General features: G+C 73.5%; 51 protein-coding genes (1 of these 51 only partly in view). 34 read left to right on the top strand and 17 right to left on the bottom strand.

The genetic code is table 11. The features are described from left to right. A protein-coding gene (locus RZ50_RS18385) for a MaoC family dehydratase (protein ID WP_196952010.1) crosses the window boundary here: on the top strand, positions 1–240 show its 3' portion. The gene continues 195 nt to the left of window position 1, outside the view; the window shows 240 of its 435 coding nt (coding positions 196–435); its start codon lies beyond the left edge, outside the window; the stop codon is at positions 238–240. Between the two features lie 52 nt (positions 241–292). Here the strand turns inward: RZ50_RS18385 and RZ50_RS18380 are convergent, their stop codons facing one another. The 3 genes from RZ50_RS18380 to RZ50_RS18370 form a co-directional block, all read right to left on the bottom strand. Next, on the bottom strand, positions 293–850 hold the full coding sequence (locus tag RZ50_RS18380; RefSeq protein ID WP_254802530.1) for a TetR/AcrR family transcriptional regulator: 558 nt from the start codon (positions 848–850) through the stop codon (positions 293–295). A gap of 134 nt (positions 851–984) precedes the next feature. Next, positions 985–3,171: an MMPL family transporter gene (locus tag RZ50_RS18375; protein WP_196952008.1), complete on the bottom strand. Its 2,187-nt coding sequence runs from the start codon at positions 3,169–3,171 to the stop codon at positions 985–987. 95 nt (positions 3,172–3,266) lie between these two features. Next, complete coding sequence (locus RZ50_RS18370) at positions 3,267–3,737, bottom strand: hypothetical protein (protein WP_196952007.1); 471 nt, start codon at positions 3,735–3,737, stop codon at positions 3,267–3,269. Positions 3,738–3,915: 178 nt separating this feature from the next. Between RZ50_RS18370 and RZ50_RS18365 the strand changes: the two genes are divergently transcribed. Both RZ50_RS18365 and RZ50_RS18360 read left to right on the top strand, forming a co-directional pair. After that, positions 3,916–5,058 (top strand): sensor histidine kinase, encoded by a 1,143-nt coding sequence (locus RZ50_RS18365; RefSeq protein WP_196952006.1) that lies wholly within the window; start codon positions 3,916–3,918, stop codon positions 5,056–5,058. Next, positions 5,055–5,705, top strand: a complete 651-nt coding sequence (locus RZ50_RS18360; protein ID WP_196952005.1) for a response regulator transcription factor — start codon at positions 5,055–5,057, stop codon at positions 5,703–5,705. Before RZ50_RS18365 ends, RZ50_RS18360 begins: the two co-directional genes overlap by 4 nt. 9 nt (positions 5,706–5,714) lie before the next feature. Here RZ50_RS18360 and RZ50_RS18355 read toward each other — a convergent pair whose 3' ends face one another. Further along, positions 5,715–6,377, bottom strand: a complete 663-nt coding sequence (locus RZ50_RS18355; RefSeq protein ID WP_196952004.1) for an NAD(P)H-binding protein — start codon at positions 6,375–6,377, stop codon at positions 5,715–5,717. Positions 6,378–6,579: 202 nt separating this feature from the next. Here RZ50_RS18355 and RZ50_RS18350 point away from each other — a divergent pair, with 202 nt between their 5' ends. Then, positions 6,580–7,032 (top strand): GatB/YqeY domain-containing protein, encoded by a 453-nt coding sequence (locus RZ50_RS18350; protein WP_196952003.1) that lies wholly within the window; start codon positions 6,580–6,582, stop codon positions 7,030–7,032. A gap of 111 nt (positions 7,033–7,143) precedes the next feature. Here RZ50_RS18350 and RZ50_RS18345 read toward each other — a convergent pair whose 3' ends face one another. Beyond that, positions 7,144–9,429 (bottom strand): transglycosylase domain-containing protein, encoded by a 2,286-nt coding sequence (locus RZ50_RS18345; protein WP_196952039.1) that lies wholly within the window; start codon positions 9,427–9,429, stop codon positions 7,144–7,146. A 502-nt stretch (positions 9,430–9,931) separates the two neighbouring features. On the opposite strand from RZ50_RS18345, the gene RZ50_RS18340 reads away from it, so the two are divergent. Next, positions 9,932–10,255, top strand: a complete 324-nt coding sequence (locus RZ50_RS18340; protein WP_195911063.1) for a WhiB family transcriptional regulator — start codon at positions 9,932–9,934, stop codon at positions 10,253–10,255. A gap of 16 nt (positions 10,256–10,271) precedes the next feature. On the opposite strand, the gene RZ50_RS18335 is transcribed toward RZ50_RS18340, so the two are convergent. Both RZ50_RS18335 and RZ50_RS18330 read right to left on the bottom strand, forming a co-directional pair. Continuing rightward, a complete protein-coding gene (locus tag RZ50_RS18335; RefSeq protein ID WP_308271743.1) occupies positions 10,272–11,447 on the bottom strand; it encodes an ArsA family ATPase in 1,176 nt (391 codons plus the stop codon). Next, a complete protein-coding gene (locus RZ50_RS18330; RefSeq protein ID WP_196952002.1) occupies positions 11,444–12,517 on the bottom strand; it encodes an ArsA-related P-loop ATPase in 1,074 nt (357 codons plus the stop codon). The genes RZ50_RS18335 and RZ50_RS18330 overlap by 4 nt, the downstream gene beginning before the upstream one ends. A gap of 198 nt (positions 12,518–12,715) precedes the next feature. Between RZ50_RS18330 and RZ50_RS18325 the strand changes: the two genes are divergently transcribed. The 5 genes from RZ50_RS18325 (at position 12,716) to RZ50_RS18305 (ending at position 15,363) form a co-directional block, all read left to right on the top strand. Then, on the top strand, positions 12,716–12,874 hold the full coding sequence (locus RZ50_RS18325) for a DUF4177 domain-containing protein (protein ID WP_158835332.1): 159 nt from the start codon (positions 12,716–12,718) through the stop codon (positions 12,872–12,874). Then, positions 12,871–13,338 carry a RidA family protein gene (locus RZ50_RS18320; RefSeq protein ID WP_196952001.1) on the top strand — a complete coding sequence of 156 codons (468 nt, stop codon included), beginning with the start codon at positions 12,871–12,873 and terminating at the stop codon, positions 13,336–13,338. Before RZ50_RS18325 ends, RZ50_RS18320 begins: the two co-directional genes overlap by 4 nt. 63 nt (positions 13,339–13,401) lie before the next feature. Next, complete coding sequence (locus RZ50_RS18315; RefSeq protein ID WP_196952000.1) at positions 13,402–14,268, top strand: NUDIX hydrolase; 867 nt, start codon at positions 13,402–13,404, stop codon at positions 14,266–14,268. Between the two features lie 91 nt (positions 14,269–14,359). Beyond that, positions 14,360–14,533: a hypothetical protein gene (locus RZ50_RS18310; RefSeq protein WP_196951999.1), complete on the top strand. Its 174-nt coding sequence runs from the start codon at positions 14,360–14,362 to the stop codon at positions 14,531–14,533. After that, complete coding sequence (locus tag RZ50_RS18305; RefSeq protein ID WP_196951998.1) at positions 14,530–15,363, top strand: MBL fold metallo-hydrolase; 834 nt, start codon at positions 14,530–14,532, stop codon at positions 15,361–15,363. Before RZ50_RS18310 ends, RZ50_RS18305 begins: the two co-directional genes overlap by 4 nt. A gap of 72 nt (positions 15,364–15,435) precedes the next feature. Here RZ50_RS18305 and RZ50_RS18300 read toward each other — a convergent pair whose 3' ends face one another. Continuing rightward, positions 15,436–16,110 (bottom strand): Crp/Fnr family transcriptional regulator, encoded by a 675-nt coding sequence (locus RZ50_RS18300; protein ID WP_030288117.1) that lies wholly within the window; start codon positions 16,108–16,110, stop codon positions 15,436–15,438. Between the two features lie 287 nt (positions 16,111–16,397). Between RZ50_RS18300 and RZ50_RS18295 the strand changes: the two genes are divergently transcribed. The 6 genes from RZ50_RS18295 (at position 16,398) to RZ50_RS18270 (ending at position 22,581) form a co-directional block, all read left to right on the top strand. Continuing rightward, the gene (locus RZ50_RS18295) at positions 16,398–18,008 is read left to right on the top strand and encodes an FUSC family protein (protein ID WP_196951997.1); all 1,611 of its coding nucleotides are present in this window, start codon (positions 16,398–16,400) and stop codon (positions 18,006–18,008) included. Positions 18,009–18,053: 45 nt separating this feature from the next. Continuing rightward, positions 18,054–18,554 (top strand): MarR family winged helix-turn-helix transcriptional regulator, encoded by a 501-nt coding sequence (locus RZ50_RS18290; protein ID WP_196951996.1) that lies wholly within the window; start codon positions 18,054–18,056, stop codon positions 18,552–18,554. A gap of 131 nt (positions 18,555–18,685) precedes the next feature. Further along, a complete protein-coding gene (gene nth / locus RZ50_RS18285) occupies positions 18,686–19,642 on the top strand; it encodes an endonuclease III (RefSeq protein WP_196951995.1) in 957 nt (318 codons plus the stop codon). Then, a complete protein-coding gene (locus RZ50_RS18280) occupies positions 19,639–20,373 on the top strand; it encodes a CoA pyrophosphatase (protein ID WP_196951994.1) in 735 nt (244 codons plus the stop codon). Before nth ends, RZ50_RS18280 begins: the two co-directional genes overlap by 4 nt. A 46-nt stretch (positions 20,374–20,419) precedes the next feature. Beyond that, positions 20,420–21,604, top strand: coding sequence for a MarP family serine protease (locus RZ50_RS18275; protein ID WP_196951993.1), 1,185 nt, complete (start codon positions 20,420–20,422; stop codon positions 21,602–21,604). 275 nt (positions 21,605–21,879) lie between these two features. Beyond that, complete coding sequence (locus RZ50_RS18270; RefSeq protein WP_196951992.1) at positions 21,880–22,581, top strand: metal-dependent hydrolase; 702 nt, start codon at positions 21,880–21,882, stop codon at positions 22,579–22,581. A 103-nt stretch (positions 22,582–22,684) separates the two neighbouring features. Here the strand turns inward: RZ50_RS18270 and RZ50_RS18265 are convergent, their stop codons facing one another. The 7 genes from RZ50_RS18265 to RZ50_RS18235 all read right to left on the bottom strand — a co-directional run bounded on the left by RZ50_RS18265 (position 22,685) and on the right by RZ50_RS18235 (position 32,719). Beyond that, positions 22,685–22,909, bottom strand: coding sequence for a hypothetical protein (locus RZ50_RS18265; RefSeq protein ID WP_196951991.1), 225 nt, complete (start codon positions 22,907–22,909; stop codon positions 22,685–22,687). Between the two features lie 145 nt (positions 22,910–23,054). Further along, the gene (locus RZ50_RS18260) at positions 23,055–24,164 is read right to left on the bottom strand and encodes an alpha/beta fold hydrolase (protein ID WP_254802528.1); all 1,110 of its coding nucleotides are present in this window, start codon (positions 24,162–24,164) and stop codon (positions 23,055–23,057) included. A gap of 77 nt (positions 24,165–24,241) precedes the next feature. Next, positions 24,242–24,718, bottom strand: coding sequence for a phage holin family protein (locus RZ50_RS18255; RefSeq protein WP_196951990.1), 477 nt, complete (start codon positions 24,716–24,718; stop codon positions 24,242–24,244). A gap of 245 nt (positions 24,719–24,963) precedes the next feature. Further along, a complete protein-coding gene (gene nhaA / locus RZ50_RS18250) occupies positions 24,964–26,340 on the bottom strand; it encodes a Na+/H+ antiporter NhaA (RefSeq protein WP_196951989.1) in 1,377 nt (458 codons plus the stop codon). Positions 26,341–26,715: 375 nt separating this feature from the next. After that, positions 26,716–28,671, bottom strand: a complete 1,956-nt coding sequence (gene acs / locus RZ50_RS18245) for an acetate--CoA ligase (RefSeq protein WP_196951988.1) — start codon at positions 28,669–28,671, stop codon at positions 26,716–26,718. A 240-nt stretch (positions 28,672–28,911) separates the two neighbouring features. Then, a complete protein-coding gene (locus RZ50_RS18240) occupies positions 28,912–31,284 on the bottom strand; it encodes a SulP family inorganic anion transporter (RefSeq protein ID WP_196951987.1) in 2,373 nt (790 codons plus the stop codon). A 427-nt stretch (positions 31,285–31,711) separates the two neighbouring features. Then, positions 31,712–32,719, bottom strand: coding sequence for an ATP-binding protein (locus tag RZ50_RS18235; RefSeq protein WP_196951986.1), 1,008 nt, complete (start codon positions 32,717–32,719; stop codon positions 31,712–31,714). Between the two features lie 217 nt (positions 32,720–32,936). Here RZ50_RS18235 and RZ50_RS18230 point away from each other — a divergent pair, with 217 nt between their 5' ends. After that, positions 32,937–33,827, top strand: a complete 891-nt coding sequence (locus RZ50_RS18230) for an oxidoreductase (RefSeq protein WP_196951985.1) — start codon at positions 32,937–32,939, stop codon at positions 33,825–33,827. A gap of 349 nt (positions 33,828–34,176) precedes the next feature. Here the strand turns inward: RZ50_RS18230 and RZ50_RS18225 are convergent, their stop codons facing one another. Then, positions 34,177–34,974 carry an HAD family phosphatase gene (locus RZ50_RS18225; protein WP_196952036.1) on the bottom strand — a complete coding sequence of 266 codons (798 nt, stop codon included), beginning with the start codon at positions 34,972–34,974 and terminating at the stop codon, positions 34,177–34,179. A gap of 829 nt (positions 34,975–35,803) precedes the next feature. On the opposite strand from RZ50_RS18225, the gene ssd reads away from it, so the two are divergent. The 8 genes from ssd (at position 35,804) to RZ50_RS18190 (ending at position 41,599) form a co-directional block, all read left to right on the top strand. Continuing rightward, the gene (gene ssd / locus RZ50_RS29300; protein WP_254802527.1) at positions 35,804–36,928 is read left to right on the top strand and encodes a septum site-determining protein Ssd; all 1,125 of its coding nucleotides are present in this window, start codon (positions 35,804–35,806) and stop codon (positions 36,926–36,928) included. Continuing rightward, entirely contained in the window at positions 36,928–38,277 is a 1,350-nt protein-coding gene (locus tag RZ50_RS29295) for a TadA family conjugal transfer-associated ATPase (RefSeq protein WP_254802526.1), read from the top strand. The genes ssd and RZ50_RS29295 overlap by 1 nt, the downstream gene beginning before the upstream one ends. Further along, complete coding sequence (locus tag RZ50_RS18215) at positions 38,274–38,420, top strand: hypothetical protein (RefSeq protein WP_196951984.1); 147 nt, start codon at positions 38,274–38,276, stop codon at positions 38,418–38,420. Before RZ50_RS29295 ends, RZ50_RS18215 begins: the two co-directional genes overlap by 4 nt. A 1-nt stretch (position 38,421) precedes the next feature. Next, positions 38,422–39,483 (top strand): type II secretion system F family protein, encoded by a 1,062-nt coding sequence (locus RZ50_RS18210; protein ID WP_254802525.1) that lies wholly within the window; start codon positions 38,422–38,424, stop codon positions 39,481–39,483. 167 nt (positions 39,484–39,650) lie between these two features. Continuing rightward, complete coding sequence (locus RZ50_RS18205) at positions 39,651–40,250, top strand: type II secretion system F family protein (RefSeq protein ID WP_196951983.1); 600 nt, start codon at positions 39,651–39,653, stop codon at positions 40,248–40,250. 68 nt (positions 40,251–40,318) lie between these two features. Continuing rightward, positions 40,319–40,591, top strand: coding sequence for a DUF4244 domain-containing protein (locus tag RZ50_RS29730; protein ID WP_196951982.1), 273 nt, complete (start codon positions 40,319–40,321; stop codon positions 40,589–40,591). A 145-nt stretch (positions 40,592–40,736) separates the two neighbouring features. Beyond that, positions 40,737–41,081 carry a TadE family type IV pilus minor pilin gene (locus tag RZ50_RS18195; RefSeq protein WP_196951981.1) on the top strand — a complete coding sequence of 115 codons (345 nt, stop codon included), beginning with the start codon at positions 40,737–40,739 and terminating at the stop codon, positions 41,079–41,081. Beyond that, positions 41,069–41,599 carry an Rv3654c family TadE-like protein gene (locus RZ50_RS18190; RefSeq protein WP_196951980.1) on the top strand — a complete coding sequence of 177 codons (531 nt, stop codon included), beginning with the start codon at positions 41,069–41,071 and terminating at the stop codon, positions 41,597–41,599. Before RZ50_RS18195 ends, RZ50_RS18190 begins: the two co-directional genes overlap by 13 nt. 19 nt (positions 41,600–41,618) lie before the next feature. Here the strand turns inward: RZ50_RS18190 and RZ50_RS18185 are convergent, their stop codons facing one another. Beyond that, positions 41,619–44,030, bottom strand: a complete 2,412-nt coding sequence (locus RZ50_RS18185) for a DEAD/DEAH box helicase (RefSeq protein WP_196951979.1) — start codon at positions 44,028–44,030, stop codon at positions 41,619–41,621. 221 nt (positions 44,031–44,251) lie between these two features. Between RZ50_RS18185 and bldG the strand changes: the two genes are divergently transcribed. The 9 genes from bldG to RZ50_RS18140 form a co-directional block, all read left to right on the top strand. Continuing rightward, the gene (gene bldG / locus RZ50_RS18180; protein ID WP_188305076.1) at positions 44,252–44,593 is read left to right on the top strand and encodes an anti-sigma factor antagonist BldG; all 342 of its coding nucleotides are present in this window, start codon (positions 44,252–44,254) and stop codon (positions 44,591–44,593) included. 159 nt (positions 44,594–44,752) lie between these two features. After that, on the top strand, positions 44,753–45,172 hold the full coding sequence (locus tag RZ50_RS18175) for an ATP-binding protein (RefSeq protein WP_196951978.1): 420 nt from the start codon (positions 44,753–44,755) through the stop codon (positions 45,170–45,172). A gap of 374 nt (positions 45,173–45,546) precedes the next feature. Beyond that, positions 45,547–46,323 carry a hypothetical protein gene (locus RZ50_RS18170; protein WP_196951977.1) on the top strand — a complete coding sequence of 259 codons (777 nt, stop codon included), beginning with the start codon at positions 45,547–45,549 and terminating at the stop codon, positions 46,321–46,323. 230 nt (positions 46,324–46,553) lie between these two features. Further along, on the top strand, positions 46,554–48,086 hold the full coding sequence (locus tag RZ50_RS18165) for a methyltransferase (protein ID WP_196951976.1): 1,533 nt from the start codon (positions 46,554–46,556) through the stop codon (positions 48,084–48,086). Between the two features lie 188 nt (positions 48,087–48,274). Beyond that, a complete protein-coding gene (locus RZ50_RS18160) occupies positions 48,275–48,739 on the top strand; it encodes a DUF3592 domain-containing protein (protein WP_196952043.1) in 465 nt (154 codons plus the stop codon). A gap of 412 nt (positions 48,740–49,151) precedes the next feature. After that, positions 49,152–52,028, top strand: a complete 2,877-nt coding sequence (gene topA, locus RZ50_RS18155) for a type I DNA topoisomerase (protein WP_196951975.1) — start codon at positions 49,152–49,154, stop codon at positions 52,026–52,028. Between the two features lie 158 nt (positions 52,029–52,186). Next, the gene (gene tmk, locus RZ50_RS18150) at positions 52,187–55,576 is read left to right on the top strand and encodes a dTMP kinase (RefSeq protein ID WP_217680608.1); all 3,390 of its coding nucleotides are present in this window, start codon (positions 52,187–52,189) and stop codon (positions 55,574–55,576) included. Between the two features lie 191 nt (positions 55,577–55,767). Then, positions 55,768–56,979, top strand: a complete 1,212-nt coding sequence (locus RZ50_RS18145) for a DNA polymerase III subunit delta' (protein WP_196950697.1) — start codon at positions 55,768–55,770, stop codon at positions 56,977–56,979. 359 nt (positions 56,980–57,338) lie between these two features. Further along, positions 57,339–57,671 (top strand): hypothetical protein (locus RZ50_RS18140; protein ID WP_217680607.1); only part of this gene is annotated, 333 nt, incomplete at its 3' end.

Raw genomic sequence — 57,671 nt, 5'->3', positions numbered from 1 at the left:
TCGGCGATCCGCGCGGTGACCGACTGGGTGGGGGATCCGGGAGCGGTGCTGGAGTACAAGGCACGGTTCACCAATCCGGTGGTCGTCCCCGATGACGGCCGGGGGGCCGAACTCCAGGTGAGCGGCAAGGTGGCCGCCAAACTGGATGACGAGGCCCGGACCGTCCGGGTCGACCTGACGGTCACCTCGGCGGGCCAGAAGGTGCTGGGCGTGACCCGCGCCGTCGTCCGCCTGGCCTGAACGGCCACCCGGCGGATCCTTGCCGGGCCCGCCGAGATCCGCCGGACAGGTCCTAGAGGGCGTGCTTCGCGCCGACGCCGCGCATCAGGGTGTCCACGACCAGCGTCGCCAGCTCCTCCGCGCGGCCGGACGCGACCTCGCCCTCCGCCGCCGCCCCGACCAGGGCGTAGTACACCCGGCGGATCCAGGTGAGGTCGACGTCCGTGCAGAGCAGGCCGGCCTCCTGCGCCCGGCGGAACAACCGGTCGCAGCGTTCGAGGACCTCGACGTGCACCCGCGTGCTCTGCACATCGGCGGGTGAGACGTTGGCGAGGGCGAATCCCCATCGCATCTTCACCGCCAGGACCTTCGCGGTGACCCGGTGGAGTGCGACCCCCGGGGGGAGGGCCTCCGGACGGCAGCTGTCGACGGCCGCGCTGAACTCCTGGGTGGCGTGCGCGGACATCGCGGCGATCAGGACTTCCCGGGTGGCGAACCGCCGGTGGACGGTGGTCCGCGCGACCCCGGCGGAGTCGGCGATCTGCTGGATCGAGGCGGAGGGGTCCTTGCGGAGCATCCGCTCGGCCGCGGAGAGGATCGTCAGTACGGTCCGCTCCGAATCGGCCCGCATCGGGCGGGGTCCCCGTACGGGGGAATGCCCGATCTGTTCCATGACGCCCTCCCGTTTTGCCGAGGTGCAGAGTACCTCGGCGGGGCGGGAGGGCGCCGGAACGGATCGGGCGGGGGCCGGGTCCGGCCCCGGGCTCAGACGGCCACTTCGGTCCGATCGGGCGAGCCGGTCACGGGCTCCTCGGTGTGGGACAGGTTGAACCGCTGCCAGAGCGCCGCCAGCGGGCGCGGCGCCCACCAGGCCCAGCGGCCGAGCAGCCGCATGGTGGCGGGCACCATGATCGCCCGGACCAGGGTGGCGTCCACCGCGATGGCGATGACCAGGCCGACGCCGATCATCTGCATGAAGGCGATGGAGGAGGTCAGGAATCCGCACACCACCACGATCAGCAGCAGTGCGGCGCTGGTGATGATCCCACCGGTGCGCTGGAGTCCGATGGCGATCGACTCCTCATGGCTCGCGCCCCGGTCGTGGCTCTCCTTGATCCGGGAGAGCAGGAAGACCTCGTAGTCCATGGCCAGGCCGAACGCGATGGCGACGATCAGCACCGGGAAGTTGGCGTCGATCGCCCCGATCGGGGTGAAGCCCAGCAGGCCGTGCAGGTGGCCGTCCTGGAAGATCCACTTGATCGCGCCGAAGGCGGCGGTGAGCGACAGCAGGTTGAGCACCACGGACTTGAGCGGGATGGTCACCGAACCGAAGGCGAGGAAGAGCACCAGCGAGGAGATCACCGCGACGAACAGCGCCATCCACGGCAGCCGGGTACCGATCATGTTGACGATGTCCACCCGGGAGGCGGGCATGCCGGTGAACAGCGCCTCGGCGCCGTCCGGAGGAGTCTGCGCCCGGAGGTCGTGCACCATCGTGTTGGCCTCGGACGACATCGGGTCCATGGCGTAGCGCATGGTGATGCGGGCGGTGTTGTCCTGCGTGGCGGTCACCGCGGCGTCGCTCACGCCCGGTACCGCGTCCAGCCGCTGGGCGTAGGCGTCCAGCGCGGGCTTGGCGGCGTCCGCCGCACCGCCGAACTCGACGACCGCGGTGACCACCTTGTTCGGATCGTGGTTGAACTCGGTGCCCAACTGCCGGGTGACCACCCGGGCGTCGGAGCTGGAGGGGAGCACCCAGTCGCCGGGCCGGGCCCAGTTGACTCCGAGGAAGGGTGTGCCGAGCGCGAGCAGCAGTGCCACCGCCCCCGCCGTGATCAGCGCCGGGCGGCGCATCACCAGCTTGGCGGTGCGGTACCAGCGGCCCTCGGTCTCCGGCCGGGCGGTCGCCTGACCACGACCCCACGGCATCGGGATGCGACCGGAGTTGACGCGGTGTCCGATGATCCTGAGCAGCGCGGGCAGCACGGTGAGCGAGCTCAGCACCGCGAAGGCGACCACCGAGACCGCCGCGTACCCCATCGAACTGAGGAAGCGGGACGGGAAGAGGGTGAGGCTGGCGAAGGAGATGGCGACGGCCAGGCCGGAGAAGGCGACGGTCCGCCCGGCGGAGGCCGTGGTGCGCTGGACGGCCAGGTCCAGCGGCGTACCGGAGGCGAGTTCCTCGCGGAACCGGCTGACCATGAACAGGGCGTAGTCGATGGCCAGTCCGAGGCCCAGGATGGTGATCACGTTGATCACGCTGCTGGAGATCTGCACGAAGTAGGTGATGACCCGCAGCACGGTGAAGGAGCCGAGGGCCACCACGGTGCCGGTGGCGAGCGGCAGCAGCGCGGCGATGGCGCTGCGGAAGATCAGCACCAGGAGCAGGAGCAGCAACGGCACCGAGAGCATCTCGGCGCGGCCGATGTCCTTGCCGGTCAGGGCGTTGACCTGCTCGGTCATCGCGGTGACGCCACCGAAGGAGACGTCGAGGTCCGGCACCTTGAACCGGTCCTCGATCTTCTGCAGCGCCTTGACCCGGTCCTGGTCGTCGGAGGCCTTGAACTGCAGGGCGACGTAGGTGGAGTGGCCGTCCTTGCTGATGAAGTCGGAGGAGTTGCCGGTCGACCAGTACGAGTCGAGCCGGGTCAGGTCCTCGCGCGGTACGGCGTCCACGGCCGCCCGCACCTTGGTGGCGAAGCCGGGGTCCTCGACCCGCTGGTCCGAGCTGTGGTAGAGCACCACGACGTCGGTCTGCTGGCGGCCCAGCGGACCGGCCAGCACCTTGTCGGCCCGGGTGGACTCGCTGTTCGGGTCGTCGAAGCCGGCTCCCCCGGTGATCGCGCCGAACACCTGGGTGCCCCATACGCCGGCCACCAGGGTGAACAACAGGGCGGCGATGACGACCCACCTTCGGCGCTCGGCGGCGAACTTTCCGAGTGACGTGATCACGATTCTTGACGCTCCTTGAGAAGGGGGACCGGCCCGGGTGGCCGGGTTTCGGGGGGTGGGGGTCGATGGCGGGGGTCGGACGGTCGGGACCGGATTCAGGCCCTGGCCCGGCCGAACACCCGCAGGGCGTAGACCACGCAGCCCAGGGCGTAGGGCAGTTCGACGGTGAGCGCCATCAGCACCGCGGTCGGCAGGTAGTCCGGTGTCGCGGTCGCGACGTCGATCCAGAGGTCGGTGAGCATGAAGACGGCCAGCCCGGCCGCGGCCAGACTGGCCCTGGGGTCGGAGCGGGCGGCCAGACGTGCCGCCAGCGCCATGACCGAAGCCTCCAGGACGTCGAAGCCGATCCACATCAGCCGGACCCCGGGGTCGGCGTAGAGGCCCAGGAGAACGGCCCAGCCGGCGACGACCACGGCCGAGACGGCGAAGAAGGCGGCCGCCGGCCGTCGCCGGCCGGCCCGGCCGGCGGGCTGGGCGGCGGTCTCCCCGTCGCGGGGGTCGAAGTGGATGACCGTCCCGGTGGTGGAGTCGCCGTCGAGCCGGGCGTGGGCGGAACGATGAGTCATGGGTCCAGGGTTCCGGCGTGGCGCACCGGCGGCTTCGGGCATCCGGCCGGAGTTGTCCGACCTGATGGAGGAGGCGTCTCCTCCGTCCGCAGGAGGAAGCGCGGCCCGATTCCCCGTAGTGTCGGATCTCGTGCTGCGAGAGCGGATTGAACGCCTTTTCGGTCACAGGTTCGGGCCGATGCGACTGGCTCTGGTGGCCTTCGGGCTCGGCTACCTGCTGCTGCTCCGTCGACCCGAGGCGCTGGGGGCGCCCGACTGGGTGATCGGTTTCGGTGTGCTGGCGCTGGCCGCGCTGAGCGGGCTGCGCCCGTTCGAGACGGCTCTGGGCCAGTGCGCCATGCTGGCGCTGGCCGAGTTGTTCTCCCCACCGATGATGGTGGAGGCGAAGGTCGGAGCCAGTGCCGCCCTGTTCGAGCTCGCGGTGCGCCGGTGGGGAACCCCGACCGTGGTGGCGTCGGTCTCCCTGTCCCTGGCCCAACTGGTCCACGTCGACTCGCCGTTGTCCTCGGAGCTGTTCTCGGCGATGTACCGGGCGGCGGTGATCGTCAGTGTGCCGGTGCTGCTGGCGGGCTACATCCGGTCGGCGGAGCGCGCGACCAGGATCGCCCAGGACCGGGCGCTGGAGGCCGAGCGGAGCCGGGACCTCGCCGAATGGGGATCCAGGATGGGTGAACGGGCCGCGATCGCGCGGGAGTTGCACGACATGGTCGCCCACCACCTGGCGTCCACGGTGCTGCGGGTCGGCGTGGCCCGGCACGTGCTTCCGCAGACCGACCGGCGTCTGGCCGAGGTGCTGGACGACGTGCACTCCAGTGCGAACACCGCGCTGACCGACCTGCGCCGGCTGCTGACCGCGCTGCGCGATCCGGTGGCCGACCACCTCGCCCCGCTGCTCGCCGAGACGGCGGACCTGCCCGCCGCGGTGCAGGGCGTGGTGGACCGCGGCCGCCAGTCCGGGCTGGCGATCCAGGCCGAGATCGACCCCCGGATCGCGGAGTTGGACGCGATCAGGTCGCTGACGGTCCTTAGGCTGGCCCAGGAGGGGCTGGCCAATGTCACCAAGCACGCCGGCCCCGCCGCCAAGGTCCGGATACGGATGGAGATGGAGGACGAGACGCTGTTCCTCGAACTGGAGAACGATCTGCCGCTGCCCCCCGCTTCCGCCCGTCCGGCCCCGGCCGGTGCGAGCGGGGGCTACGGGCTGCTGGGCATGCGCGAGCGCGTCGCACTGGTCGGCGGGACGCTCTACACCGGACCGGCCGTCGACGGCTGGCGGATCTCGGCGACCCTCCCGCCCTCCGCGAGCGGGGTGGGCCCGTGATCAACGTGCTGATCGCCGACGACCAGCACCTGGTCCGGGCCGGGGTGCGGATGCTGTGCGAGTGGACCGAGGACATCCTCGTCGTCGGGGAGGCCGCCAACGGAATGGAGGCGGTGAAGCTCGCCGAGCAGGTCCAGCCGGACGTGGTCCTGATGGACCTGCACATGCCCGGGATGGACGGCATCGCCGCGACCAGGGAGATCCTGCGCCTCCGCCCGGCAACCCGGGTCGTCGTGCTGACCACGTTCGACGACGACGACCGGCTCTACCCCGTGCTGGAGGCCGGGGCCTGCGGGTTCCTCGCCAAGGACGTGCCGCCGTCCGCCGTGCTCGATGCCGTGCGGCGCGCGGCGGCCGGCGAGAGCCCGTACAGCCCGACGGTGCTCCACCGGGTGGTGACCCGGGCCGCGCGGGCCTGGAACGGCGAGGGCGACCGGCGGCGCGGGACCATCCGCTTCACGGACCGGGAGCAGGAGGTGCTGCGTCTGGTCGCGGCCGGTCTGTCGAACAACGAGATCGCCGAGCAGATGCACATCGGCCTGACCACGGTGAAGACGCACGTGTCGAACCTGATGACCAAGACCGACACCCCGAACCGGGTGCGCCTCGCCGTCCTGGCCATTCAGGAAGGTCTCGCCGACGACTGAACCGGGGCCTCACCGGGCCGACTCCGTCGGCCCGGTGGCGGCCGCCAGCCCGGCCAGTGCGCGTTCGACCGGCGTGCTGCCGTTGCAGATCTCCAGGATCCGCCCGTGGGTGGCCGGCCGGTCGATCGCGGAGACCGCCACGGCCGCCAGGTCCGTCCGGGAGAGCCGGCTCTGCTCGGTGACCCGGAAGGCGATCCGTCCGGTGGCCGCCTCGTCGGTCAGCCACGGCGGACGGAGGATCGTCCAGGCCAGCGCGGACCCGGTGAGGTGGTCATCGGCCACGCGCTTGGCGGCGGCCACGGACCGCAGGAGCCCGGGGAGCCGGTCCGGGTCGTCGACCCCGGCCATCGAGACCTGGATCCACCGCCGGACGCCGACCTTCTGCGCGGCGTCGATCGCGGCGATCACGCCGTCCCGGTCCACCGCCGGCGCCTCCTGGACACCGGCCGCGGCGGCCGCGTTGAGCACCACCTCGGTGCCGTCCAGCGCCGCGGCCAGCTCGGCCGGGGAGGAGAGCAGGTCGAATCTGACCGGATCGGCACCGGCCGCCCGCAGGGCCCGGTGCGGCCCGGCCCCGCGGACCGCGGCCCGCGGGGTGACACCCTCGGCCAGCAGCCGGTTGACGATGCGGCCGCCCGAACCGCCGGTGGCGCCGAGCACCATGACACGCATGAGGAGATCCCCTACTCACAGACTTGCATCATCAGTGACGCAATAAAGGCTATTAGTTGCGACATTCGTGTACCAGTGGTCTGGCGCAGACGGCCGGAAGTCCCCCGCCGGGCGACCTCCCCGACGGGGGCGCGGGCCCGCCGCAGCCCCGGCCGCGCTTAATGGCGAGCAGGAGAACGCCGCAGGTGGGAGACTCATGGCCATGACGACGCTCAAGGAGCAGCTGCACGAGGACCTCACGGCTGCCATCAAGGCCCGGGACGAACTGCGCTCGTCCACCATCCGGCTCACACTGTCCGCCGTCACCAGCGAGGAGGTGGCGGGTGACGAGAAGCGCGAGCTGTCCGACGACGAGGTGCAGCGGGTGATCGCCCGCGAGGCGAAGAAGCGCCGGGAGGCGGCCGAGGCCTTCGACAAGGCCGGCCGGACCGAGCAGGCCGTGCGCGAGCGCGCCGAGGGCGAACTGCTGGCGACGTACCTGCCCAAGCAGCTCTCCGACGAGGAGCTGGCCGCGATCGTGGCCGCCGCCGTGGCCGAGAGCGGGGCGAGCGGCCCGCAGGCGATGGGCGCCGTGATGAAGCTGGTGAAGCCGAAGGTGGAGGGCCTGGCCGAGGGCGGCCGGGTGGCCGCCGCCGTGAAGGCCGCCCTGGTCTGAGCGGGGGGCGCGTCCGCCCGCCCGAGCTGAGGGCCCGTACGACGAAGGGGCGCCCCCCGGAAGACCGGAGGGCGCCCCTTCATCATGCTCGTGTCCGTCGTGCTCGTGCGGTCAGCCGTTGCCGTGCCGGCCGCCGCCGTTGCCGTTGCCCACGCCGCCGAAGCCCGGCGGGAGGGTGAAGCCGCCGGGGAACCCGGCGTTGCCGTTCCCGTTGCCCGGCCCGCCCTGCTGCGGCGGCGGGGGGTTCCCGGCCGGCTGCTGGGGCTGCTGCGGCTGCTGGGGTTGCTGGGGCTGCTGGGCGTTCGGGTCGGCGGTCGGGGGCGGAGTGGCGCCCGCCGGGGGAGCGGCCGGCTGCGGGTCCGGGATGTTGGTGGTCTGGATCGACTCCAGCGGCGAGCCCTTGAGGGCCTGGTTCATCGCCATCTGCCAGATCGGGCCGGGGCCGTCGGCGCCGAACACCTCGTCGAAGTGCTTGCCGCCGATGTTGATGTTCTTCATCTTGACGCCGCCGGCCGGGCCGCCGAGCCAGACCGCGGTGGCCAGCGACGGGGTGTAGCCGTCGAACCAGGCGGCCTTCTTCTCGTCGGTGGTACCGGTCTTACCGGCGATCTTGCGGCCGTCGTCCAGGCCGAGGGCGGCCGCGGTGCCCTTCTCGGTCACGTTGAGCAGGACGGTGTTGAGCGAGTCCGCGGTCTGCTCGGAGAAGGCCTGGCTGCACTGTGACTGCGGGACCTTGAGCTCCTTGCCGTCCACCGTGGTGATCTTGTTGATCGCGACCGGGGTGCAGTACTTGCCGCGCGCGGCGAAGGTCGCGTAGACGTTCGCCATGGTCAGCGGGGACAGCTCCAGGGTGCCCAGGACCATCGAGGGCACCTCCTGGAAGGCGTCGCCCTTGGCGGACTGGGTGATGCCCAGCTTGTTCGCCATCTGCTTCATCGCGCAGAGGCCGACCTGCTGCTCCATCTGCACGAAGTAGGTGTTGACCGAGAGCGCCATGGCCTGCTTGAGCTCGTACGGGCCGACCTCGCCGGCCGACTCGTTCTTCACCGTGGCCTTGGGCTTGTCGGTGTTCTTCCAGGTGCCCGAGCAGGTGGACATCTGCGGGTAGTCGATCTTGTTCTCGGACGGGAACGCCTGGGTGTTCGACATGCCCGACTCCAGCGCGGCCGCGGCCAGGATCGGCTTGAAGGTCGAACCGGTCTGGAAGCCGTTGCCGCCGCCCATCGAGGCGTCGACGTTGAGGTTGACGACGGTCTGGTTCTTGTTCGGGTCCAGGCCGTACGGGCGGGTCTGGGCCATCGCCAGGATCTTGCCGGTGCCGGGCTCCATCATGGTCGCCGCGGCCGACACCTGGTCGGTCACGTTGACCTTCTTGGTGACGGCGTTCTGGGCGGCGGCCTGCTTGTCCGGGTCCAGCGTGGTGTAGATGTTCAGACCGCCGGTGTCCCAGAGCTTCTTCCGCTCCTCGGCGCTCTTGCCGAAGGCCGGGTCCTGCTTGACCACGTGGCGGACGTAGTCGCAGAAGAAGCCCATGCCGGCCTGGGCGGTGATGCAGCCGTTCTGCGGGTCCTTGAACTTCAGGCCCAGCGGGGCGGCCTTCGCCTCCTTCGCCTGGTCGGCGGTGATGTGCTTGTTCTCCAGCATCTTGTCGATGACGACGTTGCGGCGCTTGACCGTGTTGTCGGGGTAGCGCACCGGGTCGTACTGCGACGGGTTCTGGACCACGCCGGCCAGGGTGGCGGCCTCGGCGATGCTCAGGTCCTTGTTGCTCTTGCTGAAGTAGCGCTGGGAGGCGGACTCGACCCCGTAGGCCTGGTGGCCGTAGAAGGTGATGTTGAGGTAGTTGGTGAGGATCTGATCCTTGGTCAGGTCCTCCTCCAGCTTGATCGCGACCTTCAGCTCCTGGATCTTGCGGCCCAGGGTCTTGCGCTGGGCCTCCAGGACGGCCGCCTGGTCGTCGCCGGCCTTCTCCACGTTGACGTTCTTCACGTACTGCTGGGTCAGGGTGGAGGCGCCCTGGGAGGTGGTGCCGCTCTCCGCGTTCTTGCCGACCGCGCGCAGGATGCCCTTGAGGTCGACGGCGCCGTGGTCGTAGAACCGGGCGTCCTCGATGTCGACCTGGGCCTTCCTCATGTAGGGCGACATCTGGTCGGCGGTGAGGACGGTGCGGTCGCGCTCGTAGACCTTGGCGATCAGGCCGCCCTTGGCGTCGAAGATCTGCGTCGCCTGGGTGAGCGGCGGGGTCTTGAAGTCGTCGGGGATGTTCTGGAAGCTCTCCGCCGTGTCCTTGGCGGTCAGCCCGATGGCGCCGACGGCGGGCAGGGCGAGGCCTGCCAGCAGGACTCCGGAGAGCACGCTGACGCCCAGGAACTTCACGCCGTTGCCGGCGTGGTCCATCGGTGATCCGCTGCTCTTGCGGCGCGGAGCCCCGGTGTTGCCTGGGGGCGGGGATGCCTGGGGGCGCTTCGGTGCCATGAGGAGAACCCTACGTCCCGGAATCCCGCACATGAGGGCAGGTGTTCGCCTAGGCTTGTCACAAGCTTGCGACAGCTTCGGTGCGTCAACACCATTCACTCTTGTGAGTGGGGAGACTTGCCCGAATTGCCCGCTCTCGTGCGGTTTTTGAGGCGGCTGTGGCTTGTCGCGCTCGTGTGGATGGTTGCACTCAGTGATGGCGCCTGTGGCGAGAGTGCGGGCCTTGATCTTGGCAAGGGTCGCGACCTGCGATCACTCCAACGAGTGAGCTGACCGATACCCATAGTCCAATTGGGTCATTCGAGATTGAGCCCGAAGGGGCTGTTGCAAGCTGTCGTTCTTCCGTAACGTCCTCAACTGGCAACGGTGAATATGCCGTTGCCGCCGTGGGGGAGCCTCGAATACGGGAGAGGACGGCGCCGGGATGGGCTGGGTTGACGACTGGAGTGCGCAGGCCGCCTGCCGCACGAGTGATCCGGACGAACTGTTCGTCCAGGGGGCGGCGCAGAACCGCGCGAAGGCGGTGTGCAGCGGCTGCCCCGTCCGTACGGAATGCCTCGCGGACGCCCTGGACAACCGGGTGGAGTTCGGGGTGTGGGGCGGGATGACGGAGCGGGAGCGCCGGGCGCTGCTGCGCCGCCGTCCGACGGTCATCTCGTGGCGGAAGCTGCTGGAGACGGCCCGCACCGAGTACGAGGAGTCCCTCGCGACCGGAGTGATACTGACGGACTACGCCCAGGCGGGCTGAGCCCGCCCCGCGGGGACTACGCCGCGCCGTTGAGCCGGTCCCCGATGGCCCGCAGCCCGTCCAGGTCGTGCACGTCGCCCGGCAGCGCGGGCACCTCCACGATCGGCACGTCCGGGTACACCGAGACGAAGCGGTCGCGGGTGCGCCGCTCGCGCCCCATGATCTGCATCCGCTCGGCGTGCAGCCGCAGCAGTCCCGCCGCGAGCAACTCCGCCTCGGGCGAGGAGTGCTCCGAGCCGTTCTCCTCCAGGGCCTCGGCGGCCGCCAGCGCCCGTTCCGCGGTGAGCTGCGGCGCCCCCGAGCCGTGCACCCGGTTGAGCACCAGTCCGGCCAGCGGCATCCGGTCCGCGGCGAGCCGGTCCACGAAGTACGCCGCCTCGCGCAGCGCGTCCCGCTCCGGCGCGGCCACCACCAGGAACGCCGTGCCCGGCGCCTTGAGCAGCTGGTAGGTGCGGTCGGCGCGCTCGCGGAAGCCGCCGAACATCGAGTCCATCGCGCTGACGAAGGTCTGCACGTCGGTGAGCAGCTGGGCGCCGAAGATCTTGCCCAGGGTGCCGGTGAGCAGGCCCATCCCGGCGTTGAGGAACCTCATCGCGCTGCGCCCGCCGACCTTGGCCGGGGCGGTCAGTATCCGGATCACCCGGCCGTCCAGGAAGGACCCGAGCCGGTTGGGGGCGTCCAGGAAGTCCAGCGCCGAGCGGGACGGCGGGGTGTCCACGACGATCAGGTCCCACTCCTCGGCGGCGCGCAGCTGCCCGAGCTTCTCCATCGCCATGTACTCCTGCGTGCCCGCGAAGCCGGCCGACAGGGACTGGTAGAACGGGTTCTCCATGATCGCCCTGGCCCGTTCGGGCTCGGCGTGGGCCAGCACGACCTCGTCGAAGGTCCGCTTCATGTCGAGCATCATGGCCTGGAGCTCTCCGTCGCCGGTGACGCCCTTGACCACCCGGGGGGTGTTGTCCAGCTCGGTCAGGCCCATCGACTGGGCCAGCCGCCGGGCCGGGTCGATGGTCAGCACCACGACCTTGCGACCGCGCTCGGCGGCCCGCAGGCCGATCGCCGCGGCGGTGGTGGTCTTGCCGACGCCGCCCGAGCCGCAGCAGACGATGATCCTGGTCTTCGGGTCGTCGATCAGCGCGTCGACCGCGAGCCGGCTGCCGGTGCCCCGCACGCCGTTCGTCGAAGAGCTCACGCCGCCCCCTGCCGCTTCAGTTCGCCCGCCAGCCGGTACAGCCCGCCGAGGTCCACGCCCTCGCCCAGCAGCGGCAGCTCGTACGTCGGGAGCCGCAGCTGCTGAAGGTCGGCGCGCTGCTCGCGCTCCAGCTCGACCCGCTCCGCGTGCTCCCTGGCCTGCTCCAGCAGCGGGTCGAGCAGCGGCTCCACCGCCGCCCGGACCGTCTCCGCCTTGCGGGAGCGGCCCCCCAGCCCGGCCTCGCCGAGGGCCAGCGCCACGTCCTCGCGGTGGTCCCCGTCCACCGCGGCCACGGCGGCCGCGTCCAGCACCGGCGGCCGGACCATGTTGACCATCACCCCGCCCACCGGGAGCTTCGCCTCGTGCAGCTCCGCGATGCCGTCGACCGTCTCCTGCACGGGCATCTCCTCCAGCAGGGTGACCAGGTGCACCGCCGTCTCCGGCGACCGCAGCACCCGCATCACGGCCTGCGCCTGGGTGTGTATCGGGCCGATCCGGGCCAGCCCGGCGACCTCGGAGTTGACGTTCAGGAACCGGGTGATCCGCCCGGTCGGCGGCGCGTCCATCACCACCGCGTCGTAGCGGCGCCGCCCGTCCGGGCCCTTGCGCCGGGCCGCCTCGCAGGCCTTGCCGGTGAGCAGGACGTCCCGGACGCCGGGGGCGATGGTGGTGGCGAAGTCGACGAAGCCGACCTTCTGGAGCGCCTTGCCGGCCCGGCCGAGCTTGTAGAACATCTCCAGGTACTCAAGCAGGGCCTGCTCGGTGTCGATCGCCAGCGCGAGGACCTCGCCGGGCCCGTCCTCCCCGGCGGGCAGCCCCAGCTGGGTGCGGGAGACCGAGGCGATCCGGCGCTCCTCGTACGGGAGCGCGGCGATGCCGAACTGCTCGGCGATGCCCTGCCGGCCCTCGACCTCGATCAGCAGCACCCGCCCGCCGTCGGCGGCCAGCGCCAGGGCCAGCGCGGCGGCCAGCGTGGTCTTCCCGGTGCCGCCCTTGCCGCTGACCACGTGCAGCCGGACGCCCTCCCAGTCGGGGTCGCGCCGGGCCGCCTGGCCGGGGGTGCGTGCCACGCTCCGTCTCCGTCCGTCTCCGTCCTACGGGCGCCCCCTCAGCCGAGGGCGCCCCTCTCGCGAGGGTAACCAGGGAGCGCGCCTGATGCCCGGAGCACCCGGGGTGCCAGACCTGAATCATGCCCCCTTTGTGCCCCACCTCACACGCCGCTGACGGTGCGGCGGCGATCGTCGCGGAGGCTCGTCTAGAGTCTGGCCATGACCAAGTGGGAATACATGACGGCGCCCCTGCTCGTGCACGCCACCAAGCAGATCCTGGACAACTTCGGCGAGGACGGCTGGGAGCTCGTCCAGGTCGTGCCCGGCCCGAACCCGGAGCAGCTGGTGGCCTACTTCAAGCGGGAGAAGAGCGCATGAGCAAGGTTGAGTCGAAGCTTGCCGAGCTGGGTCTGACCCTGCCGCCGGTGGCCGTTCCGGTCGCCGCGTACGTGCCGGCCCTGCGCTCCGGTGAGTTCGTGTTCACCTCCGGCCAGCTGCCGGTCGTCGAGGGCAAGCTGCCGAGCACCGGCAAGGTCGGCGCCGAGGTGTCCCCGGAGGAGGCCAAGGAGCTCGCGCAGGTCTGCGCGCTGAACGCGCTGGCCGCGATCAAGTCGGTGATCGGCGACCTCGACCTGATCGAGCGGGTCGTGAAGGTCGTCGGCTTCGTCGCCTCCGCCCCCGACTTCACCGGGCAGCCGGCCGTGGTCAACGGCGCCAGCGAGCTGCTCGGCGCGGTGCTGGGCGAGGCCGGGGTGCACGCCCGCAGCGCGGTCGGCGTCGCGGTGCTGCCGCTGGACGCCCCGGTCGAGGTCGAGCTCCAGGTGCGCGTCAAGAGCGCCTGAACGTGATCGCGGAGGCGGGGACGGGCCTGTCCAACCCCGCCTCCGTGCGCTTAGCATCCGGGCATGGACCATCGAGCAACGACGCTCCCGATGCCGCCCGGCTGGCCCGCCCGGATCCGGGCGGTCGACTCCGGCGCGCTGGCCCCGCCGGTGCCCAGGCCCGCCGCGACCGTGGTGCTGCTGCGCGACGCCGCCGCCGGGCCGGAGGCCTACCTGCTGCGCCGCCGCACCTCGATGGCCTTCGCGGCCGGGATGTACGCCTACCCGGGCGGCGGGGTGGACCCGCGGGACGCCGAGGTCGAGCCGGGCTGGGCAGGGCCGGCGCCCGAGGAGTGGGCCCGGCGGCTCGGGGTGGACGCCCGGACGGCGCGGGCGGTGGTCTGCGCGGCCGTGCGCGAGACCTTCGAGGAGGCCGGCGTGCTGCTGGCCGGGCCGGACGCCGGGAGCGTCGCCGCGCCGCGTGACTGGTCCGCCGAGCGGGCCGCGCTGGAGGCGCACGAGCTGTCCTTCGCCGAGTTCCTCCGCGACCACGGCCTGGTGCTGCGCGGCGACCTGCTGGGCGGTTGGGCCCGCTGGATCACCCCGGAGTTCGAGGAGCGGCGCTACGACACCTGGTTCTTCGTCGCCGCCCTGCCGCCCGGCCAGCGCGCGGCCCTGGAGGTCGGCGAGGCCGACCGGGTCGCCTGGCTGACGCCCGCCGAGGCGGTGGAGGGCTACCGGGAGGGCCGGTTCGGGATGCTGCCGCCGACCGTGACGGTGCTGCGCGAGCTGTCGTCGGTGCGGACGGCCGCCGAGGCGGTGGCCGCGGCGGGCGATCGCGTGCTGACGCCGGTGCTGGGCCGGGCCGAGGTCCGCGGCGATCGCATGACGGTCCGCTGGCCCGGGTACGACGAACTGACCATCGATGGGGAGTTCCCCGAGGGCTCCTGATCGTATGACCGTACGGAAGCCAACGGCTGTTCCACCGGCCGTTCCGCCAACCGCTCCACCGACCAGAGCCGACCAGGAAGGACCGACGCCGATGAACCACAAGGACGTGGCTCGCCGGACGGCACCCGAGCTGCCCGCCCGCCGACTGACCCCCCGTTCCCCGGCCTGCTCCGGCCCGGTCCCGTTCGTCGAGGTCGCCCAGCGCGCCCTCGTCCGGGTCCTGCCGCTGCGGGTCCTGCACCGCGACGGCGAGGGCGGCCGGTGAGCGGACTCCTGCCGGGTGACCCCGCCGCCGTGATCGGCGGCGAGGCCACCCCACGGGCGCTGTGCGTGCTGGCGCCGAACCCGTCGCCGATGACGCTGGACGGCACCAACACCTGGCTGCTCTCCGAGCCCGGCTCGGACCTCGCGGTGGTGATCGACCCGGGACCGCTGCACGAGGGCCACCTGCGCCGGGTGGTCGACCTCGCCGAGGAGCGGGGCAAGCGGATCGCGCTCACCCTGCTGACCCACGGCCACGCCGACCACTCCGAGGGCGCGGCCCGCTTCGCCGAACTGACCGGCACCGAGGTGCGGGCCCTGGACCCGGCGCACCGGCTGGGCTCCGAGGGCCTGGTGGGCGGCCAGCGCCTGGACGTCGGAGGGCTCGACCTGCGGGTGGTGGCCACTCCCGGCCACACCTCGGACTCGCTGACCTTCCACCTGCCCGCCGACGGCGCGGTCCTCACCGGGGACACCGTGCTCGGCCGCGGCACCACGATGGTCGCCCACCCCGACGGCCGGCTCGGCGACTACCTGGACTCGCTGCGCCACCTGCACACCATGGCCTCCGAGCACGGCGTGCGGACCGTGCTGCCCGGCCACGGGCCGGTGCTCGCGGACGCGCTCGGCGCCGTCGACTACTACCTGGCCCACCGGGCCACGCGGCTCGCCCAGGTGGAGACCGCGGTCGAGGCGGGCTGCCGGACGGCCGCCGACGTGGTGGCCCGGGTCTACGCCGACGTGGACCGGGCGCTCTGGCCGGCCGCCGAACTCTCGGTGCGGGCCCAGCTGGAGTACCTGGAGGAGCACGGGCTCATCCCGGACCTGGGCTGAGCCGGACCTGGGCTGAGCCGCGAACGCCGAAGGGCCCGTCCGTCCGGACGGGCCCTTCGTGGTGCTCGGGCGTCAGCGCGAGCGGCGGGACAGCCGCTCGACGTCCAGCAGGACCACCGCGCGCGCCTCCAGCTTCAGCCAGCCGCGGCCGGCGAAGTCGGCGAGCGCCTTGTTGACCGTCTCGCGGGAGGCGCCGACCAGCTGGGCGAGCTCCTCCTGGGTGAGGTCGTGGGCGACGTGGATGCCCTCCTCGGACTGCACGCCGAACCGGCGGGAGAGGTCCAGCAGGGCCTTGGCGACGCGGCCGGGCACGTCGGAGAAGACCAGGTCGGACATCACGTCGTTGGTCCGGCGCAGGCGGCGGGCGATGGCCCGCAGCAGCGCGATGGAGACCTCGGGGCGGGCGTGCAGCCAGGGCTGCAGGTCGCCGTGGCCGAGGCCCAGCAGCTTGACCTCGGTCAGCGCGCTGGCGGTGGCGGTGCGCGGGCCCGGGTCGAACAGCGACAGTTCGCCGATCATCTCGCTGGGGCCGAGCACGGCCAGCATGTTCTCGCGGCCGTCCGGCGAGGCGCGGTGCAGCTTCACCTTGCCCTCGGCGACGACGTACAGCCGGTCGCCCGGGTCGCCCTCGTGGAACAGCGACTCACCACGGGCGAGGGTGACCTCGGTCATGGAAGCGCGCAGCTCGCCGGCCTGTTCGTCGTCGAGTGCCGCGAAGAGTGCGGCGCGCCGCAGAACGTCGTCCACGTGCTTCCTCCTTCTCGGCCGTGCGGCGGGTGGGCCGTCCGGCGCAAGTTCCGTTCAGTGTTCTGCATCACCAAGCATGGCGCATGTCGCTCCGATCATATGAGGAGGGGGTGTGTGCGGGTGTGCCGTGCGGGGCCATTCGTACCGGTTGGTCTCCGGGTGGGGCGCCCGGTGGCGGTCACCCGATCGAACGTCCGACCGGTGGCATCGAACGGGCGTGTCGTGGGACGGGCGGGGGTGACTGCCCTCATATGTTTCACGGGTAAATTACCTGCTAATCTTTTTGCATGGCCACAACCGCCCAGTTCCGGCAGGCGCTCCGGGTCGGTCCGCCCGGAGACGGCTGGCACAAGCCCGCGCTCAGCGCCGTGGTGACCCTCGGCACCCTCAACCTCACCCTGCTCGCCCTCGGCCGGCTGGACCTCGCCCTCTACACCTCGGCCGGCGGCCTCGGCGCGCTGTACGGGCACGGCCTGCCCTACCGCGCCCGCGCCCGGACCCTGGCCGGCGTGCTCCTGGGCACCGTCCTCAGCACCGCAGCCGCTCTCACCGCCTCCGCGCTGACCCGCGACGCCGTCGTCCTGGTCGCCGTGGCGGCCGCGCTCGCCGCCCTCCACAAACTGCTCTGCGACGCCGCCCGAGTCGGCCCGCCCGGCGCCCTGATCATCACCTTCACCAGCGCCAGCTGCGCCTTCGTCCCGCAGCGCCCCGCCGACCTCCCGCCGCACCTGGCGCTCACCGTGCTCGGCGCCGCCCTGGCCTGGCTGGTCTGCATGGCCCCCGCGCTGCCGCGCCCGTACGGCCCGGAACGGATCGCCACCGCCCGTGCGCTGGAGGCCGCGGCCCGGCTGCTGCGCACCGGGCCCGGCACACCGGACGCCGCCGCCCGCACCGCCCTGGTCGGCGCGGTCGCCGCGGCCCGGCACAGCCTCGCGCTCTCCTCCCCGAACCGGCGGCGGGACCTCGGCGACGCGCCCGAACGGCTGCTGGTCCACGCGGAGGCGACCCTCGCCGCACCCGCCGACCCGGTCGCCACCGACCCGGCCGCCGCCGAGCGGTACGCCGCCTGGGCCCGCGACCTGCGCCGGGGCCGCCCGCTGCCGCTGCTCGACCTCACCGGGGCGGAGGCCGCCGAACTGCGCGCCCACCGCCCCGGCCGTCGGCCCCCGCTGCGCGACGCGCTGCGGCCCGGCTCCGCGCTGCTGCCGATCGCCCTGCGGGTCGCCGTCGGCTGCGCCGCCGCCGGATGGCTCTCGCTGGCGCTCGGCGTCGGCCGCCCGTACTGGGCCGTGGTCACCGCGGCCTCCGTGTTCCAGGCCAACAGCACGCTCTCCTGGCAGCGCGCGCTGCAACGGGTGCTGGGCAACCTGCTCGGCCTGGCGGTGTTCACCGCCGTCCTGCCCCTCGCCCACTCCGGACCGGTGGCGCTGATCGCGCTCGGACTGGTGTGCCAGTTCGGCGCGGAGGCGACGATCGCCCGCAGCTACTGGCTCGCCACCGTCTTCGTCACGCCGATGGCGCTGCTGATGACCGAGTTCGCCGGCCTGCAGCCCGCCCGGGCCCTGGTCGCCGACCGCTGGCTGGACACCTGCGTCGGCGCGCTCACCGGGCTCGCCGCCTGCCTGCTGGTCACCAACCGCCGCACCGCCACCCGGCTCTCCCACGCCCTGGCCGGAGCCGAGAACGCCACCGACGCGGCCCGGACCGCCGGACCCGGCCCCGAGGCCGCCGCCGCCCGGACCGGCCTGGCCACCGCCCTGCTGGAACTGCGCGAGGCCGCCGACACCGCCACCGGCGAATGGCGCCGCCCCGCCCTCCCGCACCAGCGCACCGCCGACACCGAACGGCACGCCCACCACCAACTGGCGGCCCTGCTGGCGCGGCGCGGCGACGTCTAGGATCGGTCGCGGAGGGAAGCAGGCCGCAGAACGGGAGCAGCACACGTGGAGGACGTCGTCGCAGGTGTGCTGCGCCAGTGGGAGCGCGCCTACCCGGGCCTGGACACCGGCCCGATCGCCGTCCTCGGCCGGATCAACCGCTGCGCCGCACTGCTCCAGCAGACCCCCGACCCGCTCACCCGGGCCGGCCTCACCCGCGCCGAGTTCGACATCCTCGGCGCCCTGCGCCGGGTCGACAGCGAGCTGACCCCCACCCAACTGGCCCGGGAGAGCTTCGCCTCCGGCGCCGCCGTCACCAAGCGCCTGCGGCTGCTGGAGGACCGCGGCCTGGTCAGCCGCCGCACCGACGACCGGGACCGCAGGGTCGCCCACCTCTCGCTCACCGACGCCGGACTGGAGCTGGTCGACGGCCTGATCCAGGAACTCGTCGCCTACGACCGCGCCCTCCTCTCCGGCCTCACCCCCGACCAGCAGGACCGCCTCGCCGAGGGCCTGGCCGACCTCCTCAACACCCTTGAGGGCACCATCGGCCGCCCCCTCCGGTGACCGCCCCCGTCGGCACGGGGGTGCCCGCGTCGGCACGGGGGTGCCCGCCGCAGCACAACAACGGCCCCGGCAGGGCGGTTTCCGTGCTTGATCGGCCCCGAGGGGTGCGCCGCTCGGCGTAGCCTTCGTGCATGGCAGAGAGCAAGGCCCGGAAGACCGCGACGTCGAAGCCCGCGTCGGAGCCGGCGTCCGAGTCGTCGGCGGCGAAGCCGGTGACGAAATCGGTGACGAGGCCGGTGGCGAAGAAGGCGGCCGCGAAGAAGGCGGCGGTGAAGCCGAGGAAGCCGGAGTCGCACCTGGCGATGGTGCGGCGGGCCCGGCGGATCAACCGCGAGCTGGCGGAGCTGTACCCGTACGCGCATCCGGAGCTGGACTTCGAGAACCCGTTCCAGCTGCTGGTGGCCACCGTGCTGTCGGCGCAGACCACCGACCTGCGGGTGAACCAGACCACCCCGGCGCTGTTCGCCAAGTACCCGACGCCCGAGGACATGGCGGCCGCGAACCCGGAGGAGCTGGAGGAGGTCATCCGGCCCACCGGCTTCTTCCGGAACAAGGCGAAGTCGCTGATCGGCCTGTCGATCGCGCTGCGCGACGAGTTCGGCGGGGAGGTCCCCGCTCGGCTGGCCGACCTGGTGACCCTGCCCGGCGTCGGCCGCAAGACCGCCAACGTCGTTCTGGGCAATGCCTTCGGAGTGCCCGGCATCACCGTCGACACCCACTTCGGGCGGCTGGCGCGGCGGTTCGGCTGGACCACCGAGGACGACCCGGTGAAGGTCGAGCACGCCGTCGGCGAGATCTTCCCGAAGTCGGAGTGGACGATGCTCTCGCACCGGGTGGTCTTCCACGGCCGCCGGATCTGCCACTCCCAGAAGCCCGCCTGCGGAGCCTGCCCGATCGCGCCGCTCTGCCCCGCGTACGGGGAGGGCGAGACCGACCCGGAGAAGGCCCGCAAGCTGCTCAAGTACGAGATGGGGGGCCAGCCCGGCCAGCGGCTGCGGCCGCCGTCGGACTTCCCCGGCGAGGCGGCCGCCCGCGCCGACGCCGCCGCCCACCACGGGCAGGTCGCGGACCTGGCGGTGGAGAAGTGATCGCGGGGGCGATCGAGCGGGACGGCCTGCCGGACTGGCTGGAGCCGGTCCGGGAGGCGGCCGAGCGGGTGCTGCCGGAGCAGCTGAGCCGCTTCCTGCCGCCGCGGGAGGGCGGCCGGGCGGCGGCCGTGCTGATGCTGTTCGGCGAGGGCCCGGACGGACCGGACGTGCTGCTGATCGAGCGGGCCCGCTCACTGCGCTCGCACGCGGGCCAGCCGTCCTTCCCGGGCGGCGCGCTGGACCCGGAGGACGGCGACCCGGACGGCCACGGTCCGATCGCGGCGGCGCTGCGCGAGGCCTGGGAGGAGACCGGCCTGGACCCGGCCGGGGTGCAGGTCTTCGCGGCGCTGCCCCGGCTGTACATCCCGGTGAGCCACTTCGTGGTGACCCCGGTGCTGGGCTGGTGGCGGGTGGAGTCCCCGGTGCGCCCGGTGGACCAGGGCGAGACCGGCGCGGTGTTCCGGGTGCCGATCGCCGACCTGGCCGATCCGGCGAACCGGGTCCGGCTGCGGCACCCGTCCGGGCACATCGGGCCGGCCTTCGCGGTCGCCGGGCGGCTGGTCTGGGGTTTCACCGCCGGGGTGATCGACCGGGTGCTGCACCACAGCGGCCTGGAGCTGCCGTGGGACCCGTCCCGGGTGGTCGACCTCTCGGACGACGCGCTCGCACTGGTCCAGGGCGACCTCGAACACTCCCGCGCGCTGCCGGGCGGCGACGCCGACGCCTCGTGACGGGCCGTCGGCGCGGGCGGGCCGCCAACCGTGGGAGGGTGTCGGGGTGAACGTCCTCGATGTGCTGCTGATCGCCGCTGCCGTGGCATTCGCCGTGTCGGGCTACCGGCAGGGCTTCGTGGTGGGTGTGCTGTCACTCGTCGGCTTCCTCGGCGGCGGCCTGCTGGCCGTCCAGCTGCTGCCGCTGCTGCTCGACCACCTCAGCCCCGGCACCACCGCCTCGGTGGTGGCCGTCGTAGTGGTGATCGTCTTCGCCGCGATCGGCCAGGCGATCACCGCGCACTTCGGCTGGAAGCTGCGCGGGCACATCGACCGGCGCCCGGCCCGGGTGCTGGACGCGACCGGCGGCGCGGCGGTCAACGTGGTCTCGATGCTGCTGGTGGCCTGGCTGATCGGCTCGGCGCTGGCCGGGACGTCCCTGCCGACGGTCTCCAAGCAGGTCCGCTCCTCGGCGATCCTCGGAGGCGTCCAGAACGCGCTGCCCGGCGACGCGCCGAACTGGTTCTCGGACTTCTCCAAGGTGCTCGCCCGCAACGGCTTCCCACAGGTCTTCAACCCCTTCGAGCACGAGCCGATCACCCAGGTCGACACCCCCGACCCGGCGCTGGCCGGCAGCCCGGCGGTGGCGAAGGCCCGGCAGAGCCTGGTCAAGGTGGTCGGCACCGCGACCTCCTGCGGCAAGACCCTGGAGGGCAGCGGCTTCGTCTTCGCACCGCACCGGGTGATGACCAACGCCCACGTGGTCGGCGGCGTGGACGAGCCGACCGTGCAGATCGGCGGCGTCGGCCAGCTCTACGACGCGACGGTGGTGCGCTACGACTGGCAGCGCGACATCGCCGTCCTGGACGTGCCCAAGCTGAACGCGCCCCCGCTGACCTTCGCGGGCGAGGCGAAGACCAACGACAGCGCGATCGTCGCCGGCTTCCCCGAGAACGGCGCCTTCAACGTCCAGCCGGCCCGCATCCGCGGCCGGATCCAGGCCAACGGCCCGGACATCTACCACCGCGGCCAGGTGGTGCGTGACGTCTACTCGGTGCGCTCGCTGGTCCGCCAGGGCAACAGCGGCGGCCCGCTGCTCACCCCGGACGGCCAGGTGTACGGGGTGGTGTTCGCCAAGTCCCTGGACAGCGCCGACACCGGGTACGTGCTGACGGCTGCCGAGGTGCGCGAGGACGCGACGGCGGGCAGCGCCGCCAGCACCCGGGTGGACACCCAGGGGTGCGCGCTCTGAGTTCACGGGGCGGGTGTTCCGCGCCTCCGGTGCCTGGTGCTCCGGGCCTCCGGCAGCGCGGGCTCCGGGTCCGCGGCGCCTGGTGCTCCGGCCCTCCGGCGCCGCGCGTTCCGAGTCCGCGGCTCCGGGCACTTCGGCCCTCCGGCGGCGCGCGTTCTGCCGGTCCGATATCCGTCGTACCGTCAGTCCGCCCTGGTAGCCTCAGCCGCGCTCACCCGTTCGGCTCAACCGGGCGCCGTCCCGGAGTGGGCTCAACGGGAGGTCGTGGTAGTCCGATGATGGGTCATTCGCACGCGGTGAGCGGAGCGATGCTGTACGCGGCGTCCGCTCCCTTCCTGCCCCCGCTGCTGCTGCACACCACGCTGCAGCCCGCGGACATACTGATGGGCACGGTGCTGTGCGCGGGGGCGGCCCTGCTGCCGGACCTCGACCACCACGACGGCTCGATCGCCAACTTCCTCGGCCCGGTCTCCAAGGCGCTCTGCCGCTTCGTGGCCTGGGCCTCCGGAGGCCACCGGCACGCCACCCACTCGCTGCTGTTCGTCGCGCTGATGGGCGGCGGCACCTGGGCCGGCGTCACCTACCTGGGCCGCAACTTCACCCTGGCGGTGACCTTCTTCCTGCTGGCGCTCGCGATCCGCGCCCTGCGGCTCTGCCCGCCGAGCAACGGACCGGAGGCGTGGATCACCGTCATCGGCCTGGCCGCGCTCGGCACCTTCGGGATGAACACCTGGATGCCCAACTCGCCCGGCTGGCTGCCGTACGCGGTCGCGCTGGGCACTCTGGCGCACCTGCTGGGCGACTGCCTGACCAAGAAGGGCGCGCCGCTGCTCTGGCCGCACAAGGAGCGCTACGAGATCGTGCTGATCAAGCGCAGCGGCAACAACGTCGAGACCAAGGTGCTGGTACCGATCATGTCGGTGGCGACCTTCGTCCTGCTCTGGTTCACCGCGCTGTCGCCGACGATCGTGAACTGATCGGGCGGCGGTTGTCGTTCGTCGCGCGGCTCGTCGCGTCGTTCGCCGACCGGGGGTGTGGGCCGACCGGCCGCTGACCGGTCGGCCGAAGCGGCGCGAGGCCTCAGGTCTCGCGCCGCAGTCGTGCGCCCACCCAGCGGGCGCGGCGGCCGAGGATGCGCGGGATGCCCATCTGCCGCTGCGACCCGCGCCGACGGCGGCCGAGGGTGTCGAAGCCGAGGCCGTCGAAACCGAGGTCCTCGGCCCGGTCCGGGTGGTGCGTGGAGCGCGGGGGGCTGTCGTGGCGTCGGCCGTGCGGGGCGTCGCCGTGATCGGGCATCCAGGTCATACCGGAAGGGATGCCCTTGGGCCGGTGGAGGTAACCGCCCGGGCCGGGTCGAAATTGGCCTATGCGGTTGTCATATGAGCGCAGTCGCAAGGGAGTTGGGCCCAACGGCCCTTCCGGGATGCCCCTCCGTTGGGCCCTCGGTCCGTCACTCCTTGTGACGACCGACCCAGTCCAGCAGCTCGGCGGTGAACTCCTCCGGCGCCTCCTCGTGCGGGAAGTGCCCGACCCCCGGCAGCAGCCGCCAGCGGTACGGCGCCGCGACGTACTCGCCGCCGCCGAGCGCGGTGCGCGACAGCAGCACCGGGTCCGAGGCGCCCTGGACGTGCAGGGTCGGCGCGGTGATCGGCTTCTTCATCCGGCGGGCGAACTGGATGCCGTCCGGCCGGGCCATCGAGCGCAGCAGCCAGCGGTACGGCTCGATCGAGCAGTGCGCGGTGCTGGGGATCCGGATCGCCTGCCGGTACGCGTGCACCGCGGTCTCGTCCAGTTTGTTCGGCCCGGTCCACTCGTCCAGGTAGCGGCCGACCAGCGCGGCGTCGTCGGCCACCAGGCGGCGCTCCGGTATCCACGGCCGCTGGAAGCCCAGCACGTGGTCGAAGGCGGCCATCTGCCGGCGGTCGGTCAGCAGGGCCCGGCGCAGGTCCCGGGGGTGCGCGGCGGAGACCACCGTGAGGCTCTGGATCACCGACGGGCGCATCACCGCCGCGACCCAGGCCAGGGTGCCGCCCGAGGCGTGCCCGACCAGGTGCGCCCGGCGCTCGCCGAGCGAGCGGATCACGCCGGTGATGTCCAGGGCGAGGTTGCCCGGGTCGTAGCCGCGCGGGGTGCGGTCGCTGCCGCCGATGCCCCGCAGGTCGAGCGCCACCGCGCGGTAGCCGGCCTCGGCCAGCGCGGTCAGCTGGTGGCGCCAGGCCCACCAGTACTCGGGCCAGCCGTGCACCAGCAGCACCAGCGGGCCGGTGCCCAGCTCGGCGATGTGGAAGCGGGCTCCGTTGGCCGCGAGGTCGCGGTGCGTCCACGGGCCGGGCTGCCGGATGTCCCAGGCTTCCGTACCGCCGCCGCCTCCGCCGCCTCCGACGCCGCGGGCCTCCTCGGCGGCCGGTGCGGCGGCCTGTTCGGCAACCGGCTCGGCGGTCGGCTCGGGGCCCTGTCCGGGGCCCTGCCCGGGGCCCTGTGCGGGGGCCGGCTCGGAGCCGGAGTCGAGGCCGGAATCGGCGGACGGCTGCGCGGGCACGGGCGTCTGGTCAAGCGGCATACCGAGAGCGTGTCACATCCGTGCGCCGGACACGTGCCCGGCACTCGCTGTCGGCGGGTTCGAGCGCCCTCCCGCGTTTACGGGATGCGGCCCAGGGCCCGGTCGATCTCCTCCTTGGTGGCCGGGCGCGGACGGGCGTTCTTCAACACGTCGGCGGTCTTCTGAGCGCCCTCGATGGCGCGGTGCGGCGGCTCGATCTTCTTGAAGGAGCGGTAGGCCAGCAGCCCGAGCAGCACCGCGAGCACCAGGTAGGCGCCCGCCACGACGAGGAAGGACCAGCCGAGCGACAGGCCCAGCGCGTGGATGCCGAAGGCCGCCGCAGCGCTCAGCATCGGGACGGAGAACAGCGCGATCACGGCGGCCACCGCGATCGACACCCCGCCGGAGACGCCGCGCTTGACGTCCGCGCGGATCTCGGACTTGGCGAGCGCGATCTCGTCGTGGACCAGCGCGGACAGGTCAGCGGTGGCCGCCGCGAACAGCTGTCCCACCGAACGCTCGCCCTCGTAGGGCGCCCGGCCGTTGCTGGACGGGTCTGCGGCTCCTGTGGGCATCAGCGGTTCTCCTCTGTGGCTGTACGGCGTGACGCCGTCGCGGTGTGCGGTTCCGGGGCCGGTGGGGGGTCCGGAGGCGTCAGTGGGTTGTCGACAGCTCAGAATCATGCCCCTACCGGTCAGTCGGACACCACTCCGGGGCCCCGCCGGGGGGACGTGTCCCGGCCGCGGCAGGGCCGTGGGGCCCGGTGCCGGATTCAGGGGTGGACCCCCGGGCCCGGGGCCCCGCGAGGCCCGTGGCGGACTCAGCGGCCGGTGCCGGAGCCCTCGCCGGGCAGTCGGTGGGCGGGTTCGGAGACCCGTGCCCGCCAGGCAGGGTCGTCCTCCTGGTAGATGTCCGGGACCCCGTCGCCGTCCACGTCCCGGTCCTCCTCCTCGCACAGCGCGCGGTAGTGCCGGTTGCGCAGCTTGAGCAGCACGGTGGCGACGACCGCGCAGAGCAGCGAGCCGACCAGGACGGCCGTCTTGGAACGCTCGGCCAGCGCCAGGTCCTGCGGGAAGGCCAGCTCGCTGATCAGCAGCGAGACGGTGAAGCCGATCCCTGCCAGCACCGAGACGGCGAACAGGTCGGCCCACTTGAGCTGCGGGTTCAGCTCGGCCCGGGTGAACCGGGCGGCCAGCCAGGTGCCGCCGAACACGCCCACCGTCTTGCCGACCAGCAGGCCGATCATGATGCCCAGCGGGGTGGCCTGGGTGAACACCTCGCGCAGCGCCGGGCCGGATATCGCCACCCCGGCCGAGAACAGCGCGAACACCGGGACGGCGAGGCCGGCCGAGAGCGGGCGGACCAGGTGCTCGATGTGCTCGCCGGGGGAGTGCTGCTCGTCGCCCTCCCGGTGGCAGCGCAGCATCAGGCCCATCGCGACGCCCGCCACCGTGGCGTGGATGCCGCTCTCGTGCATCAGCGCCCAGACCACGACGGCCAGCGGTACGAACAGGTACCAGCCCTTCACCCCGCGCCGGTGCAGGAACCAGAACAGCACCAGACCGGCGAAGGCCAGGCCGAGTGCCCAGAACTTGATCCCGGAGCTGTAGAAGATCGCGATGATCAGGATCGCGATCAGGTCGTCGACCACGGCCAGGGTCAGCAGGAAGGCGCGCAGGGGAGAGGGCAGGTGGCTGCCGACCACGGCCAGCACGCCGAGCGCGAAGGCGATGTCGGTGGCGGTCGGGATGGCCCAGCCGCCGGGGTGGCCGCCGCTGCCGGAGTTGACCAGTGCGAACAGGATCGCGGGCAGCGCGACGCCGCAGACGGCGGCTATGACCGGCAGCAGCGCGGCGCTCGGAGTGCGCAGCTCGCCCGCGACGAACTCGCGCTTGAGCTCGATGCCGGCCACGAAGAAGAAGATCGTCAGCAGGCCGTCCTTGGCCCAGGTGGCCAGGCTGAGGTCGAGGTGGAGCGGGGCGGACGGGCCGATGGTGTAGCCGAGCATGCTCTCGTACGCGTGCGGCCAGACGTTGGCCCAGATCAGCGCGACCACGGCGGCGATCAGCAGCAGCGTGCCACCGACCGTCTCGGTGCGCAGGGCGTCGGTGATGAAGGTGCGCTCGGGCAGTGACAGTCGGCCGAGCAGCTGCCGGCGGCGGGTCGTCGGCTCGTGGACGGGCGGCTGGTCGGTCACGCGGGACCTCCTGAGGGGGCTGGGAGCGGCAACGGATGCACGGGTGGTGCATGTGCCGACCAGACTTCCCGGCGCGCCCTGTGACGCCCGGATTCCTGCTCAAGGATCTTGATGCGTCCCTAACAGTCTAAGGGACGTTCGAGTGACATCCAGATTGTCCTATTCGAGGACTCAAACCCTGTCGGCCGGTTCTGCACTCCGGAGGAGCATCCGGAGGAGCAACGGAACCCCGGAGGAGCAGCGGACCGGCATGACGACGGGACCCCGGGCGGTGGTATCCGCCCGGGGCCCGGTTCGCCTGTTCAGCGCGCTCGGCTGTCGATGTGCTCAGCCGTCAGCGCGTCTGGTTGTCGGTGTGCTCAGCCGTGAACGCTTTCAGCTCTTGTCGTCGGACGACGGCAGCTGTGCCTGGATCTGGCTCATCACCGTGCTGTCGGCGAGGGTGGTGGTGTCACCGACCTCGCGGCCCTCGGCGATGTCGCGCAGCAGGCGGCGCATGATCTTGCCGGAGCGGGTCTTCGGCAGCTCGCCGACCACCTTGATCTGCTTCGGCTTGGCGATCGGGCCGAGCGTGCGGCCGACGTGCGCCCGCAGCTCGTCGACCAGCTCGGGGCTCTCGGTGATGCCGCCGCGCAGGATCACGAAGGCGACGATGGCCTGGCCGGTGGTGGCGTCGGCGGCGCCGACCACGGCGGACTCGGCCACGGACGGGTGGCCGACCAGGGCCGACTCGACCTCGGTGGTGGAGATGTTGTGGCCGGAGACCAGCATGACGTCGTCGACCCGGCCGAGCAGCCAGATGTCGCCGTCCTCGTCCTTCTTGGCGCCGTCACCGGCGAAGTAGCGGCCCGCGAAGCGCGACCAGTAGGTGTCGATGTAGCGCTGGTCGTCGCCCCAGATGGTGCGGAGCATGGACGGCCACGGCTCGGTGAGCACCAGGTACCCGCCGGAGCCGTTCGGGACCTCGTTGGCCTCGTCGTCCACCACGGTGGCCGAGATGCCCGGCAGGGCGCGCTGGGCCGAGCCCGGCTTGGTCTCGGTGACGCCCGGCAGCGGGCTGATCATGATGGCGCCGGTCTCGGTCTGCCACCAGGTGTCCACGATCGGGCACTTGCCGGCGCCGATGTGCTCGCGGTACCAGACCCAGGCCTCGGGGTTGATCGGCTCGCCGACGCTGCCCAGCACCCGCAGCGAGGACAGGTCGAACTTCGCGGGGATGTCGTCGCCCCACTTCATGAAGGTGCGGATCGCGGTCGGCGCGGTGTAGAGGATCGTGACGCCGTACTTCTGGACGATCTCCCAGAACCGGCCCTGGTGAGGGGTGTCCGGGGTGCCCTCGTAGATGACCTGGGTGGCGCCGTTGGAGAGCGGGCCGTAGACGATGTACGAGTGGCCCGTGACCCAGCCGATGTCGGCGGTGCACCAGTAGACGTCGGTCTCCGGCTTGAGGTCGAAGACCGCGTGGTGGGAGTAGCTGACCTGGGTGAGGTAGCCGCCCGAGGTGTGCAGGATGCCCTTGGGCTTACCGGTGGTGCCCGAGGTGTACAGGATGAAGAGCGGGTGCTCGGCGTCGTGCGCCTCGGGGGCGTGCTCGGTGGACTGGCGCGCGGTGATCTCGTGCCACCAGACGTCGCGGCCCTCGGTCCAGGCGATCTCCTGCCCGGTGCGGCGGATCACCAGGACGTGCTCGACCCCGTCGACCTTGGTGAGCGCCTCGTCGATGGCCGGCTTGAGGGCCGAGGGCTTGCCGCGGCGGTAGCCGCCGTCGGAGGTGATGACGAGCTTCGCCTGGGCGTCCTGGATGCGGGAGGCGACGGCGTCGGCGGAGAAGCCGCCGAAGACCACCGAGTGGGTGGCGCCGATCCGGGCGCAGGCGAGGATGGCGACGACCGCCTCGGCGATCATCGGCAGGTAGACCGCGACCCGGTCGCCCTTGCGGACGCCGAGCTCCAGCAGGGCGTTGGCGGCCTGCGAGACCTCGTCCTTGAGCTGGGCGTAGGTGATCGAGCGGCTGTCACCGGGCTCGCCCTCGAAGTGGATGGCGACCCGGTCGCCGAGACCGTTCTCCACGTGGCGGTCGACGCAGTTGTAGGCCACGTTGAGCTTGCCGTCGGCGAACCACTTGGCGAAGGGCGGGTTGGACCAGTCGAGCGTTTCGGTCGGCTCGACGGCCCAGCTGAGCCGACGGGCCTGCTCGGCCCAGAAGCCCAGACGGTCCTCGGAGGCCTGAGCGTACGCGGCCGCGGTGACGTTGGCGGCTGCGGCGAGCTCTGCCGGCGGGGCGAAACGCCGCTCCTCCTTGAGCAGGTTGGCCAGGCTCTCGTTGCTCAACGCGCACTCCTCATCGAGTCATGATCGGGGGCGATCCCGTGCGTGGGGATTGTCCCGTGTGTCCCAGCACACAGCTCACCAGGCGAACGGGGCAGTTGACAAGAGTCTCTTGGGAATTGGTGTAGACCTTTGACCGAGGATCGAACGGCCACCGGGCGACCCACCGCCTGAGGTGGTAGATCGCCCGGTGGTTGATGGGCCCGTGCCCCGGCCCGCCCGGCGGGGACACGGACCCGGCTTTCAGGCGGCCAGCTGCGGGTCCTCCTCGCCGTCGCAGGCCGGAACCCGGCCGTCCTTTCTCACCCGTTCGGCCGATGCCCCATTGGGCCGGGCCTCGACGGGCCGGGCCTCGACGGGGCTGAACGTCCCCGCGGCGCGGTCCAGGACGTAGGCCTGGGCGGTGGCGAAGTCGAAGTACATCCCCACCAGCCGCAGGGTGCCCTCCTCGACCCGGCGCTCCACCGCCGGGTTCGCCATCAGCTGGTCCAGCTGCTGGACCACGTTGGTGATGCAGAGCTGCTCCGCGAGGTCCACCACCGGCCGGTCGGCGAACTCGGCCGGGGCCCGTCGGAGCCGGTCCAGCGAGCCGCGGCCGTTGCGCAGCCAGCGGGTCAGCGGGGTGGGCGGCACGGGGCGCTCGTGCACACCGTCCAGCAGTGCCTTCATCGCTCCGCAGCCGGAGTGGCCGCAGACCGTGATCGAGCGCACCTCCAGCGCTTCGACGGCGTACTGCACCGCGGCGGCCACCGAGTCGTCGGCCGCGCCGGGCTCGAACGGGGCCGGCACCAGGTTGCCGACGTTGCGGACGGTGAACAGGTCGCCCGGGCCGCTGTTGGTGATCATGCTGGTGACCATCCGGGAGTCCGCGCAGGTCAGGAAGAGCTGCGAGGGCGTCTGCCCCTCCCGGGCCAGTCGGGCGAGTTCGGGCCTGATCAGCGGGGCGGTGTGCCGCTGGAACACCCGGACGCCGTCCAGCAGCCGGCCGTGCGGATCCTCCTGCTGCTCGATGCAGTGGTGGCCGACCCAGGGCGTCCAGGCCCGGCAGCGGTGCGGGCCCGGCGAACTGCCCGCACGGACGGTGCCGTCGGGGTCGAGCACCTCGTCGTCCGGGCGCCGCGTCACCATCGAGACCCGTCCTCCCGCGGCCTGGTGCCCGGTCCGCCAGTTGTGCAGCGTCTCGTACGCGGCGTGGTCCAGGAAGGAGCCGTCGTGCACCACCGCGACCTCGGCGCCCGCGGGGATGCCGGCCAGCGCCCGGCTCAGCCGGGGGACGGCGGCGAAGGTCAGCGGCCCGTGGGTCTGGACGGTGACCGGGCCGTCGGGGTGGGCCTCGACGTCCACGTGGGCGCGGGTCAGCCGGTAGAGCGCGAGCAGTGCGGCGGTGCCGGCGCCGAGCCCGACGCCCCACAGCACGCCGAAGGCGACCACGGCGAGCACGGTGGTCAGGTAGACCGGGAACTCGCGGTGTCGGTGCACGTTGCGGATGTGCGCGAAGCTCACCATCTGCAGCCCGACCACCAGCACCAGCGCGGCCAGTGCGGCCAGCGGGATCCGGCGCAGCCCGCCGGTCAGCGCCAGCGCTGCGGCGAGCACCCACACGCCGTGCAGCACCGAGGCCCACCTGGTCTGCCCGCCGGCCCGCACGTTGGCGGTGCTGCGTACGGCGCCGCCGGCGATCGGCAGCCCGCCGACCAGGCCGCTGACCATGTTGGCGATGCCCTGTCCGCGCAGTTCACGGTCGAGGTCGCCGGTGCGCCGACTCATCCGGTCGACCGCGACGGCGGACAGCAGCGACTCCACGCTCGCCACGGCAGTGACGGTGAGGACGGCGGCGATCACCCCGGTGGGCGAGCCGTGTGGCAGCGCGGGCGCGATCCCGTGCGGCTGCCAGGCTGGCAGTTCGATGTGGGCGAGCCGCAGGTCCATGGCGATGGCGAGCGCGGTGGCAACGGCCACGGCGGCCAGCGGCCCGGGCACCTTGGCCAGGCGGGCGCCGAACTCTCCCGCGCGGCCCGGGAGTCGGCCGAGCCGGGGCCAGCCCAGCAGCACCACCGCGGTCACAGCGCCGACCAGCAGCGCGGGCGGGTGCGGACCGGCCAACTGCCCCGGCAGGGCGAGGAGGTTGGCGATCGCGGAACTCTGCGGGGAGCCGCCGAGGGCGACGTGCAGCTGCGCGATGGCGATGGTGAGCCCGACCCCGGCCAGCATGCCGTGCACGATCGCGGGCGAGACGGCGAGCGCCGTCCGGGCCACCCGGCGTACGCCGAGCAGGAGTTGGAGCAGCCCGGAGGCGACGGTGACGGCGCAGGTCGCCCGCCAGCCGTACTGGGTGATCAGCCCCGCGGTGACCACGGTCAGCGCGGCGGAGGGGCCGCTGACCTGGAGCGGGGTGCCGCCGAACAGTCCGACCAGGATGCCGCCCACGGCTGCGGCGGCCAGTCCGGCGGTGAGTGGGGCGCCGGTGGCGAGCGCGATGCCGAGGGAGAACGGCACGGCGATCAGGAAGACCACCAGGGAGGCGGAGAGGTCCTGGGCCCAGCGGGCCCGGGTGCCCGGTGGTGCGTGGTCATTGGTGTCGGAGGCGATGGGCGCGGTTGAGATGTCAAGGGTCATTGTCTTCCCGTCTGTCCGGGGGAACGAACGCAGTCAGGTCCGGCGGTGGATCCGGGGCGGGGCTCCGGGTCGGATCGGCTGTCGTGGGTCGCGACGGTGTGGCGGGATGGTGTGGGCGCGGCGGGGGAATGCGGGTATCACCGGCCGGCGTTGACCATCAGGCCCGCCAGGAACCCGGGCGAGGTGCGGGATGTCTCGCCGGGTGCCGTCGATACGGACCATCAAGACTCGGTAAACCGAGGGTAATGAGAGCTTTGCACAGCGTCGTCTCGGGAGGGAAGCGGAAAACCCCCTGGTTCACCCCATTGAGTGGTGCTCGAACCGATGGGAATTCGCTGGTGGCAAGCGCTCGACCGGGACGGCGAACGGGCCGCGGCCTCCCCGGGGTGAAGGGGAGGCCGCGGCCCGTCCGGTCCGTGGCGGAGTGTCAGGCGGTGGCTCCGGCAGGGGCGGCCCGCTCGCTCCCGAACGCCGACTCGCCCAGTACGAAACCCTCGTCCACCTGGGTCGCGAGGTCGATTCCGACCTTGGCGTTGGCCCAGCTCTCCGCGTTGCGCCGGTGGAAGAGGACCGCCTGCTCGGTGTAGCGGTGCGCGTCCCGGAGCCCGTACGCGGCCTCGGCCTCGGTCCGCAGTTGCTCCAGCACCGCCCGGTTGGCCGGCTCCAGGGACTTCAGCGGCGGCTCGGCGCCCTGCTCCAGGCGGCGTACCCAGTCCGACTGCCCGAAGGTGGTGAGCAGGTCGTCGCCGACCTCGCGGCGCAGGAACGCCAGGTCGTCCGGGCCCTGCACCTTGTTGCCGATCACCCGCAGCTGGACGCCGAAGTCACGGGCGTAGTCCTTGTACTGACGGTAGACCGAGACGCCCTTGCGAGTCGGCTCGGCGATTAGGAAGGTCAGGTCGAAGCGGGTGAAGAGGCCGGAGGCGAAGGAGTCGGAGCCCGCGGTCATGTCGGTGACCAGGTACTCGTCCGGGCCGTCCAGCAGGTGGTTGAGCAGCAGCTCCACCGCGCCGACCTTGGAGTGGTAGCAGGCCACTCCGAGGTCCTCCTCGGTGAACGCGCCGGTCGCCAGCAGCCGGACCGAGCCCTCGTCCAGCGCGATCGGGCGGGCGCAGGCGGCGTAGACCGGGTTCTCCTCGACGATCCGCAGCAGGCGCGAACCCCGGCCGGGCGGCGTGGTTTTGATCATCTCGTCCGCCGAACGGATCAGCGGGTTGGCGCCGCGCAGGTACTCCTTGACCTCCGGAAGGTGCGCGCCGAGCGAGGGCAGTCCGGCGGCCTGAGCGTCCGTCAGTCCGAGGGCGGGGCCGAGATGCTGGTTGATGTCGGCGTCGACGGCGATGACCGGGCGGCCGGTGGCGGCCAGGTGGCGGATGAACAGTGCGGACAGCGTGGTCTTCCCGCTGCCGCCCTTGCCGACGAAGGCGATCTTCATCTGGGGGCTCCGGCTCTCGCTCTGGGCCCTGGGGGTGGGCCGCGTGCTCAGGGGCGCGCGTGTCGCGACCCCTAATTGGAAATCGTTATCGTCTCCGATAGCGGCCATGCTAGCCGTGGCTCGGGGCCCGCCGCGGGAGGGAAGTGAGGATTGCCTCTAACGGGTGATGCGGGGTTGCTGTTCCGGGAGGGGCGGCTCGTTCATTACTCTCGGGTAGGTGAGCACTGGAACAGATCCCCTCGCCCCGCTGGCCCAGCTTCCCGGGGTGCCCGACGCGGTGGCCGAGGTGCGCAAGGCCGTCGACCGGCTCTACGGTCACCGGGTGATGCGCCGCCGCGCGGCCGAGGTCACCTCCGAGTCCGCTCTGCGCGGCGCCCGCGCCTCGGCGGCCCTGGCCGGGGCCGACTGGCCGCTGGAGGAGGTCCGGCGACGCAGCGACTTCAGCGCGGACGCCGAGGCCCGAACGGTGGGCGCGGCGCTGCGGATCGCCGCCGAGGCCGGTCAGCTGCTCAGCGTCTGGCGGCATTCGCCGCTGCAGGTGCTGGCCCGGCTGCACCTGCTCGCGGTCGGCGACGCCGACCCGGCCGCCGGTCGGCCGCGGCGCGCGGGGGAGGCCTCCGAGGAGCTGTTCCCGCTGGAGCTCAAGCCGGTGGAGGGCGTCGAGGCCGACGCGGTGGCCGGGCCGCCGCCCGTACTGCCGCCCGCTCCGGACGCGGAGGAGGTCGGGGCCCGGCTGGACCAGCTCTCCCGGCTGCTGGTGGCCCGGGCGGAGGGGCAGGGCGTGGGGACGCCGGCGCTGGTGGTCGCCTCGGTGGTGCACGGCGAGCTGCTCGCCCTGCGGCCGTTCGGCAGCCACAACGGGCTGATCGCGCGGGCCGCCCAGCGGATCGTGCTGATCGCCGAGGGGCTCGACCCGAAGTCGATCTGTCCGGCCGAGGTGGGCCTGGCGGAGCTGGGCACCGAGGCCTACCGGCGGGCCCTGGCGGGCTACCTGGCGGGCACGCCCGAGGGGATGGCGGCCTGGATCGCGCACTGCGGCCGGGCGCTGCGACTCGGCGTGCGCGAGAGCACCGCGGTCTGCGAGGCGATGCAGCGCGGGATGGTCTGAGCGGGAACGCCCGCGAACACGGAGATGCGGCGGCACCTGATCCTGCTGGGTGCCGCCGCTGGTGCAGATACCGGGTGACCAAGCATGCACCGGAAGTGCCGATCAGACGGGGATCCTGCCCGTTCGTCTGGTCCGGCGGCCCGACAGCGGGTCGGCTGCATGTGGGTGCTCGGTTATCTGTACACGCGGTCCGTGGGGCCTGAACTGCGTTGTCGGTTTGACCTCTTCGGTCCTGACCGGGTCTCGCGGGCCGTGCTTCATTTGTATCGCGTTTCGGCCGAAAGGGGAACCCGAAAAGAGAAGTCCGTACCTATTTGCCCGTTTCGCTGGGGGTGTCGGCCCCCGGACCTCAGCGGGTGGAGCGGCGCTTGCGGGCCAGGTACCAGATGGCCCCGGCGGTCACGGCCGCCGTCCCGACCGCCACCGCGGTCAGCACCGAGCCGCTCGGCGCGGAGAACTCGGGCAGCCGCCGTCGAAGTTGCACCGGCCGGTCGAAGACCAGCACCGGCCACTCCCGGGCCTGCGCCTCCTTGCGCAGTGCGCGGTCGGGGTTCACGGCCGACGGGTGGCCGACCGCCTCCAGCAGCGGCAGGTCGGTCGAGGAATCGCTGTAGGCGTAGGACTCGGCCAGGTCGTAGCCCTCCGACTCGGCCAACTCCCGGATCGCGGCGGCCTTGTTCTCGGCGTAGGCGTAGTACTCGATCTCGCCGGTGTAGCAGCCGTCCTCGACCTTCAACCGGGTGGCGATCACGTGGTCCGCGCCGAGCAGCGCGCCGATCGGCTCGACCACCTCGGAGCCGGAGCTGCTGACGATCACCACGTCCCGGCCGGCCGCGTGGTGCTGCTCGATCAGCGAGGCGGCCTCGTCGTAGATGATCGGATCGATCAGGTTGTGCAGGGTCTCGGCGACGATCTCGCGGACCTGCTGGACGTTCCAGCCCCGGGTGAGCGCGGAGAGGTACTCGCGCATCTTCTCCATCTGGTCGTGGTCCGCCCCGCCGACCAGGAAGACGAACTGGGCGTACGCGCTCCGCAGTACGGCCCGACGGTTGATCAGACCGCCCTGGTAGAACGGGCGGCTGAAGGCCAGCGCGCTCGACTTGGCGATGATGGTCTTGTCGAGGTCGAAGAAGGCGGCCGTGCGCAGCCCGCCCGGCCGGGGGCGGGTGGGTGTGCTCGGCTCCGCGGGCCCGGTGGTGTCGCCCTGGGACTCGTCGGCGTGGTCGTCGGCGTTCTCGGTGGTGTCCACGGGAACCGAGGATAGAGGGCGCCACAAAACACCCCGCCATTCGGCGTACTCGTGGGCGTGCGGGTTTGTGTTTCTGGCCGCTCGGGTACACCATGGAAGTCACGGATCGTTCGCGACCGTGCTAACCCGGTCCGGCTCCTCCCCCCCGAGTCGGGCTGTGGATAGACGACCCCCGCTCTCCCCCCCGGCGGGGGTCGTCGCACGTCCGGGGCCATTTTCAGGGCTTGAACGCCCCTCGGTGAGGCCTTCCGCGACCGCCTCTCGGCGGTGTACAGGGGGTGTCGGCGGCTCGGTCAGGTCATCATCCTTCGTCACTCTGCGTTGCCATTTGCTCATGACCCGCCTGCTGTGCGCGGCCGGTTCCGATCGACGCCGCCGGGCCGCTCGGGCGGGGTGCGCGGGAGCCGGCGAGCAGGGTCCGGGAGGGGCGGTCGACCGGGGCCCGGACGGGCCGCCGGTTCATCTCCGTGACCTCGTTTCGTCAATTCTTCGCCGAATAGCCCCCCGCCCGGGTGAACGTTTTTATCCACAGCCGCGAGTTATCCACAGGCAATCGGAACGTGGATGACGTAATCCGGATCTCCCCCCACCGTGATGGTCGACGGCGGTCGCCGGGCAGGGCCTCATCCCCCTTCTTCAAGAGGTCTGCCGGGCGGCCGTCCGTCGGAACCGTCCGACGCGCGTCGCGGCCGCCCTGGGTGGCCGGCGGCGCAGAGGGGAGACCACCATGTCGACGCCGATCGCCGGTCACGTCACCGCCGAGGGCCCCGGGGCCGTTGGGCCGCTCATCGTCACCGAGGACGAAGGCCTGGCCGAGCACCTGCTGCGGGTCTGCGCGGCGGCGGGCACCGAGCCGAGACTGATCAGGGGCGCGCCGCCGACGCGCGAGCTCTGGGAGGGCGCCCCGCTGGTCCTGGTCGGGGACGACCAGGCGGTGCGCTGCGCCGGGCTGGGCAGGCGCAGCGGCGTGCTGCTCCTCGGGCTGGATCTGGACGACCCCGGGGTGTGGGTCAGAGCGGTCCGACTCGGCGCCGAGCACGTGCTGTTCCTGCCCGACGCCGAGACCTGGCTGCTGGACCGGATCGCGGACGCGGCCGAGGGCGTCGAGTCCCCGGCGGTCACCGTCGCGGTGCTCGGCGGCCGGGGCGGGGCCGGAGCCTCGACGCTGGCCTGTGCCCTCGCGGTCACGGCCGCGCGGACGGGCCGGCGGACCATGCTCATCGACGGCGATCCGCTGGGCGGCGGCCTGGACATCCTGCTCGGGGGCGAGACGGCCCGCGGGCTGCGCTGGCCCGACCTGGCCGGTTCGCGCGGGCGGGTGAGCGGAGCCGACCTGGCCCGGGCGCTGCCGGCCCTCAGACGGCTCTCCGCGCTGTCCTGCCTGTCCTGGGACCGCGGCGACACCCTCACGGTGCCGCCGGAGGCCATGCGCAGCGTGCTGGCCGCCTCCCGGCGGCGCGGCGGGCTGGTGGTGCTCGACGTACCGCGCCATCTCGACGCGGCCGCCGGGCAGGCGCTGGAGCAGTCCGACCTGGCCCTGCTGGTGATCCCGGCCGAGCTGCGCGCGGTGGCGGCCGCCGACCGGGTCGCGGCGGCGGCCCGGATGCGGCTGCGGGACGTCCGGGCCGTGGTGCGGTCACTGCGGGTCGGCGGGCTCCCGGCACACCGGATCGCCCGCGGGCTGCGGTTGGAGCTGGCGGGGGAGTTGGAGCCGGAGCCGGGCCTGGCCGAGGACGTCGAGAAGGGCGTCCCGCCGGGCATGCGGGAGAGCGGCCCGCTCGCGCGCTTCTGCGCGACCTTCCTGAACGAGGTACTGCCGCCGGTGTCGGCGGTCGGAGGAGGTGTGTACTGATGGTCCGACTGCGTAGGACGGTTCTGCGGGGCGGTGATCCGGGTCCGGGCGACGGTGCGCGGGAGCGCCGACTGCTCAGGAGCGTGCCGCCGCCCGGCGGGCCTCCGGAGGCCGAGCACGGGCCCTGCCCGTACGGCCGGACGGCCCGGGAGGCCCGGACGGCCGAGCTGGTGGACGCGGTACGGCTGCGGCTGGCCGAGTCGGGCGCCGCCCCGACGGCGGGCTCGGTCGCGGCGGTGCTGCGGGCCACCCGGCCGCCGCTCGGCGGGGACGAGGTGCTGGACACCGTGCGTTCGCTGCGCGCCGAACTGGTGGGCGCGGGCCCGCTGGACCGGCTGCTGGCGGCGCCCGATGTCACGGACGTCCTGGTGAACGGTCCGGACGAGGTGTGGGTCGACCGTGGCGGAGGCCTGCACCGGGCCGCCGGAGTCCGGTTCGCCGATGCCGAGGCGGTGCGGCGGCTGGCCCACCGGCTGGCCACCGCGGCCGGACGGCGTTTGGACGATGCCAGGCCCTGGGTGGACGCTCGGCTGCCGGACGGCACCAGGCTGCACGCGGTGCTGCCGCCGATCGCGGCGGGCTGCACGCACATCTCGCTGCGGGTGTGCCGGCCCCGGCCGTTCACGCTCGACGAGTTGGCGGCGGGCGGAGCACTGCCGCCGGAGGGCGCCGACCTGCTGGCCGGCATCGTGCGGGCGCGGCTGTCCCTGCTGGTCTCCGGTGGGACGGGCTCGGGCAAGACCACCCTGCTCGCGGCGCTGCTCGGCCTGGTCGGGCCGGACGAGCGGATCGTCATCGCCGAGGACTCCGCCGAACTGCGGCCGGCCCATCCGCACGTGGTCCGGCTGCAGAGCAGACCGCCCAACCAGGAGGGCCTGGGCGAGTTCACCCTGCGGGACCTCGTCCGGCAGGCGTTGCGGATGCGGCCGGACCGGCTGGTGATCGGAGAGGTGCGCGGTGCCGAGGTCTCGGACCTGCTGGCCGCGCTCAACACCGGGCACGAGGGCGGCTGCGGCACCGTCCACGCCAACACGGCGGCGGACGTGCCGGTCCGGCTGGAGGCGCTGGGCTCGCTCGCGGGGCTCGACCGGCCGGCGCTGCACAGCCAACTGCGGGCCGCGCTGGACGTGGTGGTGCACCTGGTCCGGGATCCGGGCTCGGGGCGGCGCCGGGTGGCGGAGGTCCACACGCTGGCCGGGGACCGCGACGGGCTGGCCGTGACCACTCCGGCGGTGGCCTTCCCGACGGCGGGCGGAATGGTGCCCGGGGCGGGCTGGGAGCGGCTGGTCGGGCTGCTGGCCTCGCGCGGGGTGGTGCTCGGTGTGCCGCCCGGGGCGGGGGCGCCGTGAGGGCGGTGGCGGCGGTGGTGGCGTCGGCGGGCCAGGCGGCGCGGGAGCTGCGGTTGGTGGAGCTCGGGTTCGTGCTGCTGCTGAGCGGGTGTGCGGTGGGCGCGGTGGCGCTGCTCGGGGTGTGGAGCAGGAAGGAGCGATGACATGGAGGTCGATGCCATGGCGATCGGTGATGTGACGCAGAGTCAACTCGAACTCTGCTGGGTGGCGGTGCTGTTCCTGCTGGCGGCCGTCGGGTGGCGGGCGGTGCAGGAGCAGTTGCCGGGTGGGCGGCGTTCCGGGCTGATGCTGGCGGGCAGCGGGCCTCCGGCGGGCGGGCCGGGTCCGGTGACGACGGGGCGCGCCGGGGCGCGGGTTCGGGGCGTCCTGGCCCCTGAACTGCTGCTCGTGCCGGTCGGGTTGGCTGCCGGGCAGGCCACCGCCTCGCCGGTTCCGGTGCTTGCGGCCGGGCTGGCCGTCCTGCCGCTGCGGCGGTGGCGGCTGCGGCGGCGTCTGGCGGTGGAGGCAGGGCGGCGGGCGGCCGCCGTGGTGGAGCTCTGCGCCGCGCTGGCAGGGGAGTTGCGCAGCGGTTCGACGCCGGAGCAGGCGTTGCACCTGGTCACGGTGCGGCTCGCCGCGGACCCGGACGGGCTGCGCCGGCTCGGTGAGGAGCCGGTGGCCCGGCTGGCGGCGGGCCGCTATGGCGGGGACGTGCCCGCCGCGCTCCATCTGCTGGCCGAACTGCCGGGCGGTAGCGGGGCGGCGGCCATCGCGGCCTGCTGGCGGGTCGCTTCCGACGGCGGGTCTGGGCTGGCGGCCGCGCTGGACCGGGTCGCGGAGGCGCTGCGTGGTGAGCGGGCGTTGGCGGAGGAGATCGCCGGGGAGTTGGCCGGGCCGCGGACGACGATCGCGGTGCTGGCCGCCCTGCCGGGTGCCGGGTTGCTCCTGGGCGGCGCGCTCGGGGCCCGCCCGTTGGACGTCCTGCTGCACACGTCCGCCGGGCTGGGCTGCCTCGTGGCCGGGGCGGTCCTGGAGGGGTTGGGCGTGCTGTGGACGGCCCGCATTGTCCGGTCTGTGGCCCGGGGAGCGCTGGAGGCGCCTCGGGCCTCCGGGGGCGGCCTGCGGGCTCCGTTCCCTGCGGCGCGCGGCTTGGCGGTCGGTTCCAGTGGCAGGCGGCGCGGACTCTTGCGGATGCGGGCGTTCGACGCGGGTGCGGAGGCGGGGTGATGCGCGGAGCGGAGTGGGCGGCGGCCGGGCTTCCGGCGGCAGCGGCGGCCGTCGTGGGGCTGGTGCGGGGCAGATCGCGCCGGCGAGCCTTCGCCCGGGTGCGACAGCGGGAGGAGGTGCGGGAGCGAACCGGCCCGAGGGAAGCGGGCATTGGGCCCTGGCGACGAGTGGCGTCGGCGGTCGGGGCCGGGCTGGCAGCGGCGTTGCTGCTCGGCGGAGGAGGTGGCCTGGTCGTCGGGGTGATGGTCGCGGTGGGCGTCCATCGGTGGTCGGCCCGGGTGCGGTCACCGACGGATCGCCGGGCGGCCCTGGAGGAGGAGCTGCTGACCAGGCAACTTCCTCTGAGCGCCGAGCTGTTGGCCGCCTGTCTCGGGTCGGCGGCACTGCCTTCCGCGGCGGTGTCGGCGGTGGGCCGGAGCGTGGGGGCGCCGATGGGGCCGAGGCTGGTGGCGATCGGGGCCGAACTGGCCCTGGGCGCACCACCGGAGCTCAGCTGGGTCCGACTGGGCGAGCAGCACCCCTCGCTGGCGCCGCTGGCGCGCTGCCTGGTCCGGACGAGTCTCGGCGGCGCTCCCGCGGCCGGTCCGCTGATCGGGCTGGCCCAAGGGCAGCGGACGGCCGCCGCCCGTGCGGCCCACGCCAGGGTCCGAAGGGCCGCGGTGCTCGCCACCGCGCCGCTGGGGCTCTGCTTCCTCCCGGCCTTCGTCCTGATCGGCGTGGTGCCGGTGGTGGTCGGCCTCACCAGCCGCTTCGCCCAGGCGATGTGAACAAGTGTCGGTTCCGGATCCGCCGGAGCCGAGGGAACGACGAGAACCGAAGAGAACAGGAGAAATCTATGACTGCAACGATCGCGATCAGGCCCGGTGCCGGGAGTCCGCTCGGGCGGACGCCCGGGGAGTGGCGGCGGAAGAGCCGCCGGGCGGCGGGCCGGGTGCGCAGGGTGGCCCGGCGTCGAGGCCGGTCGGACGCTGGGATGACCACGGCCGAATACGCCGTCGGAACGTTGGGCGCGTGCGCCCTCGCCGCCGGGCTGTACAAGGTGGTGACCAGCGCGACCATCATGGGGGCACTGACCGAGACGCTGGAGCGGGCACTCCATGCGACGTAGGGCCTGCGCCCGAACTCCCGCCCGCGGGGCGCGCGATGAGGCCTCGCGGGCGGGCCCGGAGCCGACGGCGCGCGGCCGCGGTCGGGCACGGCCACCGGGGTCGGGCCGGCGCGGGGACGGCGGCTTCGCCACCGCCGAGACGGCGGTGGCGCTGCCCGCGATCGTCCTGCTGGCGGCGATGCTGATCTGGGGCGTGCTGGCGGCGGCCGCGCAGATCCACTGCGTGGACGCGGCCCGGATCGGTGCCAGGGCGGCCGCGCGCGGGGAGGTGAACGCCGTCGAGCTCGCCCGCGCGGCGGCCCCGCCGGGGGCGCAGGTGCGGGTGGCGGTGGCGGCCGACACCGTGCGGGTCGACGTGGACGCACCGTGCACGGCGCCGGGCAGGCTCGGCGGACTGCTCGCCGTCCGGGTCGGTGCGGCGGCCGTGGCAGCGCGGGAGGACGTGCTGGGGAGCACCATCGAAGCGGGTGGTGGCCCATGGCCCTCCTGACCGGTCTCTGGCAGGTGGCAGAGCGGCTGGCACGGGCCCGTACCGCTCGGGCCGCCACGGCGGGCGGGCGTGGCTACGGCCCGGACGCCGGCTCGGCGACGGTTTGGCTGCTCGCCCTGGCGATGCTGGGCACGGCAGCGTTCACCGCGACGATCGCGGTCGGCGCGGTGGTAGCCGCCCGGCACCGGGCCGAGTCGGCCGCCGACCTGGCGGCCCTGGCGGCGGCCGACCGGCTGCTGCTGGACCCGGACGGTGGCTGCGATCGGGCCGCGGGGATCGCGGCCACCCAGGGAGCCGCTCTGGTGTCCTGCGCGGTCGACCGGTCGGCGGACGCCGTCACGGTGGTCGCCGAGGTGCCGGTCGGCGGGCTCCCGCTGCGGCTGCCGGTCGGTCCGGCGCGGGGGCGGGCCCGGGCCGGACCGGTACGGGCCCCGGTCGCCGGGGCCGAGGACGGTGCCGGAGGAGCCCCGGGCGGAGTCCCTGGTGGCGCTCCAGGCGGCCCTTCGGGGGCGTCATGAGCCGGTCGGCGCCGTTGCCCTACGGGTTCGGCCCGGCCCCCGGCCCGGCCCCTGGTCCGGCCCCTGGTCCGGGCTCCGTGTCGGCCCCCGGCCCGGCCCCCGGCCCGGTCCCCGCGCCGGGGGCTCCGGCCAGCAGGATGTCCAGCAGCAGGACGGACGCCGCCTTGTCCAGCGGGTCGTTCCCGTTGCCGCACTTGGGTGACTGGACGCAGGACGGGCAGCCGCGCTCGCACTCGCAGGAGGCGATCGCCGCCCGGGTGGCGGTCAACCACTGGACGGCCCGCTGGAAGCCGCGCTCGGCGAAGCCGGCTCCGCCCGGGTGGCCGTCGTAGACGAACACGGTGGGCAGACCGGTGTCGGGGTGCAGTGGCACGGAGACGCCGCCGATGTCCCACCGGTCGCAGGTGGCGAACAGCGGCAGCAGGCCGATCGAGGCGTGCTCGGCGGCGTGGGCGGCACCGGGCAGTTGGTCGAGCGGGAGGTCCGCGTCGAGCAGCTGGTCCTCGGTGACGGACCACCAGACCGCGCGGGTGCGCAGGGTGCGGGGCGGGAGGTCGAGCTTGCTCTCGCCCATGATCTCCCCGGTGGAGATCCGCTTCCGGAGGTAGCCGACCACCTGGTTGACCACCTCCACCGAACCGAAGCTGAGCCGACCCTCGCCCCAGTGGACGGTGGTGTCGGTGTCGAGGACGGAGATGGAGGTGATGTCACGGGCGGCCGTGGTGTACGGCGGGTCGGCCGGTTCGACGAGGGCGACCGAGTTCTCCAGGTCGAGCTCGCGGACCAGGTAGGTGCGGCCCTGGTGCAGGTGGACGGCCCCGGTGTGGACGGTGGTGTGGGCGGCCGCGGCGTCCACCGTGCCGAGCAGTCGGCCGGTGTCGGCCTCGACGATCTGCACCGGGCTGCCGCCGCTGCCGCGCAGGTCGACGGCGTCGGCCGCGCGTTCGCGGCGGGTCCAGTACCAGGAGCCGTCGGCACGCCGGCGCAGTAGGCCGCGCCGCTCCAGCACCGGCAGCAGCGGCGCGGTGGAGGGGCCGAACAGCTCCAGGTCCGCGTCGGTGAGCGGGAGTTCGGCGGCGGCCGCGCACAGGTGCGGGGCGAGCACGTGCGGGTTGTCGGGGTCGAGCACGGTGGCCTCGACGGGCGCCTCGAACAGGGCCTCCGGGTGGTGCACCAGGTAGGTGTCCAGCGGGTCGTCCCGGGCGATCAGGACGGCCAGCGCGCCCTGGGCCTCGCGGCCGGCCCGGCCCGCCTGCTGCCAGAGCGAGGCCCGGGTGCCGGGGTAGCCGGCCATCAGGACGGCGTCGAGACCGGAGATGTCGACGCCGAGTTCGAGAGCGGAGGTGGAGGCGAGTCCGAGCAGCCGGCCGGAGTGCAGGGCGCGTTCCAGGGCCCGGCGTTCGTCGGCGAGGTAGCCGCCGCGGTAGGCGGCCACCCGGTCGGCGAGTGGTCGGCCGAGCTGGTCCTGGGTCTGGAGGGCGACGATTTCGGCGGCACGGCGGGAGCGGACGAACACGACGGTCCGGGTCTGCCGCTCGACCAGGTCGGTCAGCAGGTGCGCGGCCTCGGCGGTGGCGGTGCGGCGCACGGGGGCGCCGTGTTCGCCGACGTTCTCGGTCAGCGGCGGCTCCCAGAGGCCGAAGACCATCGGCCCGCGCGGCGAGGCGTCCTCGGTGACGGCCACGGCGGGCAGGCCGGTCAGCCGCCGGGCGGTGGCGGCCGGGTCGGCGGTCGTGGCGGAGGCGAGCAGGAAGGTGGGTGACGAACCGTAACGGGCGCAGACGCGGCGCAGCCGTCGCAGCACCTGGGCGACGTGCGAGCCGAACACGCCCCGGTAACTGTGGCACTCGTCGATGACCACGTAGCGCAACACCTTGAGGAAGGAGGACCAGCGGGCGTGCGCGGGCAGGATGCCCCGGTGCAGCATGTCCGGGTTGGTGAGCACGTAGGAGGCGTACTGGCGGACCCACTCGCGCTCCTCGGGCGGGGTGTCGCCGTCGTACAGGGCGGCGCGCACCCTGGGCGGGGCGAGTTCGGCGGCGCGGCGGCGCTGGTCGGCGGCGAGCGCCTTGGTCGGGGCCAGGTAGAGCGCGGTGGCGCCGCGGCCGTTGCGGGCCTCGGTGCCGTCCAGCAGATCGCTGAGCACGGGCGCCAGATAGCCCAGCGACTTGCCCGAGGCGGTACCTGTGGCGATCACCACAGTCTGGCCGCTTTTCGCCAGGTTCATCGCTTCTGCCTGGTGCGCCCAGGGCTGCTCCACCCCGACGGCGAGTGCCGAGTCCACGATCTCCCGGCGGATCGAGTCGGGCCACGGTGAATAACGCGCAGGTCGGGCGGGAAGGTGCTCCGTATGGGTGAGCCGGTCGGACCGCCCCCGACTGGTGGACAGGGTCGTGAGCAGTGCCTCGGGCAGGCTGTGTCGGGGCGGCATGAGGACCCAGTGTGTCACCGGCGTGACGGAGAATCGTCGTAAGCCATCGTGCGGGCATGGTCGCAGGTGGTTGAATGTGGCCGTGACGGCCGTACGGCCGTGGGTCGCAGCGCTGAGGCTTGCCACGCGTGGCTTGGCGTGCCCGGGCTCGCGACCATGCGGTGGCGGCCGTCCGGCCGAGGATCGCACATGACGTAGCAAGGCAAGGTGCTGGAGGTTCCGTGGACCTGTCCCTGTCGACCCGTGCAGTCGGCGATCGTACGGTCGTCGAGGTTGGCGGCGAGATCGATGTGTACACCGCCCCGAAGCTGCGGGAGCAGCTGGTCGAGCTCGTCAACGACGGCAAGTACCACCTCGTCGTCGACATGGAGGGCGTTGACTTCCTGGACTCGACCGGCCTGGGTGTGCTGGTGGGCGGTCTGAAGCGGGTGCGCGCCCACGAGGGCTCGCTGCGCCTCGTCTGCAACCAGGAGCGCATCCTCAAGATCTTCCGGATCACCGGACTGACCAAGGTCTTCCCGATCCACACCTCGGTGGACGACGCGGTCGCCGCGACCGACTGACGCGTCCGGGCCGGTCCGTGTGGCCGGCCCGCCCGTTCCACGCGTCCGGGACGCCCGGGCCTGCTAGGCCCCGGCGCTTCCCGGCCGCATCGGGGCCGGTCCAGCCGGCCCGCAGGGGCCGTACTTCCGGCCCCGGTCGGAGTACCCCGAGGGGGAGAGATGGCAACCGTCGAACTTCGATTCAGCGCGCTTCCCGAGCACGTGCGGACGGCCCGGCTGGTCGCCGCGGCCGTCGCCAGACGGGCCGGGGTCGACGAGTCGGTGCTCGACGAGGTACGGCTCGCGGTCGGTGAGGCGTGCTCGCGCGCGGTCGGCCTGCACCAGCGCGGTGGCATCGGCGGCGCGGTCAGGGTCGCGCTGACCGACCAGGAGAAGCGTTTCCTCATCGAGGTCGAGGACGAAGCCGGCCTCGACGCCGTCCCGGCCGCCGGCGCGGCCGAGGGCGGCGAGGCGGACGAGGACACCCTCGGTCTCGCCGTGATCACCGGCCTGGTCGAGGACCTTGAGGTCACCAACGGCGCCAGCGGTGGCGTGATCCGGATGAGCTGGCCGGTTTCGGTCGCCTCCGTCGCGGTCTGAGGACCGCTTCCGCACCGTACCCGGGGGCGGTTCCGGCTCTCGGGCGGTCGTGGACGAACGGTTGAGTCGGGCGGTGGCCTGGCGGCGGCGGTCTCGCCGCCGCACCGCCCGACGGCGATCTCACGCGACGGCGAGTGCCGACCGGCCGGTCCCTGCGGCCTCCTCGGTGTGCCGGATGTGGACGCCCCGGGTGCTGCGAACCGCCCGGACGTCCGTCCGGGTGATCCGACTCGGGTCGATCGGGCCTGAGCGGCGGGGTGGTCAGGGTCGGTCAGGGGCGTGAGCTCGGGGCTGAGCAGCCGGGAACCGGGCGATCGGCGGCGGCCGTGTAGGTTCGACGACCGAACACGACCGAAACCGAAAGGCTTCTCCCGGTGAACAAGCGACTGCTGGCCGTACCCGCCCTCGGCGTGCTGCTCGCGTTCGGCGCCGTCGGCTGTGGCGGCAACGACAACAGCAAGCAGCTGGAGTCCTGGGCGTCCAACGTCTGCAGTGCGGCCAAGGACCCGATCGCCCAGGCGCAGGCCGCGCTCGCCGACACCGCCCAGGTGAAGACCGGCGAGACCCCGGTCGACCTGCAGAAGCGGCTCTCGGCGGACATCGGGCGACTGGCCAAGACCAACCAGGACATCGCCTCCGCCATCGACGCGGCCGGTGCGCCCAAGGTGGACGACGGCGCGACCCTGCAGAAGGACAGCGTCGACGAGCTGAAGAAGGCGGCCGACGGCTACCTGGACGTCCAGAAGAAGCTGGACGCGCTCGCCACCAACGACCAGTCGAAGTTCGCGGACGGGCTGAAGAGCGTTGGCGACCAGCTGGGGCAGCTGGCCTCGCTGTCCACCCAGGCGCAGAGCAAGCTGCAGCGCGGTGACCTCGGCGCGGCGATGGCCAAGCAGGAGGGCTGCAAGCCCAGCCAGCCCAGCGCCACCCCGGGTGCCGGTGCGACCGGTGCCGCGAGCGGTACCCCGGCCGCAGGGGGCGCGAGCGCGACCCCGAGCGCTGGCACGCCCGCCGCCACCGACGCCCCCAGCGGCACTCCCACGCCCGGCGCGACGGACAGCGCGAACCCGGCGGCCACGCCCCCCGCAGGCGCCACCACCCCGGCGGCTCCGGCCTCCGCCCCGGCCACCCCGGCACCCAGCGCGAGCTGACCGGGGCCGGGCGAGGGCTGAAGGACGCAGGGCTCGGCAGGGGCCGCTCGCAGGAGCGGCCCCGGCCGCTGTGTTGTGCGCGGGGGCGGGGCCGCGGCCGTCCGCGGTGGGGCCGATCGGGAGCGTGTTCCCGGCGGGTGCGGCGGGTGCGGCGGGCCCGAGGCCTCGGGGTTGCCGGGTGGCAGGGGTGGCCGTCGGTGTGGGCCGGTGGGGCGGGGGACAATGGCGGGGTGATCAGTAGCCCCGTTCTCGACCCGACCCGTCTGGCCAAGCTGCGCGAGGCGCTGCTCGCCGCCTCGTACACCGCCGATGGGTGCCTGGACCTCCTGGGGCCCACCGGATATGCGGCGCTGGCCCGTAGCGAGGCGGTGCCGGCGCTGCGTGCCACGCGGGGCGGCAGCCCGCTGGAGACCCTGGTGCGGTTGTTCCTGTTGCAGCAGCCGGTGCCGTACAAGGCGGCGGCCGCCGCGCTGTCGGTGGAGGACTGCCTGGCGGACGGCTGGCTGCGCCCCGACGGGGACCTGGTGCGTGCCACGGTGGACATCCGGCCGTACGCGAACGAGGTTGCCGGGCTGCCCGCCTCGGACGCCTGGGTGGTCTCCGACCTGGGCTGCGCGGTGGGCGGCGCGGGCGGTATCGGCTCCGGCGAGACCGCGCACGGGGTGGCCCGCAAGGACCTGGTGCTGGGGGTGGGCGGCGCGTCCACGACGCTGGCCAACATCACCGTGCGCCGCCCCGTCGGGGCCGCTCTGGACCTCGGCTCGGGCTCCGGCGTGCAGGCGCTGCACGCGGCCCGGCACGCCCGCAGCGTCACCGCCACCGACCTCAACCCGCGCGCCCTGCGCTTCACCGAGCTGACCCTGGCGCTGTCCGGTTTCGACAACACCGAGGCGTTCTCCGGGAGCCTCTTCGAGCCGGTCGGGGAGCGGAAGTTCGACCTGATCGTCTCCAACCCGCCGTTCGTCATCTCCCCGGCCGGCCGGTTCACCTACCGCGACGGCGGCATGGCCGGGGACGACCTGTGCCGCAGCCTGGTGCGTTCGGCGGCCGGACACCTGGAGCAGGGCGGCTACTGCCAGTTGCTCGCCAACTGGCAGCACGTCAAGGGCGAGGACTGGCAGGAGCGGCTGGCCGGCTGGGTGGCGGGCACCGGGCTGGACGCCTGGATCGTCCAACGGGAGGTCCAGGACGTCGCGCAGTACGCCGAGTTGTGGCTGCGCGACGGCGGCGACCACCGCGGCCCCGGCGGTGACTACCAGGCCCGGTACGGCGAGTGGCTGGACGCCTTCGAGGCGGGCCGGGTCGAGGGCATCGGCATGGGCTGGATCACCCTGCGGGCGAGCGGCGCCGAGCGTCCGACCGTCCGGGTGGAGGAGTGGCCGCACCCGGTGGAGCAGCCGCTCGGCCCGCACATCGAGGAGTGGTTCGACCGGCAGGACTTCCTGCGCTCGCACGACGACGCGGGCCTGCTCGCGGCCCGCTACGTGCTGGCCGACGAGGTGGTCCAGGAGCAGGTCGGCGCGCCGGGGGCGGAGGACCCGGAGCACGTGATCCTCCGTCACCACCGGGGCATGCGGCGGGCGACCAAGGTGGACACCGTCGGCGCCGGATTCGTCGGGGTGTGCGACGGCACGCTGTCGGCGGGCGAGATCGTGGACGCCATCGCGCAGTTGCTGGGCGAGGACCGGGTGGTCCTGCGGGACCGGGTGCCGGAGTCGCTGCGGCTGCTGACCGAGCAGGGGTTCATCAACCCGGTGCGGTAGCACGGCCGGTGGCGGTCCGGCCACCGGTCACCAACCACCGGCCGGCTGTCGGCGACCAGGGCGCCCGGTTCATTCGTCCGTACCCCCTGGTTCGTCCGGCGGCCCCCGGGCGTCCGCTCCCCGTTGGTCCGGCGCTGTGAGGCTCTGTCCACAGGCTGTGGACGGGGTCGGGGAGCCGGGGGCCAGGGGTGGACACGACGACGGCGACGGTGGGCGGGCTGCTGCTCGCCCTCTTCGGTGGCGTGCTGCTGCTCTGGTGCGCCGCCGAAGTGCGCCTTCGCCACCGGGTGCGCCGAGTGGGCGTGTCGGCGGTGGCCACGGTGGTCGCCGAGAACGACGCGCACGGCCAGCTCGACAGCGCGCCGCTGCTCTCCTTCTCCGTGCGTCCCCCGGCCGACGGTCCCGGTACCGGCGCCGGACGGATCGCGGAGCTGGTGCTCACCCGCCCGCGCGGGCACACCCCGCTGCGCCGTCCGGAGCGGTTCGCGCCGGGTGCCTCGGTGCGGATCTGCTACGACCCGCACCGCCCCAGCCGTGCGGTGCTGGCGGCGGGGGAGGTCGGCAGGGCGGCGGTCACCGACCTGCTGTGGAGCGCCCTGGCCGTGAGCTGTCTCGTGGCGGGGGCCGGTCTGCTGGCCGCAGCCGGGAACTGAGAGCCGCGAGCCGGGCGTCGCACGGGCCGACGGCCTGAGGTCATCGGCCGACAAGCGGAAGCCGATGACCGGAGCCGACGACCGGAAGCCGCCGGTGCACACCCGGAAGTGCGCCGAATTTCCCGTTGACAGATCTTGAAATCCGTCATTCCATCCTTCGGAACCTGCCGAAGCCCCCCTCCACGGGGCGCGAACCTCCGTCATCGGGTTACCGTTCGAGTGGCGTCGGTGAGTCCGGCAAGTGAAAAAGCGGGATCCGTCCGTTTGACAAGGGTGGCCGGGGTACGGTCACACTCCGCTGGTGGGGTCGTCGTGCAGCGGCTGCCCCGGGACGGTGGAGGGGTCGGGCGGAGCGCAGCCCGTGCTGCCAGCGCCGACCAGCCACATAAAGGACCGGGAGAGAAGAGCGAAGGTGTCCCCGAGCAGCGAGACCGCGCACGGACAGCGACTCGTCATTGTCGAGTCGCCGGCCAAGGCGAAGACGATCAAGGGCTACCTGGGCCCCGGCTACATCGTCGAGGCGAGCGTCGGGCACATCCGCGACCTCCCCAGCACCGCGGCCGAGGTGCCGGACAAGTACACCGGCGAGGTGCGCCGCCTCGGGGTGGACGTCGATCACGACTTCGCGCCCATCTACGTGGTCAACGCGGACAAGAAGTCCCAGGTCAGCAAGTTGAAGTCGCTGCTCGCGGAGTCCGACGAGCTCTTCCTCGCCACCGATGAGGACCGCGAGGGCGAGGCCATCGCGTGGCACCTCCAGCAGGTGCTCAAGCCCAAGGTGCCCGTGCACCGGATGGTGTTCCACGAGATCACCAAGTCGGCGATCCAGGAGGCGGTGGCCAACCCGCGCGAGCTCAACCAGCGCCTGGTCGACGCCCAGGAGACCCGCCGCATCCTCGACCGGCTGTACGGCTTCGAGGTCTCGCCGGTGCTGTGGAAGAAGGTCATGCCGAAGCTGTCGGCGGGCCGGGTGCAGTCCGTGGCGACCCGTCTGGTGGTCGAGCGCGAGCGCGAGCGGATGGCCTTCCGCACCGCCTCGTACTGGGACCTGGTCGGCACCTTCGGCACCGGCCGCACCCCGGCCGACGCCGCCAACCCGGAGACCTTCGGCGCCCGGCTGGCCTCGGTCGACGGCAAGCGGATCGCCAGCGGCCGCGACTTCGGCCCGGACGGCCGGCTGAAGGCCGCCAGCGCCAACACCCTGCACCTGGACGAGCAGGCCGCCCGCCAGCTGGCCGCCGCCCTGGAGCAGACCGCGTTCGCCGTCCGCAGCGTCGAGTCCAAGCCATACCGCCGCTCGCCGTATGCGCCGTTCCGCACCACCACGCTCCAGCAGGAGGCCAGCCGCAAGCTGGGCTTCGGTGCCAAGCGGACCATGCAGGTGGCCCAGAAGCTGTACGAGAACGGCTTCATCACCTATATGCGCACCGACTCCACCACGCTGTCGGACACCGCGGTCGCCGCCGCCCGGGCGCAGGTCACCCAGCTGTACGGCGCCGACTACCTGCCGGACGCCCCGCGCACCTACGCCAGCAAGGTCAAGAACGCGCAGGAGGCGCACGAGGCCGTCCGCCCCTCCGGCGACCGCTTCCGCACGCCCGCCGAGACCGGTCTGACCGGCGACGACTTCAGGCTGTACGAGCTGATCTGGATGCGCACCGTCGCCTCCCAGATGAAGGACGCGGTCGGCCAGTCCGTCACCGTCCGGGTCGGCGGCACCTCCGCCGACGGCCGGGACGTCGAGTTCTCCGCCTCCGGCAAGATCATCACCTTCCACGGCTTCCTGAAGGCCTACGTCGAGGGCGCCGACGACCCGAACGCCGAGCTCGACGACCGCGAGCGCCGACTGCCGCAGGTCGCCCAGGGCGACCCGCTGGCCGCCGAGCGGATCACCCCGGAGGGCCACGCCACCAAGCCGCCGGCCCGCTACACCGAGGCCTCGCTGGTGAAGGAGCTGGAGGACCGGGAGATCGGCCGTCCCTCCACCTACGCGTCGATCATCGACACGATCATCCAGCGCCGGTACGTGTTCAAGAAGGGCACGGCCCTCGTCCCGTCCTTCCTCTCCTTCGCCGTGGTCAACCTGCTGGAGAAGCACTTCGGCCGACTGGTCGACTACGACTTCACCGCCAAGATGGAGGACGACCTCGACCGGATCGCCGCCGGTGAGGCGAAGTCCGTGCCGTGGCTGAAGCGCTTCTACTTCGGCGAGGGCGACGGCCACGTGGCCGGCGGTGCCGCCGAGGCCGGCAACGGCGACGGCGACCACCTGGGCGGCCTGAAGGAGCTGGTCACCGACCTGGGCGCGATCGACGCCCGGGAGATCAGCTCGTTCCGGGTCAGCGACGACATCACCCTGCGGGTCGGCCGCTACGGTCCGTACGTCGAGCGCGCCTCCGCCGTCGAGGGCGAGCCCGGCCAGCGCGCCGACATCCCGGACGAGCTGCCGCCGGACGAGCTGACCGTCGAGCTGGCCGAGGAACTGCTGGCCAAGCCCAGCGGCGACTTCGAGCTGGGCCCGGACCCGGTCAGCGGCAACATGCTGGTCGCCAAGGACGGCCGCTACGGCCCGTACGTGACCGAGATCCTGCCCGAGGGCACGCCCAAGACCGGCAAGAACGCGGTCAAGCCGCGCACCGCCTCGCTGTTCAAGACGATGTCGCTGGACACCGTCACCCTGGAGGACGCGCTGCGGCTGCTCTCGCTGCCGCGCGTGGTCGGCGCCGACGCCGAGGGCGCGGAGATCACCGCGCAGAACGGTCGCTACGGCCCGTACCTCAAGCGCGGCACCGACTCGCGCTCGCTCACCAGTGAGGACCAGCTCTTCACGATCACCCTCGACGAGGCGCTGGCGATCTACGCCCAGCCCAAGCAGCGCGGCCGGGCCGCCGCCGCCCCGCCGCTCAAGGAGCTGGGCACCGACCCGGTCAGCGAGCGCCCGGTGGTGGTCAAGGACGGCCGCTTCGGCCCGTACGTGACCGACGGCGAGACCAACGCGACGCTGCGCAAGGACGACGACGTCGAGACGATCACGCCGGAGCGCGGCTACGAGCTGCTCGCCGAGAAGCGGGCGCGCGGGCCGGTGAAGAAGGCGGCGAAGAAGGCCCCGGCGAAGAAGACGGCGGCCAAGAAGACCACGGCGGCCAAGACGACGGCGAGCAAGACCGCCGCGAAGAAGACCGCCGCGAAGACGGTCGCGAAGAAGACCGCCACCAAGACGGCGGCGGCCAAGAAGACGACGGCCAAGAAGGCCGCCGCGAGCAAGGCCACCGCCACCGACGAGGGCTGATCCTCCGGCAGCGGCACCGGGCCCGCGTCTCCCGACCGGGAGACGCGGGCTCCGAACACCCCGGGGACTGTGCACGGATCGTCACAGGGCGGTGATGACCGGGATCCGGAACCCCGTTCGTCTCAATCGGGCAAAGCCCAGACCGCTACGCTGACCGTATGACGAGCGAGGAGCAGCCCACCCCCAGCGCCGCCCCGGCCGCCAGAGCCACCGGGCCCGACCTGTCCGAGGTCGCGCCCGCCGGGACCCCGGTGGACCGGGCCCGGGCGCTGCTGCGGACCCGGCCCTACCGGCGACTGTGGACCACCCAGCTGATCGGCGGCACCGCCGACCGGCTCGGGCTGCTGGTGCTGCTCGCGCTCACCGTGATCGCGGCCGCCCAGGGCGGGCAGCTCGGCGACCTGCCGCGCAGCCTCGCCTTCGCGACCGCCGCCGTCCTCGCCGCCCGGGTGGCGGCCACCGGGCTGGTCGGCGTCGCGCTGCTGGAGCCGGTGCACCAGCTGGTGGCCGGCCGGCTCGACCGACGCTGGACGCTGTTCGGCGCGGACGTGCTGGCCGCCGTGCTGCTCGGCCTGGCGCCCTGGTGGACGGTCTGGCTGGGCTCAGGCCCGCGGCCCTCCGGCGGGGCCACCTACGTGCTGCTCGCCACCGTGTTCGTCACCGGTGCCGCCGAGCGGGTCCGGGGGATCACCAGGAACGCCGCCGTCCCCGGCCTGCTGCCGCCTGCGGACCCTTACGCCCCGACCGCCGAGCAGCGGCCGACCGCCGCCAACCTGGACGTCGTCCGGAGCATCGACCGCTTCACCGGCTGGGTCACCGTGCCGCTCGCGGCCGTCGGGCTGGTCGTCCTCACCCTGCTCAACAACATCGGTGCGGCGACCGGCTCGGACTGGCTGCGCGCCCACCAGCTGACCTTCGCGGCGCTCGGCGCGGCCGGCCTGTTCGCCGCCGCAGCCGCCCGCGGCTACCTCCAGCAGCTGCCCGGCGGCCCGGTGGCCGTCGCCCCGCACTCGCCGCTGACCGGCCTGCGCGCACCCACCGACGCGGCCCCCGGCCCCGCCCTGAGCAAGGGCCGCACCGGCAGCGCCCCGTACTTCACCTTCGCCGTCGCGGCCGGGTACGCCTCGATGGCGGGCGTCGCCGCGCTGGCGCTGCTCACCGCCGCCGAGCACCGGGCCGGGCCGATCGGCTACGGCCTGCTGGTGCTCGCCGCGGCCGGCGCGCCCGCACTGGGCGCCCGGCTCACCCGGGCCACGCTGCCCTCGCTGTCCCGCCGCCGGCTGCTCGCGCTGGCGCTGCTCACCGAGGGCGTGGCGCTGATCCTGGCCGGGCTGGTGCTGGACTTCGTGCTGGTCCTGCTGCTCACCGTGCTGGCCGGCCTGGCCGCCGGGATCGTGGTCTCCACCGGGCGCACCCTGCTCGCCCAGGAGGTCGAGGAGGCCCGGCTGGCGAAGGTCACCGAGCACCTGTACGCGGTGCTGCGGGCCGTGGTCGCCGCCGCGCTGGTCGCCGTCCCGCTGATCGCCGCCGGTTACGGGGACGTCGAGTACGGCTCCGTCGAGCCCGGCTCCTTCACCTTCATCCACGGCGGCGCGGCCCTCGCCGTCGCCACCGCGGGGCTGCTCACCCTGGTGCTCGCCGCCGTCGTGCTGCTGCGCACCGACGACCGGCGCGGTACCGTGCCGTTCGGCCGGGACCTGGTGGACGCGGTGCGCGGCGCCACCGGCCCGGTGCCGCACCGGGGTACGGGCACCGGTTTCTTCATCGCCCTGGAGGGCGGCGACGGCGCCGGCAAGTCCACCCAGGCCCAGGCGCTGGCCGAGTGGATCCGCGGCAAGGGGCACGAGGTCGTGCTCACCCGCGAGCCCGGCGGCAGCCCGGTCGGGCAGCGGCTGCGCGGCCTGGTCCTGGACGTCGGCAACACCGGCCTGTCGCACCGGGCCGAGGCGCTGATCTACGCGGCCGACCGGGCCGAGCACGTCGAGAACGTCATCCGGCCGGCCCTCGCGCGCGGCGCCGTGGTGATCACCGACCGGTACATGGACTCCTCCATCGCCTACCAGGGCGCCGGGCGCGACCTGGCCGCCACCGAGGTCGCCCGGATCTCCCGCTGGGCGACCGGCGGGCTGCTGCCCGACCTGACCGTGGTGCTGGACGTCGACCCGACCCGGGCCCGGGAGCGCTTCACCGAGGCGCTGGACCGGCTGGAGTCCGAGCCGACCGAGTTCCACCAGCGGGTCCGGGCCGGCTTCCTCTCCCTCGCGGCCGCCGACCCGGCGCGCTACCTGGTCGTGGACGGCAGCCAGGCCCCCGACTTCGTCACCACCGCCATCCGGCACCGGCTCGACCGCGAGCTGCCGCTCTCCGAGCAGGAGAAGGCGGCCCGCGCCGAGCAGGAGCGCCTCGCCCGTGAGGAGGCCGAGCGGAGGGCCGCCGAGGAGGCCCGCAAGAAGGCCGAGGAGGAGGCCGCCGAGCGCAAGCGCCAGGAGGTGCTGGCGCAGCTGCGGGCCGAGCAGGCCGAGAAGGAGCGGCTGGCCAAGGAGGAGGCCGAGCGGGCCGCTGCCGAGGCCCGGCGCAAGGCCGAGGAGGAGGCCCGCCGCAAGGCCGAGGAGGAAGCGCGCCGCCGGGCCGAGGAGGAGGCGAAGCGCCGCGCGGCCGAGGAGGCCCGACTGGCCGCGGAGGCCGCCGAGCGCAAGCGGATCGCCGACGAGGCGGCCGCCCAGGCGGAGCTGCAGCGGCAGCGGGAGCTGGCCCGCGAGGAGCAGCGCCGCCGGGCGGAGGAGGCGCTGCAGCGGGCCGAGGAGGCCCGGCTGGCGCAGGCCGCGGCGCTCGCGGCGGCCGCCGCGGCGGCGGAGACGGCGGAGGGTCGGGCGGAGGGCCGGGCCCCGGCCGGGGACGCGGCGACCACCGAGCTGCGGGCGGTCCGGGACACGCCGGTCCGCGACACGCCCCGTGATGCCTCTGCCGGGGATTCCGCGCGCGGGATCGGTGACGAGGCGACGCGTGAGCTGTCGCTGCGGGACCGGCAGCCGGCCGTCGAGACGACCGCCAAGCTGCCGGCGGTGCCGGCTTCCGCGGTGGACGAGACGGCCGTGCTGCCGAGGGTTCCGGCGGAGGCCGACCGGACCGAGGTGCTGCCGCGGGTCGAGCCGGGGCGCACGGGTGAGCCGCGCCGTGCCGGTGAGCCGCTGGACAGCACCCGCGAGCTGCCGGTGGTCGACGACCGGAAGACGCCCCCCGCGTCCCGGCCCGCCGCGCCGCAGCCCACCACGCCGCAGTCCGCCGCGTCCCAGCCCACCACGCCGCAGTCCGCCGCCGAGCGGTCGCGGCCGGAGTGGGCCGAGGAGACCCCGCTGGACGACCTGCCGAGCCTGACCGACACGCTGCTCGGCTCGCGCGACGAGTGGGCGCGCTGGGAGCACAACGGCGACGGCCGGCCGGGCCCGCACGACGGCCAGGACCGGACCGGCCAGGACCGGACCGGCGGGGACGACCGGGGCGAGGGCGGCGGCAAGGGCAAGGGCCGGCGCTGGGGCCGCCGGGGCTGACCCCCGACGGTTTCGTACGGACGACGGGCGGCGTCGCCCGGGGCGGTGACCCCGGGCGGCGCCGCCCCCCGTCGTACCGGGGTTCCCGGGGGTGACCCGGACGGAGCAGTGGCTGTCGGAGCGGAGACGTATGCTCGACGGCGGGCAATCGGCGCCGGGCGCGCCGTCGTACGGAGCTTGGGAGCAGCAGAGTGGCCGTCTGGGACGACCTGGTGGGCCAGGAGCGGGTGGTCGAACAGCTGACCGCGGCCGCCCGGGCGGCCGGGGCGACGGTGGCGGCCGGCCGGGGCGCGGCCCCGGAGCAGGGCGGGAACGCCTCCCTGATGACGCACGCCTGGCTGTTCACCGGCCCGCCCGGGGCCGGGCAGGTCACCGCCGCGCGCGCCTTCGCCGCGGCCCTCCAGTGCACCAGCCCCGACCTCGCGCTCGGCGGCACGCCCGGCTGCGGGTTCTGCGACGGCTGCCACACCGTGCTGGCCGGCAGCCACGCCGACGTCAAGTACGTGCGGACCGACGGCCTGTCCATCGGCGTCGGCGACATGCGCGACCTGGTGATGCGCGCCTCCAGCTACCCGACCGGCGGCCGCTGGTCGGTGATCCTGGTCGACGCCGCCCACCGGCTCACCGAGGCCGCCGCGAACGCGCTGCTCAAGGGCGTGGAGGAGCCCTCCCCGCGCACCGTCTGGCTGCTCTGCGCCCCCTCCGTCCAGGACGTGCTGCCGACCATCCGCTCGCGCTGCCGCCTGCTGGTGCTGCGCACGCCCGCCGCCGAGGCCGTCGCCGACATGCTGGTCCGCCGGGACGGCGTCGAGCCGGAGACCGCCCGGCTGGCCGCGCTCGCCGGGCAGGGCGACATCGAGCGCTCGCGCCGCCTCGCGGTGGACGAGCAGGCCCGCGGCCGCCGCACCGAGGTGCTGCGGATCCCGCTGGAGGTCGCCGACATCGGCGGCTGCCTGGCCGCCGCCCAGCGCCTGGTCGACACCGCCAAGGCCGATGCCGAGGCGCTCGCCGAGACCCAGGACGCGAAGGAGACCGACGACCTGAAGGCCGCCTACGGCGCCGCCGAGGGGAGCAAGGCGCCGCGCGGCATGGCCGGGGCCGTCAAGGAGCTGGAGAAGCGGCAGAAGAGCCGCGCGACCCGCACCCGCCGGGAGACCCTCGGCGTCGCCCTGCTCGACCTGCTCGGCTTCTACCGGGACGTGCTCGCGATCCAGCTCGGCTCCACCGGGGTGCTCGCCAACGAGGACCAGCGGCAGGCGCTGAACCGGGTCGCCCAGGCCGGGCCGGCCGAGGGCACGCTGCGCAGGATCGAGGCGGTGCTCGCCTGCCGCGAGGCGCTGGACCGCAACGTGGACCCGCTGCTCGCGGTCGAGGCGATGACGGTGGCGCTGCGGGCGGGCTGAGACCGGGCGGGTTGGGCACCGGGTGGGCTGAGCACCGGGCCGCTGTGATCCGTACGCGTGATTCCTCCGCGTGACCCGTACGTGTGATCCGGAGCGTGATCAGTACGACCGCCTTGAGCCCGTTCCGGTCACCCGGTACGCCTCCCGGAGTCCGTGCGCCGTCACACCTTCGAGTGAACGGGCGATACTCGCCGGGCGCACCCGCGTGTGACCGTGCGCCCGTTGTGCACGCTGGGGGCCGACTGCGCCCCGGTCGCGCCCCGGGCTCCCCTCCGGGAGCCCGTTGCCGGAGCGGTCGCCTCCCGTAACGGCTCCGGGTCCGGTCCGGCGCCGGCCCCCCTCCCGAGGTGGTGCGTCCCGTGGTTCGTCCGCTCCTCGTCATCCCCCTGTTCGCCGCCGCGCTCGGCGGGATCTGGCTGTCGCGCGGTGCGCTCCAGCGCTGGCGCGACCTCTGCGCCGCCGAGACCTACGAACTGGCGGGCGAGCGGTGGCCGATGCTGGTGCGGGCGGTGGGGGCGATGATCTGCGGGGTGTGCGTCACGGTGTTGACGATGCTCAGCGGGCTCGGGGCGTTCGGCGGTTTCAGCCCGGACAGCCAGCCGACGCACCGGGCCGCGGACCCGTCCGAGGTGGGGACCCGCTCCGGCCCGGGGGTGGGGTCCGCGGGCGGAGCGGCCGCGGCGGCCGCGGCC

Source organism: Kitasatospora sp. SUK 42 (genome assembly GCF_015776785.2).
Lineage (GTDB): Bacteria > Actinomycetota > Actinomycetes > Streptomycetales > Streptomycetaceae > Kitasatospora.
This window is presented reverse-complemented; position numbering and strand designations above follow the sequence as displayed.

Bases quoted from the DNA above. Each gene is read 5' to 3' on its own strand.
- RZ50_RS18380 (WP_254802530.1), bottom strand. From the start codon at position 850: ATGCGGGCCGATTCGGAGCGGACCGTACTGACGATCCTCTCCGCGGCC.
- RZ50_RS18370 (WP_196952007.1), bottom strand. From the start codon at position 3,737: ATGACTCATCGTTCCGCCCACGCCCGGCTCGACGGCGACTCCACCACC.
- RZ50_RS18365 (WP_196952006.1), top strand. From the start codon at position 3,916: ATGCGACTGGCTCTGGTGGCCTTCGGGCTCGGCTACCTGCTGCTGCTC.
- RZ50_RS18355 (WP_196952004.1), bottom strand. From the start codon at position 6,377: ATGCGTGTCATGGTGCTCGGCGCCACCGGCGGTTCGGGCGGCCGCATC.
- RZ50_RS18350 (WP_196952003.1), top strand. From the start codon at position 6,580: ATGACGACGCTCAAGGAGCAGCTGCACGAGGACCTCACGGCTGCCATC.
- RZ50_RS18345 (WP_196952039.1), bottom strand. From the start codon at position 9,429: ATGGACCACGCCGGCAACGGCGTGAAGTTCCTGGGCGTCAGCGTGCTC.
- RZ50_RS18340 (WP_195911063.1), top strand. From the start codon at position 9,932: ATGGGCTGGGTTGACGACTGGAGTGCGCAGGCCGCCTGCCGCACGAGT.
- RZ50_RS18325 (WP_158835332.1), top strand. From the start codon at position 12,716: ATGACCAAGTGGGAATACATGACGGCGCCCCTGCTCGTGCACGCCACC.
- RZ50_RS18320 (WP_196952001.1), top strand. From the start codon at position 12,871: ATGAGCAAGGTTGAGTCGAAGCTTGCCGAGCTGGGTCTGACCCTGCCG.
- RZ50_RS18315 (WP_196952000.1), top strand. From the start codon at position 13,402: ATGGACCATCGAGCAACGACGCTCCCGATGCCGCCCGGCTGGCCCGCC.
- RZ50_RS18310 (WP_196951999.1), top strand. From the start codon at position 14,360: ATGAACCACAAGGACGTGGCTCGCCGGACGGCACCCGAGCTGCCCGCC.
- RZ50_RS18295 (WP_196951997.1), top strand. From the start codon at position 16,398: ATGGCCACAACCGCCCAGTTCCGGCAGGCGCTCCGGGTCGGTCCGCCC.
- nth (WP_196951995.1), top strand. From the start codon at position 18,686: ATGGCAGAGAGCAAGGCCCGGAAGACCGCGACGTCGAAGCCCGCGTCG.
- RZ50_RS18270 (WP_196951992.1), top strand. From the start codon at position 21,880: ATGATGGGTCATTCGCACGCGGTGAGCGGAGCGATGCTGTACGCGGCG.
- RZ50_RS18265 (WP_196951991.1), bottom strand. From the start codon at position 22,909: ATGACCTGGATGCCCGATCACGGCGACGCCCCGCACGGCCGACGCCAC.
- RZ50_RS18260 (WP_254802528.1), bottom strand. From the start codon at position 24,164: ATGCCGCTTGACCAGACGCCCGTGCCCGCGCAGCCGTCCGCCGATTCC.
- RZ50_RS18255 (WP_196951990.1), bottom strand. From the start codon at position 24,718: ATGCCCACAGGAGCCGCAGACCCGTCCAGCAACGGCCGGGCGCCCTAC.
- RZ50_RS18240 (WP_196951987.1), bottom strand. From the start codon at position 31,284: ATGACCCTTGACATCTCAACCGCGCCCATCGCCTCCGACACCAATGAC.
- RZ50_RS18235 (WP_196951986.1), bottom strand. From the start codon at position 32,719: ATGAAGATCGCCTTCGTCGGCAAGGGCGGCAGCGGGAAGACCACGCTG.
- ssd (WP_254802527.1), top strand. From the start codon at position 35,804: ATGTCGACGCCGATCGCCGGTCACGTCACCGCCGAGGGCCCCGGGGCC.
- RZ50_RS29295 (WP_254802526.1), top strand. From the start codon at position 36,928: ATGGTCCGACTGCGTAGGACGGTTCTGCGGGGCGGTGATCCGGGTCCG.
- RZ50_RS18210 (WP_254802525.1), top strand. From the start codon at position 38,422: ATGGAGGTCGATGCCATGGCGATCGGTGATGTGACGCAGAGTCAACTC.
- RZ50_RS29730 (WP_196951982.1), top strand. From the start codon at position 40,319: ATGACTGCAACGATCGCGATCAGGCCCGGTGCCGGGAGTCCGCTCGGG.
- RZ50_RS18190 (WP_196951980.1), top strand. From the start codon at position 41,069: ATGGCCCTCCTGACCGGTCTCTGGCAGGTGGCAGAGCGGCTGGCACGG.
- RZ50_RS18185 (WP_196951979.1), bottom strand. From the start codon at position 44,030: ATGCCGCCCCGACACAGCCTGCCCGAGGCACTGCTCACGACCCTGTCC.
- RZ50_RS18175 (WP_196951978.1), top strand. From the start codon at position 44,753: ATGGCAACCGTCGAACTTCGATTCAGCGCGCTTCCCGAGCACGTGCGG.
- tmk (WP_217680608.1), top strand. From the start codon at position 52,187: ATGACGAGCGAGGAGCAGCCCACCCCCAGCGCCGCCCCGGCCGCCAGA.